This window comes from Sorangium sp. So ce726, from assembly GCF_051521405.1.
Lineage (GTDB): Bacteria > Myxococcota_A > Polyangia > Polyangiales > Polyangiaceae > Sorangium.
The window spans coordinates 7,140,929-7,196,338 of sequence record NZ_CP150349.1 but is presented as its reverse complement, the minus strand read 5'-3'; the positions used below and the strand labels follow the sequence as shown (position 1 = coordinate 7,196,338).

54 protein-coding genes and 1 pseudogene (1 of these 55 running past the window's edge) are annotated in these 55,410 nt (G+C 70.1%); 23 read left to right on the top strand and 32 right to left on the bottom strand.

Annotation, left to right across the window (positions count from 1 at the left end):
• The 4 genes from WME79_RS26790 to WME79_RS26775 all read left to right on the top strand — a co-directional run.
• On the top strand, window positions 1–1,051 hold the 3' portion of the coding sequence (locus tag WME79_RS26790; RefSeq protein WP_437520394.1) for an RNA polymerase sigma factor. The gene continues 206 nt to the left of window position 1, outside the view; the window shows 1,051 of its 1,257 coding nt (coding positions 207–1,257); its start codon lies beyond the left edge, outside the window; its stop codon occupies window positions 1,049–1,051.
• Window positions 1,052–1,089: 38 nt separating this feature from the next.
• Entirely contained in the window at window positions 1,090–1,467 is a 378-nt protein-coding gene (locus WME79_RS26785) for a hypothetical protein (RefSeq protein WP_437520392.1), read from the top strand.
• Between the two features lie 433 nt (window positions 1,468–1,900).
• Complete coding sequence (locus tag WME79_RS26780) at window positions 1,901–2,533, top strand: TetR/AcrR family transcriptional regulator (RefSeq protein WP_437520391.1); 633 nt, start codon at window positions 1,901–1,903, stop codon at window positions 2,531–2,533.
• Entirely contained in the window at window positions 2,530–3,474 is a 945-nt protein-coding gene (locus tag WME79_RS26775; RefSeq protein WP_437520389.1) for an alpha/beta fold hydrolase, read from the top strand. The genes WME79_RS26780 and WME79_RS26775 overlap by 4 nt, the downstream gene beginning before the upstream one ends.
• Before the next feature lie 32 nt (window positions 3,475–3,506).
• On the opposite strand, the gene WME79_RS26770 is transcribed toward WME79_RS26775, so the two are convergent.
• Genes WME79_RS26770 through WME79_RS26755 form a run of 4 tightly spaced genes read right to left on the bottom strand, consistent with a single transcriptional unit; the run spans window position 3,507 to window position 7,328 of the window.
• Window positions 3,507–4,436 (bottom strand): aldo/keto reductase, encoded by a 930-nt coding sequence (locus tag WME79_RS26770; RefSeq protein ID WP_437520387.1) that lies wholly within the window; start codon window positions 4,434–4,436, stop codon window positions 3,507–3,509.
• A gap of 57 nt (window positions 4,437–4,493) precedes the next feature.
• Entirely contained in the window at window positions 4,494–5,327 is an 834-nt protein-coding gene (locus WME79_RS26765) for an ABC transporter permease (RefSeq protein WP_437520385.1), read from the bottom strand.
• On the bottom strand, window positions 5,320–6,189 hold the full coding sequence (locus tag WME79_RS26760; protein ID WP_437520383.1) for an ABC transporter ATP-binding protein: 870 nt from the start codon (window positions 6,187–6,189) through the stop codon (window positions 5,320–5,322). The genes WME79_RS26765 and WME79_RS26760 overlap by 8 nt, the downstream gene beginning before the upstream one ends.
• Before the next feature lie 41 nt (window positions 6,190–6,230).
• The gene (locus WME79_RS26755; protein ID WP_437520382.1) at window positions 6,231–7,328 is read right to left on the bottom strand and encodes an ABC transporter substrate-binding protein; all 1,098 of its coding nucleotides are present in this window, start codon (window positions 7,326–7,328) and stop codon (window positions 6,231–6,233) included.
• A gap of 328 nt (window positions 7,329–7,656) precedes the next feature.
• Between WME79_RS26755 and WME79_RS26750 the strand changes: the two genes are divergently transcribed.
• Window positions 7,657–8,883 carry a PAS domain S-box protein gene (locus WME79_RS26750; RefSeq protein WP_437520380.1) on the top strand — a complete coding sequence of 409 codons (1,227 nt, stop codon included), beginning with the start codon at window positions 7,657–7,659 and terminating at the stop codon, window positions 8,881–8,883.
• Window positions 8,884–8,959: 76 nt separating this feature from the next.
• Here WME79_RS26750 and WME79_RS26745 read toward each other — a convergent pair whose 3' ends face one another.
• The 3 genes from WME79_RS26745 to WME79_RS26735 form a co-directional block, all read right to left on the bottom strand.
• On the bottom strand, window positions 8,960–9,883 hold the full coding sequence (locus WME79_RS26745) for a LysR substrate-binding domain-containing protein (protein ID WP_437520378.1): 924 nt from the start codon (window positions 9,881–9,883) through the stop codon (window positions 8,960–8,962).
• A gap of 319 nt (window positions 9,884–10,202) precedes the next feature.
• Window positions 10,203–10,439 carry a hypothetical protein gene (locus WME79_RS26740; RefSeq protein ID WP_437520376.1) on the bottom strand — a complete coding sequence of 79 codons (237 nt, stop codon included), beginning with the start codon at window positions 10,437–10,439 and terminating at the stop codon, window positions 10,203–10,205.
• Between the two features lie 641 nt (window positions 10,440–11,080).
• Window positions 11,081–13,126 (bottom strand): OPT family oligopeptide transporter, encoded by a 2,046-nt coding sequence (locus tag WME79_RS26735; protein WP_437520374.1) that lies wholly within the window; start codon window positions 13,124–13,126, stop codon window positions 11,081–11,083.
• 374 nt (window positions 13,127–13,500) lie between these two features.
• On the opposite strand from WME79_RS26735, the gene WME79_RS26730 reads away from it, so the two are divergent.
• Together WME79_RS26730 and WME79_RS26725 are read left to right on the top strand one after the other, a co-directional pair.
• The gene (locus WME79_RS26730; RefSeq protein ID WP_437520372.1) at window positions 13,501–14,322 is read left to right on the top strand and encodes an alpha/beta fold hydrolase; all 822 of its coding nucleotides are present in this window, start codon (window positions 13,501–13,503) and stop codon (window positions 14,320–14,322) included.
• Window positions 14,323–14,331: 9 nt separating this feature from the next.
• Entirely contained in the window at window positions 14,332–14,766 is a 435-nt protein-coding gene (locus WME79_RS26725) for a hypothetical protein (protein ID WP_437520370.1), read from the top strand.
• Window positions 14,767–14,941: 175 nt separating this feature from the next.
• Here WME79_RS26725 and WME79_RS26720 read toward each other — a convergent pair whose 3' ends face one another.
• Complete coding sequence (locus tag WME79_RS26720; RefSeq protein ID WP_437520369.1) at window positions 14,942–15,700, bottom strand: hypothetical protein; 759 nt, start codon at window positions 15,698–15,700, stop codon at window positions 14,942–14,944.
• 125 nt (window positions 15,701–15,825) lie between these two features.
• Complete coding sequence (locus tag WME79_RS26715; RefSeq protein ID WP_437520367.1) at window positions 15,826–16,491, bottom strand: hypothetical protein; 666 nt, start codon at window positions 16,489–16,491, stop codon at window positions 15,826–15,828.
• A gap of 153 nt (window positions 16,492–16,644) precedes the next feature.
• Here WME79_RS26715 and WME79_RS26710 point away from each other — a divergent pair, with 153 nt between their 5' ends.
• Complete coding sequence (locus WME79_RS26710; RefSeq protein WP_437520365.1) at window positions 16,645–18,099, top strand: thioredoxin family protein; 1,455 nt, start codon at window positions 16,645–16,647, stop codon at window positions 18,097–18,099.
• A 101-nt stretch (window positions 18,100–18,200) separates the two neighbouring features.
• Here the strand turns inward: WME79_RS26710 and WME79_RS26705 are convergent, their stop codons facing one another.
• The gene (locus tag WME79_RS26705; RefSeq protein ID WP_437520363.1) at window positions 18,201–19,070 is read right to left on the bottom strand and encodes a hypothetical protein; all 870 of its coding nucleotides are present in this window, start codon (window positions 19,068–19,070) and stop codon (window positions 18,201–18,203) included.
• Window positions 19,071–19,249: 179 nt separating this feature from the next.
• Entirely contained in the window at window positions 19,250–20,095 is an 846-nt protein-coding gene (locus WME79_RS26700; RefSeq protein ID WP_437520361.1) for an aldo/keto reductase, read from the bottom strand.
• A 334-nt stretch (window positions 20,096–20,429) separates the two neighbouring features.
• On the opposite strand from WME79_RS26700, the gene WME79_RS26695 reads away from it, so the two are divergent.
• Entirely contained in the window at window positions 20,430–21,317 is an 888-nt protein-coding gene (locus WME79_RS26695; RefSeq protein WP_437520359.1) for an SCE4755 family polysaccharide monooxygenase-like protein, read from the top strand.
• An 18-nt stretch (window positions 21,318–21,335) separates the two neighbouring features.
• Here the strand turns inward: WME79_RS26695 and WME79_RS26690 are convergent, their stop codons facing one another.
• Window positions 21,336–22,241: a PP2C family protein-serine/threonine phosphatase gene (locus WME79_RS26690; protein WP_437520358.1), complete on the bottom strand. Its 906-nt coding sequence runs from the start codon at window positions 22,239–22,241 to the stop codon at window positions 21,336–21,338.
• A gap of 84 nt (window positions 22,242–22,325) precedes the next feature.
• Between WME79_RS26690 and WME79_RS26685 the strand changes: the two genes are divergently transcribed.
• A complete protein-coding gene (locus tag WME79_RS26685; protein WP_437520356.1) occupies window positions 22,326–23,231 on the top strand; it encodes a phosphotransferase family protein in 906 nt (301 codons plus the stop codon).
• Between the two features lie 271 nt (window positions 23,232–23,502).
• On the opposite strand, the gene WME79_RS26680 is transcribed toward WME79_RS26685, so the two are convergent.
• The 10 genes and pseudogenes from WME79_RS26680 to WME79_RS26635 form a co-directional block, all read right to left on the bottom strand.
• Window positions 23,503–24,120, bottom strand: coding sequence for a glutathione S-transferase family protein (locus WME79_RS26680; protein ID WP_437520354.1), 618 nt, complete (start codon window positions 24,118–24,120; stop codon window positions 23,503–23,505).
• Between the two features lie 125 nt (window positions 24,121–24,245).
• The gene (locus WME79_RS26675; RefSeq protein ID WP_437520353.1) at window positions 24,246–25,010 is read right to left on the bottom strand and encodes a YkgJ family cysteine cluster protein; all 765 of its coding nucleotides are present in this window, start codon (window positions 25,008–25,010) and stop codon (window positions 24,246–24,248) included.
• A gap of 7 nt (window positions 25,011–25,017) precedes the next feature.
• A complete protein-coding gene (gene ung, locus WME79_RS26670; RefSeq protein ID WP_437520351.1) occupies window positions 25,018–25,701 on the bottom strand; it encodes a uracil-DNA glycosylase in 684 nt (227 codons plus the stop codon).
• Between the two features lie 7 nt (window positions 25,702–25,708).
• The gene (nth, locus tag WME79_RS26665) at window positions 25,709–26,341 is read right to left on the bottom strand and encodes an endonuclease III (protein WP_437520350.1); all 633 of its coding nucleotides are present in this window, start codon (window positions 26,339–26,341) and stop codon (window positions 25,709–25,711) included.
• 56 nt (window positions 26,342–26,397) lie between these two features.
• Window positions 26,398–27,540 carry a penicillin-binding transpeptidase domain-containing protein gene (locus WME79_RS26660; protein ID WP_437520348.1) on the bottom strand — a complete coding sequence of 381 codons (1,143 nt, stop codon included), beginning with the start codon at window positions 27,538–27,540 and terminating at the stop codon, window positions 26,398–26,400.
• Window positions 27,541–27,679: 139 nt separating this feature from the next.
• A complete protein-coding gene (locus tag WME79_RS26655; protein WP_437520347.1) occupies window positions 27,680–28,024 on the bottom strand; it encodes a VOC family protein in 345 nt (114 codons plus the stop codon).
• A 29-nt stretch (window positions 28,025–28,053) separates the two neighbouring features.
• Window positions 28,054–28,662, bottom strand: coding sequence for a YdeI/OmpD-associated family protein (locus WME79_RS26650; protein WP_437520345.1), 609 nt, complete (start codon window positions 28,660–28,662; stop codon window positions 28,054–28,056).
• Window positions 28,663–28,734: 72 nt separating this feature from the next.
• A complete protein-coding gene (locus WME79_RS26645) occupies window positions 28,735–28,995 on the bottom strand; it encodes a hypothetical protein (RefSeq protein ID WP_437520344.1) in 261 nt (86 codons plus the stop codon).
• Between the two features lie 353 nt (window positions 28,996–29,348).
• A pseudogene (locus WME79_RS26640) lies at window positions 29,349–29,399 on the bottom strand (HNH endonuclease); the annotation flags it as partial.
• Window positions 29,400–29,493: 94 nt separating this feature from the next.
• Window positions 29,494–29,916, bottom strand: coding sequence for a hypothetical protein (locus WME79_RS26635; protein ID WP_437520342.1), 423 nt, complete (start codon window positions 29,914–29,916; stop codon window positions 29,494–29,496).
• A 251-nt stretch (window positions 29,917–30,167) separates the two neighbouring features.
• On the opposite strand from WME79_RS26635, the gene WME79_RS26630 reads away from it, so the two are divergent.
• Together WME79_RS26630 and WME79_RS26625 are read left to right on the top strand one after the other, a co-directional pair.
• Window positions 30,168–30,674, top strand: coding sequence for a hypothetical protein (locus tag WME79_RS26630; protein ID WP_437520340.1), 507 nt, complete (start codon window positions 30,168–30,170; stop codon window positions 30,672–30,674).
• A gap of 350 nt (window positions 30,675–31,024) precedes the next feature.
• Window positions 31,025–31,882, top strand: coding sequence for a hypothetical protein (locus WME79_RS26625; RefSeq protein ID WP_437520339.1), 858 nt, complete (start codon window positions 31,025–31,027; stop codon window positions 31,880–31,882).
• A 132-nt stretch (window positions 31,883–32,014) separates the two neighbouring features.
• Here the strand turns inward: WME79_RS26625 and WME79_RS26620 are convergent, their stop codons facing one another.
• Complete coding sequence (locus WME79_RS26620) at window positions 32,015–33,529, bottom strand: arylsulfatase (RefSeq protein WP_437520337.1); 1,515 nt, start codon at window positions 33,527–33,529, stop codon at window positions 32,015–32,017.
• A 136-nt stretch (window positions 33,530–33,665) separates the two neighbouring features.
• Complete coding sequence (locus WME79_RS26615) at window positions 33,666–34,481, bottom strand: hypothetical protein (RefSeq protein WP_437520336.1); 816 nt, start codon at window positions 34,479–34,481, stop codon at window positions 33,666–33,668.
• A 382-nt stretch (window positions 34,482–34,863) separates the two neighbouring features.
• On the opposite strand from WME79_RS26615, the gene WME79_RS26610 reads away from it, so the two are divergent.
• Window positions 34,864–35,439 (top strand): hypothetical protein, encoded by a 576-nt coding sequence (locus WME79_RS26610; protein WP_437520334.1) that lies wholly within the window; start codon window positions 34,864–34,866, stop codon window positions 35,437–35,439.
• 8 nt (window positions 35,440–35,447) lie between these two features.
• Here the strand turns inward: WME79_RS26610 and WME79_RS26605 are convergent, their stop codons facing one another.
• Window positions 35,448–35,996 carry an EF-hand domain-containing protein gene (locus tag WME79_RS26605; RefSeq protein ID WP_437520333.1) on the bottom strand — a complete coding sequence of 183 codons (549 nt, stop codon included), beginning with the start codon at window positions 35,994–35,996 and terminating at the stop codon, window positions 35,448–35,450.
• Between the two features lie 280 nt (window positions 35,997–36,276).
• Between WME79_RS26605 and WME79_RS26600 the strand changes: the two genes are divergently transcribed.
• The gene (locus WME79_RS26600; RefSeq protein WP_437520332.1) at window positions 36,277–36,672 is read left to right on the top strand and encodes a hypothetical protein; all 396 of its coding nucleotides are present in this window, start codon (window positions 36,277–36,279) and stop codon (window positions 36,670–36,672) included.
• Between the two features lie 175 nt (window positions 36,673–36,847).
• Here the strand turns inward: WME79_RS26600 and WME79_RS26595 are convergent, their stop codons facing one another.
• Window positions 36,848–37,387 carry an EF-hand domain-containing protein gene (locus WME79_RS26595; RefSeq protein WP_437520331.1) on the bottom strand — a complete coding sequence of 180 codons (540 nt, stop codon included), beginning with the start codon at window positions 37,385–37,387 and terminating at the stop codon, window positions 36,848–36,850.
• Between the two features lie 289 nt (window positions 37,388–37,676).
• Here WME79_RS26595 and WME79_RS26590 point away from each other — a divergent pair, with 289 nt between their 5' ends.
• The 5 genes from WME79_RS26590 to WME79_RS26570 all read left to right on the top strand — a co-directional run bounded on the left by WME79_RS26590 (window position 37,677) and on the right by WME79_RS26570 (window position 41,317).
• Window positions 37,677–38,099: an ADP-ribosylation/crystallin J1 gene (locus WME79_RS26590; RefSeq protein WP_437520329.1), complete on the top strand. Its 423-nt coding sequence runs from the start codon at window positions 37,677–37,679 to the stop codon at window positions 38,097–38,099.
• 4 nt (window positions 38,100–38,103) lie between these two features.
• Entirely contained in the window at window positions 38,104–39,093 is a 990-nt protein-coding gene (locus WME79_RS26585; protein WP_437520327.1) for a sigma-70 family RNA polymerase sigma factor, read from the top strand.
• Between the two features lie 135 nt (window positions 39,094–39,228).
• On the top strand, window positions 39,229–39,657 hold the full coding sequence (locus WME79_RS26580; RefSeq protein WP_437520325.1) for a DoxX family protein: 429 nt from the start codon (window positions 39,229–39,231) through the stop codon (window positions 39,655–39,657).
• A 105-nt stretch (window positions 39,658–39,762) separates the two neighbouring features.
• Window positions 39,763–40,116: a YciI family protein gene (locus WME79_RS26575; protein WP_437520323.1), complete on the top strand. Its 354-nt coding sequence runs from the start codon at window positions 39,763–39,765 to the stop codon at window positions 40,114–40,116.
• 217 nt (window positions 40,117–40,333) lie between these two features.
• Window positions 40,334–41,317 carry an aldo/keto reductase gene (locus tag WME79_RS26570; protein WP_437520321.1) on the top strand — a complete coding sequence of 328 codons (984 nt, stop codon included), beginning with the start codon at window positions 40,334–40,336 and terminating at the stop codon, window positions 41,315–41,317.
• Between the two features lie 28 nt (window positions 41,318–41,345).
• Here the strand turns inward: WME79_RS26570 and WME79_RS26565 are convergent, their stop codons facing one another.
• The gene (locus WME79_RS26565) at window positions 41,346–42,140 is read right to left on the bottom strand and encodes a hypothetical protein (protein WP_437520319.1); all 795 of its coding nucleotides are present in this window, start codon (window positions 42,138–42,140) and stop codon (window positions 41,346–41,348) included.
• Between the two features lie 161 nt (window positions 42,141–42,301).
• Here WME79_RS26565 and WME79_RS26560 point away from each other — a divergent pair, with 161 nt between their 5' ends.
• From WME79_RS26560 to WME79_RS26545, 4 genes are all read left to right on the top strand, one after another.
• Window positions 42,302–42,793: a hypothetical protein gene (locus WME79_RS26560; protein ID WP_437520317.1), complete on the top strand. Its 492-nt coding sequence runs from the start codon at window positions 42,302–42,304 to the stop codon at window positions 42,791–42,793.
• A gap of 314 nt (window positions 42,794–43,107) precedes the next feature.
• A complete protein-coding gene (locus tag WME79_RS26555; RefSeq protein WP_437520315.1) occupies window positions 43,108–44,034 on the top strand; it encodes a PAS domain S-box protein in 927 nt (308 codons plus the stop codon).
• 305 nt (window positions 44,035–44,339) lie between these two features.
• Window positions 44,340–45,881, top strand: a complete 1,542-nt coding sequence (locus WME79_RS26550; RefSeq protein ID WP_437520313.1) for an NCS1 family nucleobase:cation symporter-1 — start codon at window positions 44,340–44,342, stop codon at window positions 45,879–45,881.
• Between the two features lie 423 nt (window positions 45,882–46,304).
• Window positions 46,305–49,085 (top strand): hypothetical protein, encoded by a 2,781-nt coding sequence (locus WME79_RS26545; RefSeq protein ID WP_437520312.1) that lies wholly within the window; start codon window positions 46,305–46,307, stop codon window positions 49,083–49,085.
• A 74-nt stretch (window positions 49,086–49,159) separates the two neighbouring features.
• Here WME79_RS26545 and WME79_RS26540 read toward each other — a convergent pair whose 3' ends face one another.
• The 5 genes from WME79_RS26540 to WME79_RS26520 all read right to left on the bottom strand — a co-directional run bounded on the left by WME79_RS26540 (window position 49,160) and on the right by WME79_RS26520 (window position 55,106).
• Window positions 49,160–50,404, bottom strand: coding sequence for a vWA domain-containing protein (locus tag WME79_RS26540; RefSeq protein WP_437520310.1), 1,245 nt, complete (start codon window positions 50,402–50,404; stop codon window positions 49,160–49,162).
• Window positions 50,401–51,759, bottom strand: a complete 1,359-nt coding sequence (locus WME79_RS26535; RefSeq protein WP_437520308.1) for an AAA family ATPase — start codon at window positions 51,757–51,759, stop codon at window positions 50,401–50,403. The genes WME79_RS26540 and WME79_RS26535 overlap by 4 nt, the downstream gene beginning before the upstream one ends.
• Before the next feature lie 189 nt (window positions 51,760–51,948).
• Window positions 51,949–52,551: a hypothetical protein gene (locus WME79_RS26530; RefSeq protein ID WP_437520306.1), complete on the bottom strand. Its 603-nt coding sequence runs from the start codon at window positions 52,549–52,551 to the stop codon at window positions 51,949–51,951.
• A 389-nt stretch (window positions 52,552–52,940) separates the two neighbouring features.
• On the bottom strand, window positions 52,941–53,930 hold the full coding sequence (locus WME79_RS26525) for a hypothetical protein (RefSeq protein WP_437520305.1): 990 nt from the start codon (window positions 53,928–53,930) through the stop codon (window positions 52,941–52,943).
• 120 nt (window positions 53,931–54,050) lie between these two features.
• Window positions 54,051–55,106 carry a hypothetical protein gene (locus WME79_RS26520; protein ID WP_437520303.1) on the bottom strand — a complete coding sequence of 352 codons (1,056 nt, stop codon included), beginning with the start codon at window positions 55,104–55,106 and terminating at the stop codon, window positions 54,051–54,053.
• Between the last annotated feature and the right edge of the window lie 304 nt (window positions 55,107–55,410).

The following is a 55,410-nucleotide window of genomic DNA, read 5'->3' as shown; positions in this document are numbered from 1 at the left end:
CGTCCTCCGGCGCGAGCGTACGGCACGCACCTTTGCGCCCGAACTCGCGCGGCTCATCGAGGGTGAGCAGGCGCTCGCGCCCGCGGTCGACGAGCTCTTCGGAGCGGCCGCGATCCGGGACGATCAGCTGCGCATGATGTTCTCGTGCTGCCATCCTCGCCTGCCGGAGGAGGCGCAGGTCGCGCTCGTGCTTCACATCCTCTGTGGCTTCAGCGTGAACGAGGTGGCGGGCGCCTTCCTCGCCACCGGGGCGGCGATCGAGAAGCGCATCTCGCGGGCGAAGAAGGTGCTCGCCGGCTCGATGCGGTTGTTCGATCTCACGGATGACGAGTTCTCTTCCCGCCTCTCGGCCGTTCGCCGCGTGCTTTACCTGCTCTTCAATGAGGGCTACCACGGCGCCTGCGCGAAGGAGGCGGTGCGAATCGAGCTCTGCCGGGAGGCGATGCGCCTCGCCGCGCTCCTCCTCGAACACCCCCTCTCGTCGACGCCCGCCACGCACGCGCTCGCCGCGCTGATGTGCCTCCACGCGGCGCGCCTGCCGGCGCGCGTCGACGCATCCGGCAACCTGATCCCGCTCGTCGACCAGGACCGGTCGCGGTGGGATCGGCAGCTCCTTTCGGAAGGGCAACGGCTCCACGATCTCTCGGCCACCGGGCCGGAGCTGACCGAGTACCACGTTGAGGCCGAGATCGCGGCCGTCCATGCGAGCGCTGCGCGCGCGGAGGATACGCGCTGGGGAGCTGTCGTGTCGCTCTACGACACGCTGATGGCGATCCGTCCTTCCCCGGTCGTCGCCCTCAACCGCGCCATCGCTGTTGCGCAGCACGAGGGCCCTGAGCGCGGGATCGAGGAGATCGACGCCATCGAGGGCCGCGATCGCCTCGCAGCCTACCCGTTCTATTTCGCCGCTCGTGGCGAGCTCGAGCTCCGCCGCGGGCGGCGCGAGATCGCGCGCGAGCACTTCCGAGCAGCGCTTGCGCTCGCCCGCAACGCGATGGAGCGCAGGTTCTTCGAGCAACGCCTGCGCGCGTGCGACGAGGGAGCGCCTTGACGCGCGCCGCGGCGGGCACGACGGGACAGGGAGGAGGCATGGCAGGAGCAACGAAGAGGCCGAAGAAGAGCACTCCGGCGGCCACGCTGCCGGGCGCCTCGCCGGCCTTCGAGCGGGTCGTCGCCGCGATGAGGGGTGGGGACGGGATCGAAGAGCCGAGCCCCTTGAAGCGGGCGTTCGGATCGAACGGCCTGAAGGTGAACGGCAAGCTCTTCGCGATGCTGGTCAGGGGGGCGTTCGTCGTGAAGCTGCCGAAGGACCGAGTTGACGCGCTCGTCGCCGCAGGCGCGGGGACCCACTTCGAGCCGGGCCCGGGAAGGTTGATGAGGGAGTGGATCGCGCTGCGAGGCGGCGAGGACGACTGGCTCGATCTCGCCCGAGAGGCGCTCGCGTTCGTCAAGGCCGGAGCACGGTGACCACGTCCATTCGCTAGCGCGCACCGGCGCCGGACGGACGCCCTCAACCTCGGTCGGTCGGACGCAGGTTCGGACGACCTCAACCTCGGTCGGTCCCAACGTAACCCCGGTCGGCCGGGGACCCAACCTCGGTCGGACGTCCACCGGCCGGGGGCCCAACCTCGGTCGGACGTCCACCATCGCCCTCAACCCGGGACACCACTCAATCCCGGACACCCTCAACCCCGGTCGGGTCGGACGCCCCAACCTCGGACACCCAACCTCGGTCGGACGGACGCCCAACCTCGGTCGGTCGGACGGACGCTCTCACCCCGTTGCGCGCGCTCGGAGGCCCAACCTCGGTCGGTCGGACGGACGAACGCCCTCAACCCCGTTGCGCGCCGGGCTCAATTCTCCTTGTGCGCCCCTCCTTTCCATGTAATGAACTAGTTCAGTGAACGCGTTCACTCAAAAGCCCGGCCGGCGCGACGCCCAGAAAGACGCGACGCGCGCCCGGATCCTCGAGGCCGCGCGCGACCACTTCGAGCGCCACGGCTTCGAGGCCGCCAACGTCCGCGCCATCGCCGCGGACGCGGGCGTCGCCGCCGGCACGGTCCTCCTCCACTTCGCCGACAAGCGCGACCTGCTCCACGCCGCGCTGTTCGACGACCTCGCCGCCACCGCGGCCGAGGCCATCCGCGACGAGGAGCCCGGCTCCCTCGAGCAGCGGCTCCACCGGCTCGGCGCCGCCTTCTTCGCGTACTACGCCCGCCGGCCGGCCTTGTCGAAGACGCTGCTCCGTGACGCGCTGTTCGCCGACCCGCCCTGGCAGGCCCGCTTCACCGAGCAGGTCGCCGCCGCGCACGGCCGCGTCGTCGAGCTCTTCAACGCCGCCCGCGCGCAGGGGGAGGTCGCCGACGACGCCGACCCCGCGCTCTTCGGCGTCGCCTTCTTCTCCTTCTACTACTTCGCGCTGATCGCGTGGGCCCAGGGCGCGCACCCGTCGCCCATCGCCCTGCTCGATCGGCTCATCGCTCAGCACCTCTGCGGCCTCCGCCCCGCAGCCAACGTCAGGAGGGCTCGATGACGTCATCCATCATGTTTCGCAGTCCAGAGGCGCGCGCGCGCATCGCGGCGTGGTTCGACAGGTTCCACGAGAAGCTCCCGATCCCGACCCGATCGCGCGAGATCTCGACCCGCTTCGGCGCCACGCACGTCCTCGTCGCCGGCCCCGAGAACGCCCCGCCGCTCGTCTGCCTGCACGGCGCGCTCGCCAGCTCCGCGCACCTCCTGCCCGAGCTCCGCCCGCTCCTCGCGAACTACCGTGTCCACGTCGTCGACGTCATCGGCCAGTCCGTCAAGAGCGCCGACGTCCGCCTGCCGATCGACGGGCCTGCCTACGCCGAGTGGCTCACCGACGTCCTCGACGCGCTCGGCCTCGCGCGCACCCACCTCCTCGGCGTGAGCTGGGGCGGCTTCGCGGCCCTGCGCATGGCCCAGGTCGCGCCCTCCCGCATCGACCGGCTCGTCCTGATCGTGCCGGCGGCCCTGGTGTCGGGTTCGGCGTGGCAAGGCCTCACCCGCATCGCGATCCCGATGGCCCTCTACCGCGCCTTCCCCTCGGAAGAGCGCCTCGCGCGCCTCGTCTCCGGGCTGTTCTCCACGCACGACGACATGTGGTGTTCCTACTTCGGCGACGCCGTGCGCAGCTACCGGCTCGATTTCCGCCCGCCGCCGCTCGCCACACCCGCGTCCCTCGCCGGGTTCACGCGGCCCGCGCTCGTGTTCGGCGCCGACGACGACGTGAGCTTCCCCGGCGCGAAGCTGCTCGCGCGCGCGAAGGAGCTCCTGCCGCACGCCCAGACCGAGCTGCTCGAGGGGTGCCGCCACTCGCCCCCCACCGACGACGCCTTCCGCGCGCGGCTTTGCGAGCGGATCTCGCGCTTCCTCGGGAGCGACGCCGCGCGTGACGCGGCCGACGTCGCGCCGCCCCCCGCGCCGCCCGGGCTCGCCGTGCCGGTCGCGTGACCCCGCGCTGCGCTCCCGCCGGCGAGCGCCCCTCAGTGCCCCGACACGTCGTCGACCTGCGCGAACGCCTCGACGAGGCGCTCGCGCGCCCGCGCCGACAGCGGCGGCGCCTCGATCGATCTCACGTTCTCCAGGAGGTGCTCCACGCTGCTCGTCCCCGACAGGATCACGTGCGCCCCGGGCTCGTCCCTGCAGAAGCGGTACGCCGCGTCCGGGAGCGACGAGGCGACCTCTCCTTCCAGGAGCCGGTCCAGCCCCTCATCGCCGAGCTCGGGCGACACCTTGCCCCGCGCCGCCAGGTCGGCGAGCAGCTCCCGCAGCCGATCGGGCCGGCTCAGCGCGCGCCGGACCGCGAACATGATCAGCGTCCCGATGTCCTTCGCCCGCGTCAGCGGGAACACCCGCGCTCGCGCCGACTGGTTCAAAAGGTTGAACCCGACCATCACGACGTCCCACACATCGTCGCGGAGCGCCTGATCGAGCATCGCGTGCGTCGGATCGGCGGCGAACGCCTCCGTGATACCCAGGAAGCGGATCTTGCCCTGCTCGCGCAGGCGCAGCAGCACGGGGACGATCCGCTCGCGCAGATCGGCGTACTGATTCGGCAGCACGCCGTGCAGATGGTAGACGTCGACGTGATCCGTGCCGAGCCGATCGAGGCTCGCATGCAGCGACGACACCACGTCTTCCGGCCGGAGCGGCGCCTCGAGGCGCGTCGTCTTCTTCGTCGAGAGCACCACGCGATCGCGCGGCACCTCGCGGAGCGCCTTGCCGATGAGCCCCTCGGTCCCGTACGCCTCCGCCGTGTCGATGAAGTTCACGCCGCGCTCGATGGCCGCACGGATGAGCCGGAGCGACTCGGCCTCCGCGATGCGCCCGGACCCGAGCCGGCTGTCGCCGCCCGCGCCCAGGCCGAGCACGCTGACCTCAAGGCCGGTCCGGCCCAGGATGATTCGATTCACGATCGTCCTCTCCCTCGATGAACGGTGATCTTCACGGCGCCCACGCCGGGCGCGGGCTCACTCCTTCGGGGCGACCTTCCACGACGTGAACCGCCGCTCGACGCGCATGAGCAGGTGATTGAACGTCAGCCCGAGCGCCGTGATCGTCAAGATCCCGACATACATGCTCGGGATCTGGAAATTGTATTGCGCGTAGATGATCAGGTATCCGAGCCCCGCCTTGGCCCCGATCATCTCCGCCGCGACGAGGACGAGCAGCGAATACGCGCCCGCCAGGCGGATACCCACGAAGATCGTCGGGACCGCGGCCGGCAGGATGACCTTGCGGAACAGCTGGAGCGGCGACAGCCCCATCGTGCGCGCCGACTTGATGAGCAGCGGATCGACCCCGCGCACCCCGCTGATCGTGTTGAGCAGGATCGGCCAGGTGCACGAGTAGATGACGAGCGCGATCTTCGAGGACTCCCCGATCCCGAGCAGCAGCAGGAACACGGGCAGGAGCGCGAGCGCCGCCGTGTTGCGCAGCACCTCGAGCAGCGGGTTCAGCGCGTCCGCCACGCCCTTGTACCACCCGATCGCGAGCCCGAGCGGCACGCCCACCGAGATCGCCAGCGTGAAGCCGACGAGAGAGCGCGACAGGCTCGCCTTGATGTGGCTCAGGAGCTGCCCGTTCTGGAGGAGCTGCCATCCGGTCGCCAGCACCTCGGACAGCGGCGGCAGGAACGCCCCCTCCACGAGGCCCACCCGCGGCGCCGTCTCCCACAGGGCGGCGACCGCGAGGAGGATCCCCGACCGCGCGACGGCGCGGCCGATCCACCGCGCCGCGTCGCCCACGAGCTGCCCTTGCTGCGACTCCTCGGGCAGCGGAATCGATTGCTCCAGGCTAGCCATTGACCGCCACCACGCCCGCCACAGGGCGGCTCTCCGCCGCGCGCTTCTGCCGCTTGCTCCGCTCCTGCTCCTCGGCCTTCAGCACCTCCTCGCGCAGCAGCGTCCAGATCTCGTGCCGCAGCCTCCCGAACTCCGGAGTCGACCGCGCGTCCTCATAGCCCCGGATCTCCTCCGGGATATCGATGACCCGCTTCACCCGGCCGGGCCGGGACGTCATGATCGCGACCCGCTGCCCGAGGAACACCGCCTCGTCGATGCTGTGCGTGATGAACAGGATCGTCTTGCGCGACTTCTCCCAGATCCGGAGCAGCTCGGCCTGCAGCGACTCGCGCGTCTGCGCGTCCAGCGCCGCGAACGGCTCGTCCATCATCAGCACCTCCGGGTCGTAGGCGAGGCTCCTCGCGATGGCCACCCGCTGCTTCATGCCGCCCGACAGCTCGTGCGGATACCGATCCTCGAAGCCGGAGAGGCTGACCAGATCCAGGTAATTCTGGGCGATCTCCTTGCGCCGGCTCTCCGGGATGCCCTTGGCCTCGAGCCCGAACTCGACGTTCTCGCGCGCCGTCCGCCACGGGAACAGCGCGTACTGCTGGAACACGATCCCTCGGTCGAGGGCCGGGCCCGTGATCGGCTTGCCGTCGAGCAGGAGCTTGCCGCTGCTCGGCTTCGACAGGCCGCCGAGCAGATCGATGAGCGTCGACTTGCCGCACCCGCTCGGCCCGACGAGGACCATCAGCTCGCCGGCCCTCACGTCGAGGTTGAGGTCCTCGATGGCCGTGAACCGCGCGCCCTCCTTGGTCCCCGCCGGCCCCTTGACGGCGAATGTCTTGCTCACGTTGTGGAACTGGATCTTGTTGCTCATGGCTCCTCCTGCTCCCGAACCTCGACGAGGGTGGGGCCCCTTCACGGACCGCCCTTCCAGAATGGGTTGAACTCGTTGGTGTACAGCTCGCTCCGCTGCACCTGCCCCTGCTTGAGCTCGCCGTCCCTCACCAGCCAGTCGATCCACACCTGGAACTCGCTCTCGGCGATGAGCCCCCCCTTGCCGGCCACGCCCGTGCTCCGCCAGTACCTCAGCGCCGACGCGTCCTCGTTCCGGGCCCTCTTCGCCACGATCTTCTCGAAGCGCGCCACGACCTCTTCCCTCGGCGTGGTCTGCGCCCACGCGATCGCCCTCGCCACGGCCTCGACGAACTTGCGCGTCGTCTTCGGGTTGTCGCGAATGAACTCCTTGGTGAGCACGTAACTGCCCGCGGTGAACGCGCCGAAGAGGTCGTGGTCCGTGAACAGCGGGTGGATCCCGCCCCGCTCCAGGGCCTTGTCGCGCAGGATGCCGCCGAGCGTCGCGACGTCCACCTGCCGCTGCCGGAGCGCGAGCTCGCCGTTGATGGGCGGGATGACCACCAGGGTCACCTGACTCACCTCCTCGCGGCTCAGCCCGTTCCGGAGCAGGTACTCCTTCAGGATGAACTCCGAGTGTGCGCCCAGCGTGTTGACCGCGATCTTCTTGCCGATGAGATCTCTCGGGCTCTTGATGGCGCTGTCGTCGAGGACGTAGAAGCCGCTCCACGTCTGCTGATCGACGCCGTAATACCCGATCACCGCCTGGATGGGCGCCCTGGCCGCGAACAGCTTGATCACGGCTCCGTTGAACGCCCCGCCAAAATCCGTGTCTCCCGTGACGACGGACTGGATATTGTGCGGTCCGCTGATGGAGCTGCCCACGAAGCTCAGCTTGATGGGCGCGAGGAAGCCTAGATCCTCGGCGAGCTCGGGGAACGTGACGCCCACCCCGCCCTCGTAACGGAGCTCCAGCGTCTCGAAGCCCTCGGCGTCGCCGCCGCTAGACGGCGTGGAGGACGCCCTGGAGCAACCGAGCGAGGCGAGCGCGAGCAGCAGCGCGGCGAGGCTCCGCCAGGCGATCTCAGCGAGGGAATGGCGGCCGTCGGGGGTGGGACGAAGAGGTCCAAACGCATTCGGAAAGTCAAGCCCATCCAGCATAGAACGACCGCAAATCCCGCAATCCCGTGCGCACCGTCGCACCGCGATGAGGCCCATTCAGGCGCGGTCGTGGAGCGCCATCCTCGACCGTTCCGGTGGTCTTCAGCGTTGAGCACGCCCCGTACCAAGCCTGAGCCGGCTCCCTAGACGCAAATCCGCTATAACAGATGGCGGCCTGCTGCTGGAGCAGCAGGCGCTTGCTCGGGGAGTGTTGCTACAGCAGCAATGGATCCGTCCGGAGGGGTCAGAGCAGCCCCGGAGGGCGTCCGATGGGGACGAATGGCAGTTATTTCGACGAGCGGGGAACGCCCGGGGTAAATTTCCACCCATGACCGCCGCCACCACGTCATGGGGAGAAGTCGACGCCGAGAAACTCGCGGGCAAACGCGCACGCCTCTTCGAGCGAGCGCCGGTCGCGATCGTCCAGTACGGCAAGGAGCTCACGATCGAGGACTGGAACGGCGCGGCCGAGCGCCTGCTCGGCCACGCGCGGAAGGAGGCGCTCGGCCAGCGCGTGGACGAGCTCCTGCCGGCCTCTGGCAGCCCCGACGCGTGGCCGCAGCTCCTCGCCGAGGACGGGGCGGCCCCCCGGGTGTGGAGCCACGTCAAGAAGGACGGCGCCGTGGTGAGCGTCGAGTGGCGCCACGAGCGCATCCTCGACGAGCACGGAGAGGTCATCGGCGTCGGCGTGTTTGGCCAGGACGTGACGGAGCGGACCGAGCAGGCCCGTCGCCACCATCAGAGAGAGGTGATCCTGCAGGCCATCACGCAGTCGCTCCCGATCATCGTCTGGGCCGTTGACCGCGAGGGGATCTTCACGTGCCACGAGGGCAAGGCGCTCGAGGGCATCGGGCTCCAGCAAGGCGCACACATCGGCAAGAACGTGTTCGACCTCTACGCGAGCAACCCGCACGGGTGCGAGATGCTGCGGCGGGCGCTCGCGGGAGAAGCGAGCCATTCGGAGTCGCTGACGCACGGGGTGTTCTGGGACAACTGGGAGGTCCCCATGCGCGACGAGCAGGGAGAGGTGTTCTCGGTCGTCGGCTTCACCCTCGATATCAGCAAGCCAAAGAACACCGAGCAGGAGCTCCGGTCCAGGCTGGAGCTCATCGAGCGGCAACAGCGGGTCATCCGCGACCTGTCGACTCCCATCATCCAGGTGTGGGAGGGCGTGCTGACCCTGCCGATGATCGGCGTGCTCGACAGCGCCAGGACAGCGGAGGTGATGGATACCCTGCTCGAGGCGATCGTCCGCACAGGCTCGCGCTTCGCCATCCTCGATCTCACCGGCGTCGAGCTGGTCGACACGAAGACCGCGAGCTACCTCCTCGATCTCGTCGGCGCGATCCGGCTGCTCGGCGCCGAGGGCATCGTCACGGGCATCCGGTCGAACGTCGCCCAGACCATCGTCAGCCTCGGGCTCGATCTGGCCAACATCACCACCCTCGGGAACCTCCGGGCGGCGCTCCAGTACTGCATCCGTCAGATGAGCAAGGAGCGCGCGGCCGGCGCGGCGCACGCTTCGCTCCAGGGCGCTGCTCCGCGGCCCATGTGACAGCGCCGCGTGGACGACCGCTCCGGCGCGGCGCTCCCTCGGCTCCCCTGCGATCCCGCACGATCGCCGCGCTGGCTCACGGCTTCCGCGCCGTCGGCTTCGACGTCTCCGCGGCCCCCATCGCCTTGGCCAGCGCATCGACGACGACGCGGACCGCGGCGCGCGCGGGCGCCGCGTAGACCGCGAAGCTGGCGCGCTTCGAGGTGCCGTACTCCGGCAGCACGCGCCGCAGCGCGCCGCTCTCGAGCTGATCCTGAACGACGTAATCGGGGAGGTTCGCCAGGCCGACGCCGGCGACCGCGGCGTCACGCAGCGTGATCGTGTCGCTGGTGCGGAACGTGCCGCTCACCGGGACGACGCGCTCGCCCTCGGGGCCCACGAGCGTCCACCGGGCGACAGGCTCGAGGTTGAGCGTGATGCAGTCGTGGTCAGCCAGGTCCTCGAGGCAGCGCGGCGTCCCGTGGCGCCGCAGGTACCGCGGGCTCGCGCAGAGCACGCGCAGGTCGTCGGCGAGCCGCCGCGCGACGAGGGAAGCAGGGGAGATCTCGGCGGCCAGGCGCACCGCCACGTCGACGCGCTCGGCCACCAGATCGACGATGCGGTCGGTGAGGTCGAGATCGATGCGAAGCTCCGGGTACTTCGCGCGACAGGCAAGCACCGCGGGCGCGACGCGGATCGAGCCGAGGACCGTGGGCGCCGAGATGCGCAGCGTCCCGCGCGGCGTCCCGTCGAGATCCACGACTGCCCGCTGCGCCTCCTCGACGTCCGAGAGGATCCGGCCTGCGCGCTCGGCGTACAGGTTCCCCGCCTCCGTGAGGCTCACGCGGCGCGTGGTGCGCCGGAGGAGCTGCGCGCCGAGGCGCTCCTCCAGCCGCGCGACCTGCTTGCTCACCGACGACGACGTGAGCCCGAGCGCCCTCGCCGCCGCCGAGAAGCTCTGCCGCCGCGCGACCTCGAGGAACGCCCTCATCTCGTCCAGGTGACCGCCCAGCGGATCCATCCCATTTGTTCCTTCCGCGACGCAATCCTCGTCGGCCGACCAGGATTATCACGCGCGTGCTCCAGATCTAGTTTCCTGGAGCGCGAGGCGACCGCCTCGCCGCGAAGGAGGCATTCATGCTCACGCAGGCTCGCGGGCACACGGGCGTCGCGCTGCTGCTCTTCATCCTGGCCGCCACCCTGGTCGCAGATCGGCTCGCGGCGACGCCCCCGGCGCAGGGCGGGTCGACCCCGCCGAGCGCGCGGTACGACCTCGCGCAGATCGACCCGCGGGGCCGCGCGAACGGCGGGCCGGTCGCCGCCGGCGCTTCGGCGGCGGCTCACGCCACCCGATCGATCGCCCCCTCCACGCCTTCCTGCTTGGAACAGTGCGCACAGCAGTAGAACGCCCCGCCGGCCTCGATGCCGTGCCCCACGATGCGGCAGGCGCAGTGGGCGCACACGGGCGCGAGCTTGTGAATCGCGCACTCGAAGCAATCGAAGGTGTAGTTCGTGCCGCCCACCATGACCTGGAAGGCCTTGTCGTAGCTGTTGCCGCAGCAATCACACGTGTTCATGGAAACCTCTCGACGGTTGGGTGATGACGTCACACCGCCGACCGAGCGCGGCCGGCTCTCGTGAACGCGCCGGGCCGCTCGGTCGGCCGGTCCGACGCCGGAGGATCCTTGATCTCCGGAGGCCGCTCTCCGGGCTCGGGAGGAGGGGGTGGGGGATCCCGGCGCACAGGTTCGTGCGGATCGGGATCCCCTCGGGGAGGCTCGGTCGGCGCTGGATCCCGCGCCGGCGGGCCCTGCTCGGGCTCGCCGACCGGCGCGGGGCGGGGTGTCCCCCGGGACGGGGGCGGGTTCACTGGCATCGATGGTCCTCTCCCTCGCGCGTCCTCTCCTGAGCTCGTATTGACGCGGTGCAAACAGGGCTGCACGAAGCGCGCCAGAAGCGGTCGCGAGCAGAGCGACTCGGCAGGGCGACGTGATGCGCCCATTGCGGCTCGCCGAGGGGCGCGAGGGCGCGCATTCCTGTCACAGTGAGGCGTCGCTGTATCGTCCCGGGATGGCGAGGGGCCCGCGATCGCTGGGGCGGGCGCTCGCCGCAGGGACGCGCGCTCGCAGCGGGGGCCCGTCCCGAACACGCGCGCGGGGCGAGCGCGTCGAGCGAGCAGGAGCGGAGCCGATGGGCCCGCCCGCCGACCGTCAGCGCTTCACTTCGGGAGGAAATCGAGGATCTGCCCGAGCGCCTTGGTGAAGCTCGCCGCTTCCAGCACGTCGGGCAGCACAAGCACGCCGAGCACGCTGAGGCCGATGCCCATCAACGAGCCTCCGGCGATCACGCCTGCGCAGATGGCCTCGGTGTTCTGCGCGGCGAGCGCGTACCAGGGCCGCGCGGGCGGCCCGTCCGCGCGCCCGCCGGGCGCCGTCTCGGAGAGCCGTGTCTCCTGCTCGCGCTTCTTGTGCCAGAGCGCGGCGCGCCGCTCGAGCAGCCAGAAGAGGAACGAGCCGAGGAACATCGACCAGATATCGGTGAAGTTGAGGATGAACGCGAGCCCCAGGGCGACCGCGGAGAGGGGGAATCGGTTCTTCGTGACCTGCCTCGTGATCTCGACAAGGATCCCGACGATCGCCCCGACCACCACCGCGGACTTGGCGGTCGGGTGGAGGAAATCGAGCCCCTTCATCAGCACCTCGGCGACGGCCTTCCACGTGAGCGCGCTCGGGACCGGCAGCCGCTCCGTCCCGTAGCGGCCGATGTCGCCCTGGATGAGCACGAGGTACCAGACAGGCACCGAGAGCACGAGCCCTGAGACCGTCCCGAGCACGTGCCCCATCGCCTGGTGGCGCGGCTTGCCGCCGAGCATGTAGCCCGGCTTGATATCCATCAGCAGGTTCGCGGTGTTGCTCGCGACCTCGGCGGTGATCCCGGCCGTCATCAGGTTCGTCGTGATGTTCTTCGGCGCGAGGGCGCCGTAGGTGAGCTGCGTCAGCTTGCCGAGCGCCCCGGTCGGGGTGATCGCCGTGATACCCGTCGAGTTGACCGCGATGAGCGAGAAGATGAAGACGAGCGGGATCGCGAGCGCCCCGAGCCACCAGGAGATCCCGAACCAGAGCTCCCCGAGCACCACGATCACAGCGCCGACGACGGGTATGCCGATGATCGACAGCTTCACCGGAAGCTCGATGTCCGCGAGCACGTCGGTCGCTCCGCCCTTCTTGGTGAGGCCCTTGAACGCGTCGAGGATCACCTTGGGCTTGGAGAAGAAGGCGTAGAGTGAGGACGTCGTCATGCACGCGACGCCGCCCCACAGCGCCCAGAGGGTGATCGCCCCGAACCCGAAATGCCCGTTCTTCGGCAGGATGATCCCGCGCTCGATCAGCAGAGGGGCGAGGATCCAGTAGTTGAGGATCCCGCCGAGGAGGAGCGACACGCCGGTCCGGATGCCCATCAGGCCGCCCGTGGCGACGAAGATGATGCTCGTGTCGAACCGGATGGTGAGCTCGTTCAGGGGGGTGCCGCGGATGGCCGGCGAGAGGCCCCAGCGCTTGAGCAGATCGGCGAAGCGCCCGCCATAGAGGAACTCATCGTAGTAGTGCGGGATGTTCTTCAGTGCGAAGAGCGCGCGCATCACCTTGTCGTCGCGGAGGAGCTCGAGCGCGGCGCTCAGGAGGCCGCCGCCGAGGAGGAGCTTCGCCTTGAAGAGGCCCTCCTTCTCGTCGCTCTCGTGCAGCGCGTCCATGACGACGCCGGCGGCCATCCCCTCGGGGAACGGCTGCTGCTCGTCGTTGATGAAGCGCTTCTTCATCGGGAAGGCGAAGAGCACGCCGAGGATGGCAAGGACGAACATCCAGATCATCGCCTGGCCCATGGGGATGATCGTCGTCGTGACCATCGAGTAGGCCGCGAGGCTCGTGAAGAGCGGCGCGTTCATGTATCCGGCCGACGTCGCGATGGACTGCATCGCGTTGTTCTCGAGCACGGTCATGTCGCTGCCGAGGCCGAGCCTGGAGAGCACCTTGAAGAGCCCGAATGCCAGGATCACGCTCGTGATCCCGACGCCGAGCGACCAGCCGGTGCGCGCGCCGATGTACAGGTTCGTGAGCGACAGGAACGCGCCGAGGAGCATGCCCGTGATCGCCGAGCGCCACGTGAGCTGGGGCATGTCGCCGCGGTAGACGTTCTTCAGCCACCATGTGTCCTTCTCTTCGAGCGACATGGTGTGGACCTGCTCTGGCGTGAGCTGTTTGATGGCCATTGCGCGGCGACCTCCTCGCACCTTGTACCATGGTGGGCGACGCGCCGTGCATCTCTTCGGCGAGCGCTGGCGGCGCAGATGTCGCCGATTCCCCGTTCGCCGTAGCTCCCGCGCGCCCATCGCCGATCCCGGCGAACCCATGCTGCGACGGAATTGCTGGCCCCGTGTCACGAGGCTCGCGCCCGTCGGCGCCGTTCGCGGGCCCGGCCGGAGGCTGTCTCACCTCCGTGGAGCGCTCCTGTCTACCTCGACACCATCATTGCTCACCCATCGCATCCGCCAATCTGAGTCGAGCCGCCCGCGCGAACCGGGGTCGGGCTGTGCTAACGTCCGGTCGAGTCGGCGCCCATCATCCGATCCGAGAGGACCTCTTCGTGACCACCACGACGTACGCCGTCACCGTGCCCGACTGCGGGCCTGCCGATGTGACCGTCGCTGCCCACGGCGAGGGGCGGCCGATCCTGCTGCTGCACGGCGGCGCCGGCCCTCAGTCGGTGGACCGCTTCGCCCAGACCCTCTCCAGGCGCGAACACGCCCGGGTGATCGCGCCCACCCACCCCGGCTTTCGCGGCACCCCCCGACCGGAATGGCTGGACAGCATCCCCGCACTCGCCCGGCTCTACGGCGCCCTGCTCGATCAGCTCGACCTCACCGAGGTCACCGTCGTCGGCAACTCCATCGGCGGCTGGATCGCCGCCGAGCTCGCGCTGCTTGGCAGCCACCGCATCCACAGCATCGTCCTCGTCGATGCCGTCGGTATCCACGTCGCCGACCAGCCCGTCGCCGACGTGTTCAGCTTGCCCAAGGGCCAGCTCGCCGAGCGTAGCTACCACAACCCTGCGCCCTTCCGCATCGACGTGTCCCGCCTCAGCGAGGCCCAGCGCGCCGCCATGGAGGCCTCGATCGCCAGCAACTTCGCCGCCCTGCGCATCTACGGCGGCAGCATGACGGACCCGACCCTGCGCTCCCGGCTGTCCGCGATCACCCTGCCCACCCTCATCGTCTGGGGCGACAGTGACCGCATCAGCACGCCCGACTATGGCCGCGCTTACGCCGCGGCCATCCCCGGCGCCCGCTTCGAGCTTCTCGCCGACACTGGCCACCTCCCGCAGATCGAGAACCCCGAAGCGTTGCTCGCCCTGGTCTGGAACTTCGCCGTCACCCACGCCACGAGGAAGCCGGGGGTCCCGTGCTAGAAAGGGCCCATGACGAAGTATCAGTTCACCAACTACCGCAAGATCGACGGCGCCGATTACAAGGACAAGCGCGTCTGGGCGGGCCCGTGGTTGAAGGCCGAGCAGTTCCGTGATCATGAGGTCGCGCAGCTGCGCGCCGTGCTGAAGGAGTACGGGATCAAGGGCGACGACCCGTTCGCGATCCCCTGCGGCAAGTTCGATGGTCTGGCCGAGGTGCCGCTCGAGCGCTGGACGGTGACCGAGGGCGGCAAGCCCGTCTTCGACGTGTGGAATTACACCGATAGCGGTACCGTCTTCCACCACGGCGGCACCGACATCGTTGGTGTCTTCGTCCAGTTCGGTGGTGAGTTCGAGGACGAGGCGCTCGCCGCCGCGCTCGAGGCCAGTCGCAAGGCCGCCAAGGCGGCTGATCCGAGCGCGTCGCTCCCGCACAGCTTCACCTGAGGTGAGGACGCCTCCCTCCCGGAAAAGCGACACGGGTTCAACAACCTATCTATTCATCGAAGGGGCCGCGTTCGCTCCACAGCCTGCGGGCGTCATGGCGACGATGACGGTGCTTCGCTGGACGGGTACGAAGAAGGCAGGAGGCGACCGACTGCCGATCGCGCCGAGCGGCGCTCTAGCGGCGCCGCCGCTGCTCGGCGACCGCCGCCGCGGCCTCCGCCTCAGCCTCCGCCTCCGCCTGGACGGCGACGTTGTCCGGCAGCGGCAGCGCCTGAACCGCAGGGAACCGCGCGCCGAACACGCCAGCGCCCGCGTCGACCGGCGCCATGCGCTCGCTCGTGGTCCGTGCGTCGAGCTCGACGATCCGGTTCACCGTGCGCTGCATGGCGATGGCGACGAACAGCCAGGTGATCGGGCCGGCCAGGAGCTGGATGTACGGGATGACGCTCGCCACACACGCCGCGATGACCAGGCCCCGCGGCACGCCGTCGGGCATGCCCCGCAGGCGGCACTGCAGGTTCACGCGATCACAGAGCCGGAGGCCGTTCCAGAAGACCCAGTAGTAGTTGAAGTACGGGGCGAAGTGCAGGCCGATGGCCTTCCCCACGGTGGGATCGTCGCGCTCCGCCCGGGGCAGCTGGGCGTGCATCGCGTTGAAGCGGACGAACGACACGATTCCGAACGTCACGACGTGCAGCAGCGCCGTGGCCCACACCGGAAACGCCTCGAGCTGGTGCCGCGCGAGCGCGACCCGCTCGCCGGCACCCAGCCAGGCCACGCCGCCGCGGTACGTGTTGGAGGCAACAGGCTGCCCGCCGACGCGCTGCGCCAGCAGCGCGTGACGCATGGCCTCGTTCTGCCGGCGCAGGCGCTCGTTCTCGGCCTGCACGTCGTCGAGCTTGTCCGCGAGCGCGTCTCGATCGGAACGGAACACGGGGCAAGTATAGCGCCCCGCCCGGGCCCAGCAGGCCGAAGCGGAGGGCCGAGCGAGCGTTCAGGCCCCGATGGCGCGCGCGACATGGAGCGCCGTGGCGCTCTCGGCGCAGGTCAAATGGGGTATCAGTCGCCGTCTCGGCCGCTGCCGGCGAATCCCTCTTCCCGGCGCGCGAAGAGGACATTGAACGTCGTGAGCGTCCCGTAACAGCCTGTGATGTACGCCTGGAGCTGAACCTTCTCGGCGTCGCTCAGCCCCTCGTGGGCGTTGATCTTCTGCTCCAGCACGCGCAGCTTGTCGCGGAGCATCACGATCTTGTGGAAGAACACGTCGAGCGGGATGCGCTTCTCGGCCGTGCCCTCCTTCCCGGGCCGGAGCACGATCTCCCCGCCTTCCCAGCGGCCGCCCAGCTCCGCGCGGCCGACGCCGAGCTCCTCGGACAGCACCTCGCGCAGCACACGGCGGAACTCGTCGATATCCATGTCGATGTCGATCTCCCTTGGCAGCGGCGAACGGAAGGGCTGCGGCGCCGCGCTCGGCCGGCGCTCCGGCGACGGGGCGCGCTCGGGCGCCCGCGGCCTGGCGCCAGAGCCGCGCGGCTGGCCCGCCGCCCGGGGTGGCGGTGGCGGAGGAGGCGCGCCCTTGGCACGGTAACGGGCGCACGTCGCTGTCGCCTTGATCGGCGGCGGGTACACCTCGAGGGCGCACTCGCCGACGCGGCCGCGCGCTGGATCGTCGTGCGCCCGGGTGAATGCCGCGCAGCTGCCGCACCGACCCGCGTAATCGTTCACTGCGGCGGGACTGTACCAGCTTTGCGGCTGTCGGGGAGCGCCTTGTCGACGCACGGAGGGGCCTGCCAGCGACGCCGCGATCCGGCCCGGATGCCCGCGCCCGCCTGTCGCAGCAAGGGCGAGCCCGCCGCCGTTCGGCTACCATGGTTCGCCGTGCGTGCCCCGGCCCTGCTCCCCGCCCTCGTCTCCGCCGCCGCCCTCGCTGCCTGCGCCGTCGAGCCGCCGCCACGCGCGCCGGCCACCACTCCGGCCGCCGCGCCACCGCCGCCAGCCGCGGCGCCCTCGCCCGCTGCCGGGCCGGAGCCGGCGGCCGCGCAAGCGCCGCTCGAGTTCATCCACGACGACGTGCCTCGGGCGCGCGAGAAGGCCCGGACCGAGGGCAAGGCGCTGTTCGTCGATGCGTGGGCGCCGTGGTGCCACACCTGCCTGAGCATGAAGCACTACGTGCTGACCGATCCGTCGCTGCGCCCGTTCGCCGATCGGGTGGTGTTCGCGGACGTCGACACGGATCGACCGGAGAGCGCGCCGTTCCTGGAGCGGCACGAGGTGACGGTGTGGCCGACGTTCTTCGTCCTCGAGCCGGCGGGCGGCGAGGTGATCGGGCTCTGGCGGGGCGCCGCCTCGGTCGAGGAGCTGCGCGAGCTGATCCGGGAGGCGCTGCTCGCGATGGATTCCAAGGCTGCGTCGGCGCTGCCCGCGGACGATCCGAACCGCCTGCTTGTCGAGGCGAAGCGGGCCCACAGCGCCGGTGACCACGCCGCGGCGGTGTCCGCCTACCGGCGCGCCCTGGCCCGCGGCGGAGAGGTCTGGCCGCGGCGCAGCGAGGCGCTGCTCGGCCTCCTGGCGGCGCTCTACCGCAAGAAGGACGCCGCGGCGTGCGTGGAGCTTGGCAGCGCGCACGTCGGCGAGGTGAAGGGCGCGGCGCTGCCCGCCGATTTCGCGAGCGTCCTGCTCTCCTGCGCGGCCGCGCTCCCCGGCGGCAAGGCCCAGCAGGCCGCGCGCGAGGCGGCGGTCGCCCGGCTTCGGTCGATCGTCGCGAGCCCGCCCGCGGACGCGAGCGCGGACGACAGGGCCGACGCGTGGGGCCTGCTCGCCGAGGGGCTCGAGGCGCTCGGCGACGCGGGCGGGGCCCGCGCTGCGAGCGAGTCGAAGCTCGCCGTGCTGGAGCGGGCCGCGAAGGAGGCGAAGACGCCCGAGGCGGCCGCCGCGTACGATTACGGGCGCGCCATGGCGTATATCGCGCTCGGCCGCGGCGAGGAGGCGGTCGCGATGCTCACGCAGCGCGAGGCGCAGATGCCTGCCTCGTACGAGCCGCCCGCGCGGCTCGCGCAGGTGCTCCACGCGATGGGCCGCGAGGCGGAGGCGCTCGCCGCGGTGGAGCGCGCCATCGGCCGCGCCTATGGCCCGCGCCGGCTGCGCTTCCTGAAGCTCCGCGCGGAGATCCAGCAGCGGCTCGGGCGGAGCGCGGAGCAGATCGCCACGCTGCGCGAGGAGGTGGCCGGCTACGAGGCGCTCCCGAAGGGCCACGCCAGCCAGGCGGCCCTGGACGACGCGCGGCGGCGGCTCGACGAGGCGGAGAAGGCCCAGCGGGGCGGGAAGAAGCGCTGACGGAGGCTTCCGGCGTCAGCGCCGCGCGCCCGGCCGAGCCGGCGGCCAGGCACTGCGACGTGGGCTGCCTCCGTCGCGCTGCGCCTGGTGAGCCGCTGCGGTTATCGGCACCCCTTGTCGACGGCCACGCCGCTCGCGCGGAGATCGGCGGTCGCGGGCTCCTCCGGGAACGTGACTGTGATGTCCACGTCGAGGGTGCACGGTGCGGACGTTCCTGGCGAGAGATCCATCGTCAGGGTCCCTTTGGCGCCCGTCGCGCGCACGCCCTCTCCGCTGGGCATCGTATCGCCCGGCGCGCAGCCGGCCGCCCCCTTGCTCATCACAATGCGCGACACGTTCCAGCTCTCCGGGAGGGTGACGATCTCGAGGCCCGGCCCGGGCTCGACCGGCGCGTCGGCATAGAGGATCACGCACCGGTCCGCCTCCAGCTCGGCTTTGTAGAGGATGAGGTGATCGAGCCCGCCGGGCCAGAAGGTCGCGGTGTAATTGCCCACCTCGGGCTTGCTGCATGAGGTGCTCGCCGAGACATCCACCCCGGCCTGCTGCGCAGCGCACGCATTGCAATAGAACTGGTGATCGCACCCGCAGACGCCCGGGCAGTCCTCCGGGCAGCCCCCGGGCCGGGGGGTGCACCGGCCTATGGTATCGAACGTTCCGCACGAGTCGTCGGGGAAGTCGCAGAAGTCCTCCTCGCCGCAGATCCCGCCGCTTCGCCCTCCGCACGCGAGCGGTGTCCCGCCGCTCGAGGTCGAGCCGGCGGAGCCGCCAGCACCGCCGGTGCTGCTGCTGTCGCCGGTGTCGCCAGCGCCGGCGGTGCCACCAGCGCCGCCGCTGCCGGACGGCATATCGACCGTGCCGCCGCAGAGGTTGCGAAAGTCGTCGGTGCTGCCGCTCGACGGGATCTCGACCGTGCCGCTGCAGGCAGTGAGAAAAAGCCCGAAGAGAAGCGAGGATGGGCGTGCGTGACTCATGCGCGCAGTATGCCACGCGCGGCCGCCCGCCAAGCGAGCCCCTGCCGTTTGGCGGAATGAAGCGGGGCTCGCGAAGCTCGTGACGGAAAGACATGCCAAGATTCCAGAAGACGCCAAGGTGGAATTCCAACCTTGGTGTCTTCTGGCGTTCTCACGGTTTCATCGACTTACCGTTCGCTTCACAGTGTTGGCAGCACGCCGCGATCCCGGCCGAGCGGGAAGGCCGTCTCGAGGCGGGCGATGTCCTCGCTGCTGAGGTGCAGATCGCCCGCGGCCGCGTTGTCCAGCGCGTGCGCGGCGTTCGCGGCCTTGGGGATCACGAAGACCGGCTGGTGGCGGAGCAGGAAGCGCAGCGCGACCTGCCACGGCGTCGCGCGGTGGGCGGCGGCGATGGACGCGAGCACCCTGCCCGCCGTGCTGCCCGGCGCAGGGAACCGGCCCGAGCCGAAGGGGCTGTAGGCGACGACCGCGATGCCGTGCCGCTCGCAGAGCGGCAGCACCCGGTGCTCGATCGACCGCTCGAGCAGGTGATAGAGCACCTGGTTGCAGGCGATCTCGCGCGCTCCGGCGATGGCCATCGCCTTCGAGAGCTCCGCCTGGTCGAAGTTGCTGACGCCGAAATACCGGATCTTGCCCTGGTCCCTCAGGACCTTGAAGGCGCGGAACGTCTCCTCGAGCGGGTGCGGTCCGGGCCAGTGGAGGAGGTAGAGGTCGAGCCGGTCGGTGCGGAGCTGCTCCAGGCTGCGCTCGCACGCGGCGATCGTGCCGGCGTAGCTCGCGTTGCTGGGCAGCACCTTGGAGACAAGGAACACCTCGTCGCGGCGGCCGGCGATGGCCTTGCCGACGAGCGCCTCGACCGCGCCCGAGCCGTACATCTCCGCCGTGTCGATGTGCGTCATGCCCGCGTCGATCCCCCGCCGGATGGCGTCGATGCAGGCCGCCTCGTCATCCATCTCCATCTGCCAGGTGCCCTGTCCGACGACCGGGATGTTGACGCCCGTAGAACCGAGTGCGCGCTGCTCCATGATGATGATCCTCCGCTTTTGTCACCGGGGGCGGCACGCGCCGCCCCCGCCCCGCCCCCACGCGGTCCGTGCTGGCCTCCCTTCACGGAGAACCTCATGGACACAGCGTTTTCTACCTGATCGGCGTTCCAGAGGCGCCCCTCCGCCCCGGGTGGGATCGCTGAATTCACCACGAAAAGCAAGCCCGAGCGCCTTTACCGGGCTGAGCCCGGCGGTTCGCGACGTCGGTCGCTGGCGCCATATCCGTGAAAAATTCCTTGCTTGAGGACGTCGCAGACAGGCGATGAGCCGCTGTGTAGATTGCGCTGCCCGCGGGCTCTGAGGAGGTAGATCGATGCGTTGCATGCTGATGGGATCGTTCGTACTGGCCGCCGTGATGTCGTTTGCTGGCGTGAGCCGCGCGCACATCGACCTCACGTCCCCCGCGCCGAGGCACGCGGACGACCAGCAGAAGGTGGCGCCTTGCGGTGCTCGCGGCGATGCGCGGGGCGAGACCGTCACCGTGTTCGAGCCGGGCGAGACCATCACGGTGACGTGGAACGAGACGATCGATCACCCCGGGCATTTCCGGATCATGTTCGACGACGACGGCTTCGACGATTTCCCGGAGCCGGCCAACGAGAACGATCTCTGCGAGCCGGGGACGGACAAGGGCTGCCTGCTCGACGGCATCGCCGACAAGCGCGGAGGGTCGTATTCGGCGGAGGTCACGCTCCCGGACGTGGAGTGTGACAACTGCACGCTTCAGCTCATCCAGGTCATGACGGACAGGAGGCCGGCCACCCTGTACTACCGCTGTGCGGATCTGGTGCTCAAGTCCTCCGACCCTGGCGCCGCGACGAGCGCCGCGAGCTCCGGCGCCGGCACGGGCGGCGGCGCGACGGGCGCGGGCGGGGACGCGGCGACGAGCGCGAGCAGCAGCGCCACGGTGGGCGCAGGCGGGGGCGCGACGACGGGGGCGGCCGCGGGCACGGGCGGGGGCGCGACGACGGGGGCGGCAGCGGGCACGGGCGGGGGCGCAACGACGGGCGCTGGCGTTGACGAGGGATCTGGCGCGGCGGAGGACGACGGCGGGTGCAGCTTCGGCGGCGCGGCGGGCGGGGCTCCGATCTCGGCGGGGCTCGGCGCGCTCGCCGCCCTTGCGCTCGTGGCGCGCGGGCGGAGGCGAGGCAAGCTGGCGCCGCGGCAGGGCGCTGCCGGTCGCGGGCCGCGGCGCTCGTGATCGCGGGCCGGCGCGCCGTCAGGAGCGGCGCGTCGGCCCTTCGGAGAACCTGGCGATCTCGATGATCTCCGTGGCGCGGTCGCTGGCCGGCGGAGCGAGCCAGGGGCCGTCGAACCGCGTGACCAGCGCGGTCACGTTGTCGCGGCCTCCGGCGGCGAGCGCGGCGTCGATCAGGGCGCTGGCGGCTGTCGCGGGGTCGGGGTGGGCGTCGAGCGTGGCGGCGATGTGCCGATCATCGACGAGGTCGCTCAGCCCGTCGGTGCAGAGCAGCAGGGTGTCCTCGCGGCGGAGCTCGACGGCGGAGAGCGCGATCCTGAGGTGTTCGCGGAGCCCGAGCGCCTGGAGCATCACGCCCCTGTGCTCGAAGGTGGCGGCCTCCTCGGGCCGCAGCTTGCCGCTCTCGAGCAGCGACTGGAGGAGCGTCTGGTCGCGGGTGAGCTGGGTGAGAACACCGCTGCGGAGGAGGTAGGCGCGGCTGTCGCCGACCTGCGCGAGCAGGAGGCGCTCATCGCAGAGCGCGGCCACGGTCACCGTCGTGCCGCTGTTCCGGTGCTGTGAGCTCCGGCGGGCGTTGTCGCGGACGGCGCGCCCGGCCTCGCCGATCGCCTCGAGGAGGCTCCGCTCGAGGGCGTCGCTCGATCGGGGCGCGGAGCGGGTGAGGATGTCGTGGACCATGCGCGCCGCGAGCCGGCTCGCCGCGTCGGGGGACGACGCGCCGCCGGAGCCGTCGTAGACGCCGAGCGACAGGGCGAGCGGCGGGTCGACGGACGCCTGGGCGGCCGCGGGCCCGTGGGCGAGCCCGCGCGCGAGATCGCTGATCAGGAAGGTATCCTCGTTGTGCTCGCGGCTGTGGCCCACGTCGGTCTGGGCCGCCACGGCGACCGCCGCGGCGTGTTCGACGGCGGACGTGCGGTACACGGGCATGCGCGCAATGTACCGCGGCGGCGCTGTCCGAGGGAGGGCGCTCGACGCGCGGCGCGCCTCGTGCCTCAAATGAAGACAGACCGCATGAGGCTGCTTCCCAACCCCGAGCGCGCGTGGGAGCGCGCCGCGCACGTCCAGACCCTCGCTCGCGCCGAGATCGAGCGGCGCATCACGCCGTTCTCCGGCGAAGCGGAGGTGCTCTCCGGCGGGCACGCCAACGTGAACGTGCGCGTCGACGCCGAGCGCGTGCTGCGGGTGTACCGCCGAGACGCGACCGCGGCGCCGAAGGAGGCCAGCCTGCTGGCGAGGGGCTGGCGGTCGTTCCGCGTCCCGGCGGTCCTGTCGGCGGGTGAGGACTTCCTCGTCCTCGAGCACGTCCCACACGGACCGCTCCAGGACACCGCGACGTGCGGCGCCGCGGTCGGGCGCGCGCTCGCGGAGATTCACAGCGTCGGCTACGACAGCGCGGGTTTCCTGGGGCCGGAGCTCGCCGTCTCCGGGCCGTTCGCCGACTGCATCGGCGCGCTGCGGGGTTATGTGGACGCGGTCCTCGACAGGCTGGCTCCTGCCCTGCGCGGCGAGCTGAGCGAGCACGTGCGCGACTTCCTCGACGCGAACACGGAGGCGCTTCGCGCGCTGGCGTCGGCGCCCGTGCTGCTCCATGGGGATTTCAAGGCGTCGAACCTGCACTGGCTGTCGTCGGGCGAGCTCCTCGTGCTCGACTGGGAGTTCGCGTACGCGGGACCGAGCCTGATGGACGTCGGCCAGCTCCTGCGCTGGAGCCCGGGGCCCGAGTTCGTCGCGGCGTTCGCGGGTGCTTACCGCCAGAGCGCGCCGCTTCCCGAGGGGTTCGAGCGCTGGGCCGCAGCGTTCGACCTGTTCAACCTGGTGGGCCTTCTCGACGGGGTGGAGCCAGAGTCGCGCCGGGCGGCCGATGTCTGTGGCCGCATCCTTCAGACCACAGGGGAAGCGAGGGCTGAGGTGGCTTGAAAACGTCGAGCCCCGCATGGCTCGGTAGTGCATATTGGCGGGCGCCGCAGCGTGGAGAGTCGTTTTCGTGATGAGCAGCTCGGCGCGCGGACGCTCGACGAGCTGCTCGGCGCCCCGAGCTAAAGGGCCGAGGAGGGCCCGCCGCGCCGCCCGGCCGTCCGGCAAGCACGGCCGCGCAGGGGCGGCAGCGATGCACCGGCGTCCCCGGCGTCGCCGACCACCCCGTCGCTTCTGCGCAGAAGACGGCCCGCTCAGGGCAGGCCGGCAGGCGTCAGGACGACACCTTCACCCAGGCGGGGCGCTCGCTGATCCGCTTCCACCACGCTGCGACGTTCGGCCGATCGCTGATGAGATCCCCGAGCTTCGACACCACGAGACACTGGAGGTACGGCATCCACGAGATGTCGGCCAGCGAGTAGCTCGAGCCCGCGAGGTACTCATGGCCGGCCAGCGCCTTCTCGACAACGTCGAGCGTCCTCGAGACATCGGCCTTGGATGCGTCGACGATGGACTCGTCGCCCTGCTTGCCCTGCATCGGCAGGAAGACCCGCTGGAAGACGATCTTGACCGCCGGGGTGGCGAAGTACGATTGCTCCACGCTGAGCCACTGATCCATGAGCGCCCTGGCCCTGAGCTCGGTCGGCGTCAGCGGAGCTCCCGGAAGCTTGTGATCGAGGTAACGCATGATCGCCCTCGACTCGTAGAGCGTGAAGTCCTCGTCCTCGAGCACCGGGATCACGCCGAAGGGGTGGCGCGCGAGGTGATCGGGCTGCTTGTGCGCGCCCTTCGTCAGGTCGACGAGCACGAACTGCGCCTCCTGGCCCTTCTCGGCGAGCACCGTCAGGACCTTGCGCGTACACGTGCTCATGGGATGTCCGTAGATCTTCATCGCGTCTCCTTGTCCTGTGTTCCGTCGCGAGGCGCCGACCGGCGGCGGCCCCCGCGGCGCGCTAGCCTAAACGGATTTCTCCGACCGCGAGCGCTCAGATGACGCGGGCCGACCGCGGCGCGCGATCAGCCCTCGCGCCGCCGGTCCTCCTGCCACTCGGCGTCGCGGGCCGCGGCGAAGACCGGGAGGCGCGCGAGCCACCGCTCGCCGGCGTTCGGGCGCTCGAGCGCGATGCGCAGCGCCGCGATCAGCTCGAGCGGCGCGGCGTCGAGGCCCTGCTCCTTCGCAGCCCATCCCAGGCCGGCGAGGACGGCGTTGGCGACCTCGTAGCCCGGGCGGTGCATGGGCGCCGTGGGGACGGTCGCTGGCGCGGCGAAGTGGCGCTCGCACGCGGCGGCGTCGAGGGAGCTCCAGCCCGCGCACACGATCGGGCGGACGGCGTGGATCGAGCAGGCGCCGCGCTCGTCGAGCAGCGGGCAGGGGACGCCGGCCTCGGCGCGTTCCAGGCGGGAGAGCCCGCGCGTCGCCGCGTCGGCGGCGCGGACGCGCTCCTCCAGCGCGGCGAGCTCCGCCGGGCTCCGCGTGGCGCGCAGGTGGGCCGCGATGCGGAGCACCTCCGGCGCCAGCACGAGCACCTTGCTGACGCAGCAGGTCGCGCAGCCGGCCTTGCAGGCGATGGGCCGCTCGGGCGGCTCGGCGGCCGCCGAGGCCCCTTGCAGCGCCTCGGCCCGCGCGAGCGCCGAGGCCGCGGCCGACACCGCGCCGGCCTCGGTGCGCGCGCTGAGCGACAGCGCGAGCGCGGCGCGCTCCCCGTCGGCGATCCCCTCGAGGACGGCGGGGGTGTACCGCGTCCCGGGGGCGAGCGGCAGGGAGCGCTTCCGCCGCGTCATCGCGGCGCTACGCGGTCTCCGGGAGCCGCCAGTCGATCTCGTCGGCGCCGCGGGCGCGGAGGGCGCTGTTGATGGTCGAGAACGGCTTGCTGCCGAAGAAGCCGCTCCTCGCCGACAGCGGCGAGGGGTGCGCCGCCTTGATGACCGTGTGGCGTTTCGCGTCGATGAGCTTTGCCTTCTTCTGCGCGTGGCCGCCCCAGAGCACGAACACAACCCCGTCGGGCCTGTCGTTGACCTTCTTGATGACCGCGTCGGTGAACGACTCCCAGCCCTGGTTCTTGTGGGAGTTCGGCGTGTGCGCCCGGACGGTGAGCACGGTGTTCAGCAGCAGCACGCCCTGGGTCGCCCACGTGGTGAGGCAACCGTGGCTCGGGATCGTGAAGCCCGGCAGATCCGAGACCGCCTCCTTGTACATGTTGGCCAGCGACGGCGGCGGCGTGATGCCCGGGCGCACGGAGAAGCACAGCCCGTGGGCCTGCCCGTCGTCGTGGTACGGGTCCTGGCCGAGGAGCAGCACGCGCACGCTCTCGTACGGCGTGAACTTGAACGCGGCGAAGACGTCCTCCTCCGCCGGAAACACCTGGTGCGCCTTCCGCTCGTCCTCGACGAAGCGCGCCAGCTTCTTGAAGTACTGCTGCTCGAGCTCTCCGGCGAGCACGCGCTCCCACGAGGCAGGTAGATCGATCTTCATCTCTCGTTCAGACCCCTTCCTTCGGACAGAACTCGCTCATCCGGCATTCCCCGCACTTCGGCTTCCTGGCGACGCAGGTGTAGCGGCCGTGCAGCACCAGCGCAGGGCCGAAGAACGTCCATTGATCCTTCGGCACGATCTTCATCAGATCCTCCTCGATCTGCTCGGGCTTCTCGCGCTTCGAGAGGCCGATGCGCCCGCTGAGGCGGGCGACGTGGGTGTCGACGATGATCCCTGAGGGGATGTCGAACGCCGTGTTGAGCACGACGTTCGCCGTCTTCCTGGCCACGCCCGGCAGCGAGGTGAGCTCGGCCATGGTCGCGGGCACCTCGCCGCCGAAGCGCGCGACGAGCTCCTTGCAGGCGGCCTGCACCGTCTTCGTCTTCTGGCGGTAGAAGCCGGTCGGCTTGAGCTCTTCCTCGAGCTCCGCCGTGGGCGCGTCGGCGTACGCCTGCGCCGTCGGGTACTTCGGGAAGAGCGTGGCGGTCACCCGGTTGACGCGCTCATCCGTGCACTGCGCGGCCAGGATGGTCGCGACGAGCAGATCGAGCGGCGTCTTCCAGTCGAGCTCGTAACGCGCGTCGGGGTGCTCCTCGCGCAGCTGATCGAGGAGGAGGGGGATGCGGTCTCGGGCGTTCATGGGGGTTATCGCAGCGTAACCCAGCCCCGGGCCGCCCGTCAGCGGGGCTCGGCCCCTCAGCGACGCCGGGCCACGGGCCCCGGGCGCCTCCGGCCGAAGTAGGTCTCGAGCAGCTCGCGCCCCACGAGGTTCGCCTTGGTGCGCCACGCGATGTCGTTGGCCAGCATCACGGAGACCGCGATCTCGGGGCGATCCGACGGCGCGAACGAGGCGAACCACGAGAACATCCGCGACGGGCTGCCGCCGACGAGCGTGCCGGTCTTGGCGGCGACGGGCATGGTGCCGAGGGCGCGGGTGCCGTCCGGCTTGCGGAACGCCTTGGCGCAGGTGCCTCGCCGCGTGGTGATCTCGAGCATCGACCGGAGGGTGCGCGCGACGTCGGCCCGGAGGCCGCGGCCGTCGGTGCTCCGCGGCGCGAGCGCGCCCGCGTCCCCGCGGTCCTGCGCGCCCGGCGGCGCGAGCAGCGAGAGGCGGACGCGCTCGCCGTCGTTGGCGATCGTCTGCATCGCGAACAGGGCGCCGAGCGGGCTGAGCCGCCCGCTCCAGAAGCCCGCGGCCGCGCGGGCGAGGCCGAGCCCGTCGGCCGGGATGTGGGCGGCGCTCGGCGCGACGGGGATGTCGATCGGGACCTCGCCGTCGAAGCCGAGGTCGCGGGCCTTGTTGCGCAGGTCGTCGGCCGTGAGGTGCTGGCCTGCGAGGCGGGCGAAGACGCCGTTGATGCTGCGGCCGAGCGCCTCGCCGAAGACGGTGCAGGTGGCGCCGCGGCCCTGGAGATCGGCCGCGGTGATCGCGCTCATGCCGCCCGTGTAACAGACGGGCGTGGCGACGTTCACCTTGCGGCCCTCGAGCAGCGCCGCCGCGGTGACGATCTTGAAGAGGCTCGCGCTCGGTGCGAGCGGGGTGGCGACGTAGTCCCGGTCTCCGCGGCTCGCCCACACGAGGATGCGGCCGGTGCGGACGTCGGAGGCGACGATGGCGCCCTCGGGGGCGCCGGAGCGGGCGAGGAGGCGCTCGGCGGCGCGCTGGAGCTCGGGATCGAGCGTGAGGCGCACCTGCTTGCCCGACGCGCCGACCGTGGCGTGGACTGCGCCGGCCTCGACGTGGAGCTTTCGGACGCCCGGCGGCGCTGGAGATGCCGTCGCCGGCGCGATCCCGACGGCGATCGCGGCGGCGAGCGCGAGGAAGAGACGCGATCGCACCGCGCGGAGATGCCAGGGGGCGCGCGGGAGGGCCAAGTTCCGGGCGGCGTTCGCGACGGGTGCCTCGTCGCCCGGGGATGAGGGTCGGGAGCGGCTCGTGAGGTGCTGCGCCCGCTCCCCGGCTTCGCCCTGGAGCGGCTCAGCGCTCTTGTTCCAGGGCGATCCGATGGCCGTCGGGATCGACGACCGTCACGGGCGAGCTGCCTTCGGAGCCGATGGCGCCAACCACCGCGCCCAACGCTCTGAGCGACTCCAGGATCCGATCGAGGTCGGAAACGACGAGCCCCAGACGGAGACCGGACGTCGGCCTGTCCGAGAGCGGATAGAGCTCGAGGATCATCCCACCCACGTTGCACGAGTAGTGCTTCGGTCCGTTGCCGTGTTGCTCCGGGGACAAGCGCAGTCCAAGGCCTTCGTAGAACTGCCGCGAGCGCTCGAGGTCCGCGCACCGGAGAACCATGTAGGCAATACGTTGCACGCTCATGGGAGGGGAGCCGCGCGCGCTGACCGAGGTCAGCGCCGCCCTTCCGGCACGATCGTCTCACCGCGCGCCAGCATCTCCACCAGCGCCGCGATCTTCTTCGCGCGCCCGGCGGGCGTCTTGATGTTGTTCATGCGAAACGCCAGCGCGAACAGGTTCTGGCGTCCGAGGGTCTGGAACGTCTTGCGCGCCCGTGGGTTCGCCTCGATGGCCGCGCGAAGGTCGTCGGGAAGGGTGTCTTCGGTCGCCCTGCGGATGGGGGCATAGGCGGCCTCCCAGCGACCATCCGCCTTCGCGGCGTCCACCTGCCGCTGGCCGTGCGGGGTCATTCGGCCGGCCGCCGTCAGCCGAGCGATGTGATCTGTGTTGATCTGGCTCCAGACGCTCCTCGCCTTGCGAGGGGTGTACCGCTGCAGAAACGAGACCTCGTCGAAGGCCTTCCGGATGCCGTCAATCCACCCCCAACACAGGACCACGTCCAGCGCCTGCGCGTAGGTCACCGTCGGCATGCCCGAGTCCTTCTTGTGAATCTTCAGCCACAGCTCGGTCTCGCGGGCGTGGTTCGCGACCATCCAGGCTTCGAAGGCCGCCTCGGTGGGGAAGCTCTTGATCTTGTCTGGATTGGGAATGATCGGTGCCATGAAAAAGGTCCCGGTTGAAGTCTATCGATCAAGGAGCCAAGGGGGCCGGCGCGCCGGATTCACGGCGATGATTTAGGCATCATCGCCTCCCCACCGCCAGCGGGGAGCTTCACCCGTGAGCCAGCAGATGGCGATGAGCGCCGCCGTGAGGACGAATACGTAAATGACGTAGACAACGGTCCCGCTTGTGGCGTGAACGAACGGAATGCCACCAAGGACCACCACGAAATAGATAAGGAGGACGACCCAGCCTTGCCATGCAGAGGGCAGGCCCCACCCCCAACCATAGCGCTTGGCGGGAAACCAATACTTGGGAGTGTCCTTAGAAGACATGTGAATCCTGCCTGCCCATGTGATGCCTGACGAAATAGCGTTTTAGCGCCTCTCGCCGCGAAAATGCTATTTCGTTGGGCGGCCGCATCGCTCAATCCTCGGGCGGATGCCAACCCGCGATGACCCAGCCTCGCCGGGCTTCCACGAGCTCGGCGCGGTTCAGGCGAACCGCAGCGGCCAGTCGGCGTCTTGCCGATGATCAGAGATCCCTCTGTGTTCCAACCGAAATGATCCAACCAGACCTGCTGTCGTGGATTGAAGAGACGCACGACTTCCCCGGTGTGCGGGTCGGGAGCAGCGATTCGATTGCCGTTGTGATCGTTGCACATCGAGCATGCGAGCCAGAGGTTTTCCCTGGCAGTAGGTCCGCCCAGAGACTCAGGGATAATGTGGTCGATCTCCATCGGCGTGCCGATAATACGCGCCGAGGTCAGGCAGTAGCCGCAGCGATGGCGCGCCTCACTGGTGACCTGCTCACGCAGCGCCCTCCCGATGTAGCTACGGCTCATGTCCTTGATGAAGCCCCGAGACGTCATGACCTCGCTGCTTGAGCAGCGCGGCAGATCGGGAGCGAACCAGCATGATCCGCGTATACTCCTTCATGAGCGTCGCGAGCTCCTCGATGTCCGACGCGGAGAGCCCTTCGCTCTGGCGCTTGATGTGCAGATCCTCTAGTTCTGCTGCCTTCTCCGCGGCGAGGCTCTGCCTGGCGGCCCGCCAGAGATCCTCGTCACCTAGCAGGTGCAGCGCGGCGATGGCCTCCGCCATGTCGACCGGCAGCTCGTCGGGTTCGTCAGGGAGGGAGGTTGCCACCGCGTCGACGAGCTCGGCCTCGACGGTTCGTTGCGTTTTCTGCGCGCGGCGAGCCAGGCGCTCGTACAGCGGCTCGGGCAGGTTCACGGTAACGGCTTGAACGGCCATATCCTAGTTTACGATGGGCCGTCGAGGCCAGCAAGCTCGGCGGTACAAGGCACAGCGCGACGCGCAGCCGGCCGTTCTCCTCTGCCGGGCCATGATCGGTATCATCGTCAGCCCAACGGGTAGTCGACTGGTCAACCGAAGCCAGCGGCCCAGGCCGGAAGGGATGGCCTGGTCCGACGGATCCGCGTGCGGGAGGCGCGCCGCCGCGGCGGTCGTCGCCGAGCGCCGGGTCTGGTAGGGTGCACGCAGAGGTGCCTGTGCTCAAGCTGCCGAAAGATCTCGTCGCCGATCCGCGCCATGACGCGGTGTTCGAGCTCCTCACCAAGCACGCGGGTCTCTTGTGGGAGAGCGGCCGAAACCAGGTGGCGACGCTCCCGATCACCGACGCGCTGGCCGCGGAGCTCCGCGGCGCGCTCGCGGCCGAGCACGCCTGCCACGGCCTCGAGCTCATCGCCGACAAGCTCGCCAGCGAGCAGAAGGGGCTGGACGCCGCGGCCAGGAGGGCCCCGGAGAGCCCGCAGAACGCCCGCGCGTCGCGCATCCTCTTTCTCGCGAGCGACGGCAGCACCCGCTTCTATCGCGACTGCGACGCGCTCCTCTCCCGCTACCCGCAGCGCCTCCTGGCCTGCCGGCTCGAGATCCCGGGCGAGGGGCTCGGCGAGAAGCTCACGGGGAGCGCAAGGATGATCCGGAGCGTGCTTGTCCTCGACAAGAGGGTTGCCGCCAGAGCGCTGCTCGCCCTGCTCCCGCCGGGTTGACGTCCTGCTCCCGCCGGCCTGACGCCCCGGCGGCGCCACGGCGCGCTCCAGCGCAGCGCGTCCTCCGTCTACGCGGCGCTCGCGCGCAGGCATCACCGTCGGCCCGCCGTCCTGGAGGGGCACGCCTCTGCGCCTGGAGGTCATGGCCTCCAGGCCACAGCCTCCACACCGGCGCCTGGAGCATTTTAGCGGGGCTGTTGGCGTGCTCCCGTTCCGGCGCTCGCTCCACGAGCGCCCCCCTCAAGATCACCCGAAATCAGCGCCCGCCGAACCGGCACGCAGCGTGCTCAGCGTGCTCAGGAGGAAGGACAGTCCGTCGATCAATCAATCCTCGACGGAGAAAACCCATCATGAAATCTACCGCATTCATCCTCAGCAGCCTCGTTGTCCCCTTCGCCCTCGTCGGTTGCGTCTCGGGCTCCGAACCTCACGACGAGGGGCTCATGGACGTCGAGGAGGCCGCCGCCTTCCCCGAGGCAGCGCGCGCCCCGGTGGAGGTGCAGCCGTCCGAAGGCCTCGGCGCGCAGAACACGGCGCCGGCCGCGGACGCCCTCGTCCAGCAGACGCCGACCCCCGTCGCGAAGTCTGGCGCAGAGATCGTGGTCAGCCCCGGCGGCAGCGCGCAGTCCCTCGTCCTCCTCCAGCTCCCGATCGTCAACCTGCTTTATAACCCCGGCTTCGAGAACGCGCAGGCCGGCATCCCGTCGGGCTTCATCGATCATGGCAACGCCAACGCCTCATGGTTCGCCGGCTGGGGCACCGCGGCGGACTCCTGGCCTGCCACGAGCAATGACCTGAACTACGGCGCCATCGCGACGTGGCTCAAGACCGACGTCGTGCACACGGCCAACAGGCGCAGCCTCCTCGTGTCCGCGACGACGACCAACGGCGGCATCGCCCAGCAGTACTGGACATCCGCCAGCCCGCCGCCGAACAACGCCTACCTGCGGTTCAGCGTCTGGGTCTATACCGTGACCGGGCAGGTGACGATAGGGCTCGGCAGCGGCGGCACGGGTTATAATACCAGGACCTCGACGCAGGCCGGAAAGTGGGAGTACCTCCAGACCTGCGGCACGTCGTTCAACAACGAGGTCTATATCTACACGATCGGCGGGCCGGCCGTGTACTACGTGGACGACGCCAACGTATCGGCGACACCTTCGCCCCTCCTCGACCAGTATTGCTCGCCCGGCGCCGTCGTCTTCTGATCCACGCCTCCGCCGCTCGGCGCGCGATCCCGGGCGAGCCGGCGTCAAGAGGTCGCGGGGGTATCGCTGGACCTCGAGGGGCTTCGCCGTCAGACGCGCGGCGGCGGCGGGGAGGGCCAGGTCGCTCCGTCGTCAGTCACCATGGATGCGGTTCTGAACGAGCTTCTCCATCACCCGGTCGAGGTTGAACGCCGCCGGCTTCTGCCGGGGAGGAAACCGCTCGAACGACTCGAGGAGCTTCGCGACGTACGCCTGGCAGGGCACGACCAGGAACACATGGTCGAGGACCCAGTCCCAGTACGTGTTCGAGCCCTCGTCGGCCCGCTCGAACGGGTCGCGACGGAGGTTGAAGATCTTCGGGATCCGCAGCTGGACGAAAGGCTCGGCCCAGAGCTGCAAGCGCGTGGCGCGCTGCTCCATGAAGACGAGCTTCCAGTCGTCATAACGAATGGCCAGCAGATCGCCGTCGTCGCCCACGTAGAAGAACTCCTTTCGCGGGCTCTCCGCCGCCTCCCCGGTGAAGTAGGGGAGCATGTCGTAGCCGTCGATGTGCACCTCGAACTTCTTGCCGCCGGCCTCGTGGCCGCGAAGGAGCTTCTCCTTGATATCGGGGACGCCCGCGGCGGCGAGCAACGTCGGCAGCCAGTCCTGGTGGGAGACGATCCCGTTGAGCACCTTCCCGGCCGGGATCTTCCCGGGCCACCTCACGAACGCCGGCACGCGGAACGCGCCCTCCCAGTTCGTGTTCTTCTCGCTTCGGAAGCAGGTGATGCTGGCGTCCGGCCAGGTGTTGAAGTGGGGCCCATTGTCTGTCGAGTACAGGACGATGGTGTCGTCGGCGATCCCGAGCTCGTCGAGCTTGGAGAGGATCTTGCCGATGTACTCGTCATGCTCGACCATCACGTCGTTGTAGTCGCCCTGGCCGCTCTTCCCGCGGACGTTCTGCTTCGGGTGCGTGCGGAAGTGCATGTGGGTCGTGTTGTACCAGACGAAGAACGGCTTTCCGTCGCGGTGGGCGCGTTCGAGGAACTCGAGGCACCGGTCCGTGATCTCGTCGTCGATGGTCTCCATCCGCTTGCGCGTGAGCGGGCCGGTGTCCTCGACGCGGCCGTCGGCGAAGCAGTGGAGCACTCCCCGCGGCCCGAACCGCTTGCGGAACGCTGGATCCTTGGGGTAGTCGGGGTGCTCCGGCTCCTCTTCGGCGTTCAGGTGGTAGAGGTTGCCGTAGAACTCGTCGAAGCCGTGATTCGTGGGCAAGTGCTCGTCCCGGTCGCCGAGGTGGTTCTTGCCGAACTGCCCGGTCACGTAGCCGAGCGGCTTCAAGAGCTCGGCGATCGTCGGGTCCTCGGGCCGGAGGCCGACCTCGGCGCCGGGCATCCCCACCTTGGTGAGCCCGGTGCGCATCGGGTTCTGGCCGGTGATGAACGCGGCTCGGCCAGCGGTGCAGCTCTGCTGACCGTAGTAGTCGGTGAAGGCGAGCCCCTCCTCCGCGATCCGATCGATGTTCGGGGTGCGATACCCCATCATCCCGCGGTTATGGAAGCTGATGTTCCAGACGCCGATGTCGTCTCCCCAGAGGATGAGCACGTTGGGCTTGCCATCGCGCTTCTTCGTCGTCTTCGGAGCAGCCGTACCAGGTGTCGACATGGCGATGGAATGGCACGCGAGCGGTGTCCGACAAGTCGGGAGAACCCGCAACGGGCGCACCGAAGATGGACTCCGCTCTCCGCCGCTGCTTGACCCCGTGGTGGACGGTCGCCTTCGTGCTGTCCGGACGCATCGCTCAGTCGGTGCAGCACGGCGCCCCGCCGGGGGCGTCGCAGGTCGCCGGATCGTTGCTGCACGGCAGCCCCCACTCCACGGTGGCGCCGAGGACGACCTCCACCTGCGCCGTGTGCTTCGTCGAGCCGTCGTCGTTGCGCGCCTCCGCCGCGAGGATCACGTGGGTCCCTTCCTTGAGCACGGCGTCCGGCTGCCACCGCGTCCCGGGGAGGAAGGCAATGAGCCCGAACGCGTGCGGGAACTCCCCGGGGAGGAGCTCGACCATCCCCTCCTGCGGCACGCCCGGCGGGAACATGTCCCCGGTCGCAGGGTCCTTGACGCTGTACCGCACGCGGACCCTGGTGCCGCAATCGCTGCAGCCGACGGCGAACCAGAGATGATATCCCCCCTGGGGCCCGGTGATCACCGGGAGCGTGGCGCCCTCCTCGATGCTCTCGAAGCAGGTCTCGCCGGTCCCGATCTCGAACACCGCGGGGTCGTCCGGCAGGCGGCACCCGCCGCCACCGCCCGCCCCCGTGGAGCTTCCGCTGCCGCCTTCCCCCGTGGAGCTGCCGCCTTCGCCTGAGGAGCTTCCGCCGCCTTCGCCTGTGGAGCCGCCAGCGCCCGATCCATTCGAGCTTCCGCCGCCGCCCTCGCCGGTCGAGGTGCTGGCGACGCTCCCCTCGCCGGTGGAGCTACTGCCGCCGCCGTCGTCGGCCGAGCCGCCGCCGCCCATCGGGTCCGCCTCGACGCTCGAGCTGCAATGGAGACACAGCAGCGCGAGGGTGAACACGGGAGTCGCTTGCCAGCGGGTCAATGCGCGAAGGAAAGATCTCATGGGGAGCACCTGGAACACGCGAGGGCGCTGTAAAGGGGAGAACCGGAGCGCTCCCTCCTTCAGGCGCGATGTCCCGGAGGGCCGCGGCGGGCTCGACGCGAGCGTCGGCCCTGGCCGACTTGGCAGCAACCGTTCCATCGCGGCTCCGCGCAATCCGGGCGCTTTCCCGAGCGCGGTTGCTAGCGCGCTGCGCCACGTGTGCCAGGCGCAGACAGCTCTGGCACAGGGACCAGGCGCCCACGGCCCGGCCGGCGCAGCGTGCGCGCTGGAGAAGCGCGGCGACGACGCGCCCGGCCCAGGCGGGCGTCTTCGAGACCCACGCCGTGCCTTGGCGCGCTATGGTGTTGTCTCCCGGCCGGGGGCCGGGGGTTCCTTGCCGCCCATGCCGACGACCCGCCTGTTGCACAGCGCCGAGATCCCCCAGGCCGACAACCTCGCGAACGTTCGGCGCGTGCTCGAGGCGCTCTCGGGCGGGGTGACCGAGAAGGAGCAGATCTCCGAGCAGACGGGCATCTCCTTGCGGCACGTCGGCTATGCGCTCGCCGCTGCCCGCGTCCTCGGCTGGCTCGGCGACGACGGCGCCTCGATCACGCCTGCGGCACGCGAGCTGCTCGCCACCGCGTCCGGCTCTGCCGACGAGCGGACACACCTGCGGCGCGCGATCTTCGCGTGCGAGGTCGTGAAGGAGGTCGCGCCGGATCTCTTCGAGCCCGCGGCGCCGACGCGGGAGGCGCTCGCGCGGCGCATCTTTCGCTTCACCGCGGGCATCGGGAAGGAGACGGCGCGCCGGCGCGCGCAGACCCTGCTCGCCTGGCGGAGCCAGGTGCTGGAGCGGCAGCTCCCGCTCTTTCCGAAGCGCCCGAGGAAGCGCGGCGCCGCGGCGGCAGCGAGCGCTGGCGAGGAGACAGCGCCAGGCGGGGAGACGGCGTCCGGCGAGGAGACGGCGCCGCGGCGCTGACCCCGCTGCTACCGCGCTGCCGGCGGCTTGCGCGCCGCGCGCGCGGCGCGCAGCTCGTCAGGGCTCAGCTTGCTGTCGCGGTTCGCGTCCGCCGCCTTCACCCGCTCCCAGCGCTTGTCACCCACCTCGTCCCTGGTGAGGAAGCCGTCGCCGTTCTTGTCCTTCTTGGCGAAGCGCGCCTTCTGCTTCGCTTGCCGGTCCTTCATGCGCTGCTCGGCGTGCGCCTTGAGCTCCTCGGCCGACAGGGTGCCGTCGTTGTTGGTGTCCGCCTTGCCAAGCCGCTTCTGCGCCTTCTCGGGGAGCTCTGCGACGGTCAGCTTGCCGTCGCCGTTCTTATCGAAGCGCTTGATGAGGCGGGCCGGGTCCTTCGGGCCGTGCTGGCGGCGGGCGTCCTTGCCCTGGCCCTGGTGCGGCGCCGGCTTGTCCCCCGTGCCGCCCGCGCCATTCGCCGCGTAGGCCGCTCCGCCGCCGGCGAGGACGGCCGCGGCAAGGAAGCTGCCGAGGGCGAAGCGACGGATCGCGCTGTGGGTCTTGCTGGAGAAGAAGGCGAGGGTCATCGGGGTCGTGCTCCTTGGTGCAAGGGCCAGCCTGTTCTTGCCGGCATCTGTTCCTGGGACGCTCCCCGGGCCGCCCTCCCTACGCGCTCCTCGATCTTTTTTCAGCGGGCGCGTCCGGGGGCGCGGTGGGTGCCCCGGTTCGAGGTCGAGGACGACGTTGCCCGCAGGTATCCTGTGCAAATCCCGCTATTCCGGGTCGGGGAGGGCGCATAACCTGGGAGCCTCGCCGCGCGGCGCTCTGCGGGACCGCGCCGGAACGCGCGCCGAGAAGGAAGAACGCATGAACCCTTATGCACCTCCGACCGCATCCATCGAGCCTCACGCCGCGAGCGTCGAGCAGATCAGCCCGGAGCAGCGCCTCGAGATCCAGAAGAAGCTGAGTCGCTCCAGCACCTTGAGCTTCCTCTTCGGGGTGCCGGGGTTCCTTCTGCAATCGGTGGGTCGCGCGATGGACAACGCTCCCATCACGCTCCTCGGCGTCGCCCTGTTCATCACCGCGCTCGTGTATTACGCGAAGATGCGCGGCCGGAGCGGCGCGTGGGGGATCGTGGGGCTGGGCACCTGCATCGGACTGGCGCTTCTCTACTTCCTGCCGAAGCACTGCCTGAACTGCGCGGCGAAGCACTCGTACCGATCAAAGGATTGCAATCGCTGCGGCGCGCCGCTCGGCTCCTGAGCGGGCGCGCTCGGCTGCTCTCCGGCGCTGCCGCTCGCCGCGCCGTTTTCTGGGCCGCTCTCCCGACGTGCCGCGACGCTCGCACTCGCTCGGCGATGAGCTGCTCCGGTCCGCGCCGGAGCCATGAACGGAGCAGGCCGACCATGGCTCTCCGCGTCGCGCGCTCGCCTCGGCGCTACCGCGCTGCCGGCGGCTTGTGCGCCGCGCGCAGCTCGTCGGCGCTCACCTTGCCGTCGCGGTTCGCGTCCGCCGCCTTCACCCGCTCCCAGCGCTTCTCGCCCACCTCGTCCCTGGTGAGGAAGCCGTCGCCGTTCTTGTCCTTCTTGGCGAAGCGCGCCTTCTGCTTCGCCGCCCGGTCCTTCAGGCGCAGCTCGGCGTGCGCCTTGAGCTCCTCGGCCGACAGGATGCCGTCGTTGTTGGTGTCCGCCTTGCCGAACCGCTTCTGCGCCTTCTCGGGGAGCTCTGCGACGGTCAGCTTGCCGTCGCCGTTCTTATCGAAGCGCTTGATGAGGCGGGCCGGGTCCTTCGGGCCGTGCGGGTGGCGGGCGTCCTTGCCCTGGCCCTGGTGCGGCGCCGGCTTGCCCCCCGTGCCGCCCGCGCCGTTGGCCGCGTAGGCCGCTCCGCCGCCGGCCAGGACGGCCGCAGCAAGGAAGCTGCCGAGGACGAAGCGACGGATCGCGCTGTGGGTCTTGTTGGAGAAGAGGGCGAGGGTCATTGGGTCGTGCTCCTTGGTGCAAGGGCCAGCGTCTTCTTGCCGGCTTTTGTTCCTGAGACGCTCCCCGTGCCGCCCTCCCTACGTGCCCCTCGATCTTTTTTCAGCGGGCGCGACCGTGGCCTGGGGCGCCTCGCTCCGTCCCGGCCCACCACCACCCGCCCTTGGCAGGGGCCGCGCGCGGCCCGCTGGTGTGAGCCTCCGCGCATCGCGTCGAGGTCGCAGCGTCGGCTCCGGCAGACGGACGCTGAGATCCACGTCCAGCGGGGGTATAAAGGAAGCAGAGACGACGATGATCTTGTACCGACCCGTGGGCCTCGCCGAGCTCCGGCTCATCGCAGAGGCCGGCTATCGAGCGTTCCCGCCGCGCCTGCCGCATCAGCCGATCTTCTATCCGGTGCTGACGGAGGAGTATGCGCGCAAGATCGCCCGCGACTGGAACACCGTCGATGAGACCTCCGGGTTCGCGGGGTGGGTGACGCGGTTCGAGGTCGAGGACGACTTTGCCCGCAGGTATCCCGTGCAGATCGCGGGCGGACGCTCCCACGAGGAGCTCTGGGTGCCCGCCGAGGAGCTGGAGGAGTTCAACCGGCATCTCGTCGGGACCATCGAGGTCACCGAGGTCTATTGCGGACCGAAGTTTCAGGGAGACATCGATCCTGCGACCCGTCTCCCCAACGGTTGGCTCCGCAACCCGCCAACGAAGGTCAGTTGAGGCCATGGAGTTCTCCAGCCCCGCAGCCAACCCCCCTCCCAGCGAGATGGAGTTGCGCCTGGAGCAGCACCGGCAGGAGCTGACCGGCCACTGTTACCGGATGCTCGGCTCCGCGTTCGACGCGGACGACGCCGTGCAGGAGACGATGGTGCGGGCGTGGCGGAGCTTCGATCAGCTCGAGGGCAGCGCGGCGATGCGATCGTGGCTGTACCGCATCGCCACCAACGTGTGCCTCGACATGCTGCGGGGCCGGTCGCGGCGGGCTCGACCGATGGATCTCGGCCCGGCGGGCTCGGCCGAGAACCCGGTCCTCGACACGCTGGCGGAGGCGACGTGGGTGCTGCCGATCCCCGACGGTCGGGTGCTGGCGGCGTCCTGCGACCCGGCGGAGCTGGTCGCGTCGCGGCAGACGATCCGGCTCGCGTTCGTGGCCGCGCTCCAGCGGCTCCCGCCCCGGCAGCGCGCGGCGCTGCTGCTGAAGGAGGTCCTTTCCTGGGAGGCCGCGGAGATCGCGGAGCTGCTCGGGATGACCATCGCCTCGGTCAACAGCGCCCTGCAGCGCGCCCGGGCGACGCTCGGCCAGCAGGAGAAGGCCGACCTCCATGAGCCGATGAACGAGGCGCAGCGGTCCCTGCTCGGCCGCTACGTCGCGGCCTTCGAGCGGCAAGACGTCGACGCGCTGGTCTCGCTGCTCCGCGAGGACGCGACCTGGTCGATGCCGCCCTACCGCCTGTGGCTGCGCGGGCGTCCCTCGGTGCACGCCTGGCTCCTCAAGGTGGGAGAGGGGTGCAGAGGTTCGCGGCTGCTGCCGGTGGCAGCGAACGGATCGTTCGCGCTGGGGCAGTACCGGCCGAGCGGCCCTGGCGGCGCCTTCGTCCCGTGGGCGATCCAGGTCATCGACGTGTCCGCCGGGGAGATCGTCGGGGTGTGCTCGTTCCTCGACGCCGAGCGGCTCTTCCCGCTCTTTGGCCTGCCCCTGCGGCCCGAAACCTAGCCCCGAAAAAAATCTTCCGGACGACCGATGAATCGGGCGCCGTCGCGGCGTCCTAGGGATCGAATCGGCCGCGCCGCGCCGCCATGACGCCGGGGCGGGAGGACCGATCTGTCCAGAGCGAGCCAGGAGGAGACGATGGAGACGAGCGCCTTGATGTCGCAGCAGCACGTGGAGCCGGTGGTGGTGTCGAACAAGAAGGTCTGGGCCGGGCGGATCCTTAGCGGCCTGTCGGTGGCGTTCCTGCTCTTCGACAGCATCGGGAAGCTGATGATGGTGCCCCAGGTGCTGGAGGGGTCCGAGCAGCTCGGCTATCCCCTGAGCTCGGTCCGCGGCATCGGGCTCGTCCTGCTGGCGAGCGTCGTCACCTACATGATCCCGCGCACCTCCGTGCTCGGCGCGATCCTGCTGACAGGCTTCCTGGGCGGCGCCGTCGCCACGCACGTGCGCGTCGACAACCCGCTGTTCAGCCACGTCCTGTTCCCTGTGTACGTCGCCGCGATGATCTGGGGCGGGCTGCTCCTGCGCGACGAGCGGCTGCGCGCGCTGCTCCCGCTCCGGAAGTAGCGGGTATCGAGGAATGATCGCGCGACCGATGAATCCGAGCGGCTCGCGCAGTCTGTGATGAAGGAGCGCCCGCGGCGCCGGGCGAGCACCCAAGGAGAGACGACGATGCGATTCTTGATGCTGTATCGACCTGACAAAAGCCAGGAGCTCTGCGCGCCCGATCCGGAGCACATGGCGCAGATGGGGAAGCTCATCGACGAGATGACGCGGGAGGGCGTGCTCCTCGGCACCGACGCGCTCCTCCCCACCGCGATGGGCGCGCGCGTCCGGAGAGCAGGCGCCGAGCTCACCGTGAGCGACGGGGCGCTCCCGGACATGAAGGATCCGATGGTCGGCTATGCGCTGATCCGGGCGGCCTCGAAGGAGGAGGCGATCGCGGGGGCAAAGCGCTTCCTTCAGGTCGCCGGGGATGGCCACTGCGAGGTGCTTCCGCTGATGGATGGGCCTCCGCCCTCCTGAACGCGCTGGCGGCGAATGGTTTATCGTCATCTGAATTGTTCAGTGTGACGGTTGTCTGAAGCCTCCGGTTTGAATTTCAGCTGTCCCGGGAGGGTGTGTTGGCACCCTCCAGCCGGTGGTCCGAGCGCGGTCGAACCGCCCCTTGACTCCGTGCGCGCGCTCACTTCTACGTGGCGTGCGTCGCCACCGCCTCTCCGCGGCGTCAAGGAGCCCAACCATGCACACACGCAAGCTCGGAACTCTCCAGGTCTCCGCCCTCGGCCTCGGCTGCATGGGCATGAGCGATTTCTACGGCGAGCGCGATGAGGCCGAGTCGATCGCCACCCTTCACCGCGCCATCGAGCTCGGCGTCACGCTGCTCGACACCGCGGACATGTATGGTCCCTTCACGAACGAGGAGCTCGTCGGCCGGGCCATCGCGGGCCGGCGCGATCGCGTCATCCTCTCGACCAAGTGTGGCATCGTCCGCGACCCGAACGACGTCACGGTCCGCGGCATCAACGGCGCGCCGGAGTACATCCGCTCGGCCTGCGACGCGAGCCTGCGGCGCCTACGCGTCGATGTGATCGATCTGTACCAGCTGCACCGCGTGGATCCGAAGACGCCCATCGAGGACAGCGTCGGCGCGATGGCGGACCTCGTGAAGGCCGGCAAGGTGCGCGCGATCGGCCTCTCGGAGGCGAGCTCGTCCACGCTCCGGCGCGCCCACGCCGTGCACCCGCTCGCGTCGGTGCAGACGGAGTACTCGCTCTGGACGCGCGATCCCGAGGACGACGTGCTCGCCACGTGCCGCGAGCTCGGCATCGGCTTCCTCGCGTACAGCCCCCTCGGCCGCGGCTTCCTCACGGGGCAGATCCGGCGCTTCGAGGATCTCGCGCCGGACGACTACCGCCGCATCTCGCCGCGATTCCAGGGCGAGAACTTCCAGCGGAACCTCGACCTCGTCGCGAAGGTCGAGGGCATCGCGCGGGAGAAGGGCGTGAAGGCGTCGCAGCTCGCGCTCGCGTGGGTGCTCGCGCAGGGGGACTTCATCGTCCCGATCCCCGGCACGAAGCGCCGCATCTACCTCGAGGAGAACGTCGCCGCGGAGGCGATCGAGCTGACCGAGGGCGATCTGCGGCGCCTCGACGCGGTGGTGCCGAAGGGCGCGGCCGTCGGCCTCCGCTATCCGGAGCTCGGCATGCAGCTCGTGAACCAGTGAGCGACGCCGCCTGAGCGCCGCGCGACGATCACGCCTCTCCGGGCGTGGGGTCAGCGCTCCCTTTCGGGCGAGCGGCGGGCCACGCCTCTTCGGGCACCCCGGGCAGCCGGAGGACGCGCAGGGGGCCCTCGCACGAGAGCAGGCCGGCGAGCGCCGGGTCGGTCATCACCTCGAGCAGGTCGCGCTCTGCGTCGTCGACCGTGCACCGTCGCCGCACGAGGCGAACGACCTGCGAGTAGTCCACATGATCCGGATTGTGCGCGAGCCCGAGAGGTTGCCACAGGGTGTGCTGGCCGTACCTGTGGGCCGCGCCCGGGTCGAACCAGCCGTAGTTGGCGGCCCGGTCGGGGCGGTCCGCGAGGTGGTTGGTGAGTACCCAGTGCTTGCCCACGTTCTCGATGAGCCCGGTCCGCCCCGCGAGCTGCTCCTCGACGCGGCGGTGGTGCTCCAGCATGCGGGAGGTGTTCGCCATCGAGGCATCCGGGGCGCCGATGCACGGCGGGATCCGCACGGTCGCCTGCTCCCACACGAGGTCGCAGAGGCGCGTCGTCAGCATCGCGCACTCGAGCAGATCCGCGATTCGCTGGGTCGTCCGCGCGGAGGCGTTGACGCGGACGGAGTCCTCCGCGTCGCCGATGCGGAGCGCGTCGGCGCTCACGAGGAACGTCGCGCGGCGCTCGTCGAGCTGGCTGTACACCGGGACCCACGAGATCGGCGCCAGGTGGCCGGCCTGCACCGCTTCGAGGATGGCCTCCTCGCGCGCGGCGCACGCGTGCTCTGGAAGGCCTGCGACGAAATCGGTGCCTCTCAGGACGTCTGTCATGCTCCCCCTCCCGCGAGCGCGACCGCGGCGCTCGAGGTGGAAGCGTGAGCGGAAGCGGACGCGGCAGGAAGAGGTTTCGCTCTCTCGTCTGCGGCGTGCCCACGGCCGCGCGCTCCTGCGCCGCTTTGCGCTGCCCGTCCGCCCGCCCTAAGCTCCGCCCCATGTCGCCCCCGGCGAGCCGTCTCTCCCCGCGTCCATCCCGCGCGTCCTGCGCATCCCGCTTCCTGCTCGTCGCCTGCGCCGCCGTCCTCGCCGCGCAGGCGGTCGGCTGCGGATCGAGCGCTGCCCGGGGGCCCGAGGCGGGCGCCGCGATCTCGTCGATCGACGCGCGTCTGCGCGGCAGCTTCAGGCTCGTCCGGTTCGAGCCCGAGGTCCCGCTCGAACCGATGCTCGCGTCGATGCTCGAGTTCCAGTACGCGCACCTGGTCGTCCGCTTCGATGGAAAGCGCATCCTCGCCGACTCACCCGGCCTCCACGTGGACCGCGCCTACGAGATCCGCGACCCCGCGTGGGATCGGTTCAAGATCGTCTCCTATGACGAGGCGGGCGTCGCCTACGAGGCGCTGTGCGAGTTCTCGGGCGAGGGAGAGCTCGTCGTGCACGCGCAGACGCCGCCCTGGAAGGGCGTCGCCACGCTCCGGCGGGCGCAGTAGCGAGCGCCCAGCCCTCTCGCGCCGACGCCGGCGAGCGCCGAAGCGGGAGCAGCGCCGCGCATGACGCGCCTGACGTGCTCTCTCGATGAGAAGAGCGGACGCAGGATCGTGGATGCTTGAACTGGTGCGCTGCGGTGCGTCGATGGAATGAGAGGGCGTGCGCTGTAGGCAGCGCCACGCGCGACTTCGTCGCTCGAAGTTCACCCGGCGGGGTCGTCCTTTGATAAGATAGCTAGGACGGACGTTGCTGTCCACACGGCGCTCCAAGGAATCACCGGATCATGAACGACGGCGAAGCGGATGTTGTCGCTACGATGCGAGCGGAATTGGAGGTGCTCCGCTGGCGCAACGCCGAGCTCGAGCGGGAGCTCGCCGAGAAGCAGCGCGTGGAGAAGGACCTGCGGGAGAGCGAGGCGCGCTACCGGGGCATCGTCGAGGACCAGACCGAGCTCATTTGCCGCTTTCGGATGGATGGCACGCTGACTTTCGTCAACGACATCTACTGCCGGTACTTCGAGAAGACGCGGGAGGAGCTGGTCGGCCACCGCTTCATGCCGATGGTCCCCGACGAGGACGGGCCGCTCCTCGCTCGGCAGTTCGCGAAGCTCGGCCCCGAGAACCCGATCGTCCACACCGAGCACCGCGTCATCCTCCCGAACGGCGCGGTCCGGTGGATGCACTGGACCAACCGCGCCCCGCTCGGTGAAGGGGGGCCGCTCGCCGAGTTCCAGGCGATCGGCGTCGACGTCACCGAGCGCCGGCACGCGGAGGACGAGGTGAGGCGCCTCAACGCCGAGCTCGAGCTGCGCGTGGCGGACAAGACGAAGCGGCTCGAGCAGATGGTCCGCGAGCTGTCGACCCCGCTCATGCCGGTGGCGGATCAGGTCATCGCGGTGCCGCTGATCGGCTTCCTCGACAGCGACCGCGCCGCGGCGACGCTCGAGACCGTGCTCAACGGGGTCGTCACGCACAGCGCCAGGACAGTGGTCCTCGACATCACCGGCGTGGGGGTCATCGACTCCCAGGTAGCGGACTCGCTCATCCGGCTGGCCAAGGCGGTGAACCTCCTCGGCTCCCAGGTGGTGCTCACAGGCATCCAGCCGCGGATCGCGCAGACGCTGGTCGCGCAGGGCGTCGGTGTAGGCGGCGTCGTGACGCTCCGGACCCTGAAAGAGGGTATCGCGTTCGCCCTGCGACGCGGGCTCACCGCCTCTCGACCTTCGGCCCGCCAGGGCAGCTAGCTCCGAGCCTCGGAGATCCCGCGAGGGATCACCGCACCACGGAACCAGAACAACCGCGGAGCGGACGCCGAGGCTCGGCGCGTAACACCGAGGAAACAAAGGAAACAAAGCGAGTGCCGCCCGCGCGCGGCGCCGCGAAGCGGCCTGGGAGTCTGGACCTGCCAGGCCGGATGGAGCGAGCGAGCCGCAGGCGACGCGGCGCGCTGCGCCTGCTCGTTCGGGCTCACCGGACAGCCGGCGTGCGCCGGCGAAGGTGCGTCTGTCCACTATCCCGTCTCACGGCCGATCGTGTAGCCTCATCGACGATGGCGCACACGCAAACGACTGCTCAACCCGACGTGCATTCGGCTGCTCACGGTGCGAAAGCCAGCGAGGGCTTTCAGGAGATAGGAGGGGACATCGACTCGCGCTACATCAACGAAGATATCGCGCCCGTGCGCTTGGACCAGCGCAAATGGGGGATGAAGGACATCGCTGCGCTGTGGGTCTCCATGTGCGCCTGCACCCCGACGTACATGCTCGCCTCGGGCCTGATCGCCGAGGGGATGAGCTGGGGGCAGGCCGTCCTCACGATCCTCCTCGGCAACGTCATCGTGCTCATGCCCATGATCCTCAACGCTCACGCGGGCACGAAGTACGGTATCCCGTTCCCCGTTTACTGCCGGAGCGCCTTCGGCGTCCGAGGGGCGAACGTGCCCGCGGTGCTGCGCGCCCTCGTGGCCTGCGGCTGGTTCGGGATCGGGACGTGGCTCGGCGGGTGGGCCATCTACAAGATCGTGGCGGTCTTCATCCCGTCGATAGAGCAGATGCCGCCGACGGCGCTGGGCATCAACGTCCCACAGCTCGTCTGCTTCCTGCTCTTCTGGGGCGTCAACGTCTGGATCATTCACCTGGGCATCGAGTCGATCCGGATCCTGCTGAACATCAAGGCGCCTCTCCTGATCGGCCTCGGCCTGGCGCTGCTCCTCTGGGCCTATAGCCGCGCCGGCGGGTTCGGCCCGATGCTCGAGAAGCCCTCGTCCTTCGGGGTGGGGCAGCCCAAGGAAGGCCAGTTCTGGGCCTTCTTCTTCCCTGCGCTCACGGCGATGGTCGGCTTCTGGGCCACCCTGGCCCTCAACATCCCGGACTTCACTCGCTACGCGCATTCGCAGCGCGATCAGGTCATCGGGCAGGCGATCGGGCTTCCGCCCACGATGGCGTTCTTCTCGTTCATCGGCGTCGCCGTCACCTCCGCCACGGTCGTCATCTACGGCGAGACGCTCTGGGATCCGGTCGTCGTCATCACCCGCTTCGAGAACCCGGTCGTCTTGATCATCTCGCTCGCGGCCCTCTGCATCGCCAACCTGGCGACCAACATCGCCGCGAACGTGGTGAGCCCGGCCAACGATTTCTCGAACCTCTGGCCGTCGCGGATCTCCTTCCGCACCGGCGGCCTCATCACCGGCATCATCGGGATCCTGATGCAGCCGTGGCGGCTCGTCAGCGATCCGACGGGTTATATCTTCACCTGGCTCGTCGGCTACTCCGCGCTGCTCGGCCCCCTCGGCGCGATCTTGATCGCGGAGTACTACGTCGTCCGCAGGACCAACCTCGATCTCACCCAGCTCTACAAGCGGGAAGGGATCTACTGGTACGTGGGCGGGTGGAACCCCGTCGCGATCGTCGCCCTCGTCCTCGGCGTCTTGCCCAACCTGCCTGGCTTCCTCGGCACCATCAAGGTCGCGACGGTCTCCAAGGCATGGATGGATCTCTATAGCTACGCCTGGTTCTCGGGCTTCGCCATCTCGTTCGTCGTCTACGTCGCCCTCTCGCTGATTCGCCGCCCGGCCAAGCTCGCCGCGGCCTGATCCTCGTCGCCTCGCGCCGAGGCGCGAGACCCCGCCGCCCGTCCAACTCAGCATCAGCGCTGTCAGCTGCGAACGCCGCGTCTTTCCCGCGGCGCGAGCCCCCTGGGACGCCCTCTCCCCTGGGAGCGCCGCCGGCTCCTCGCCGGCGCGCGCCGCCCCGATGGGTCGCTCTTTTTTTGTACGCGGGCATTCATCTCGTGATCAAAGACGAGAGTCGCCGATGGCAACAACGTTGTTGTGGGGCGAGGCCCCACCGTGGGAGACCTGTGGTGTGTTGTGGAGCGCTCCCGCCGCCGAGGCACTCCGCGCTTTAAAAGTGTCTTGCCAAACAACGTGGGTAGATTCCATTCGTCTGTCTCTTGCTCCGTGGGCGCCTTTCGATGGATCATGAAATGTCGCTCTTCTCCCGCCTTCGAGGTGCCCATGAACAAGATCGTCCTCTGGTCGCTCCCGGCTCTCGCCCTGGCCGCATGCGCTGATAACGGCACGCCTGTCGACGAAACTCGGACCGTCGCGGGCGCCCCGATCACGGTCGCCGCCGCCCGGCCCTACTCCCTCTTCGAGAGCGGCCAGGTCCGCCCTCTCGCCCTCTCCCCCGACGGCTCGCTGCTCTTCGCCGTCAACACGCCTGATAACCGTCTCGAGATCTTCAAGGTCCGGAGCGGCGGGCTCGAGCACCGCGGCTCCGTCGCCGTGGGCATGGAGCCGGTCGCCGTCGCGGCCCGCAGCGACGACGAGGTCTGGGTCGTCAACCACCTCTCCGACAGTGTGAGCGTGGTCGACGTCTCGAGGCCGAGGAAGCCCCGCGTCGTGCGCACGCTCCTCGTCGGCGACGAACCTCGCGACATCGTGTTCGCCGGCGTCGGCAAGAGCCGCGCCTTCATCACCACAGCGCACCGTGGGCAGAACAGCCCTGTGGATCCGGCGCTCACCACGCCGGGCGTGGGCCGCGCCGACGTCTGGGTCTTCTCGGCGGCGACCCCGAGCTCTGCGCCGCTCAACATCATCACCCTCTTCAGCGATACGCCGCGCGCGCTCGCCGCCACGCCGGACGGCTCACGCGTCTATGCGGCGGCCTTCCACTCCGGGAATCGCACCACGGTGATCGAGACCAACGTGGTGAACCTGGGCCTCGGCCTGCCCCCGCCGACCACCAACGCCGCCGGGGTCGTGCAGCCCAAGGCGCCCCTCATCGTCAAATTCAACGGGATGCACTGGGTGGACGAGCTGAATCGATCCTGGGACGACGAGGTGAACTTCTCGCTGCCTGACAAGGACGTCTTCGTCATCGACGCCCTGGCCAGCCCGCCCGCGCCCGTCGATGGGCCCGGGGGCGTGTTCCGGGGGGTCGGCACGGTCCTCTACAACATGGCCGTCAACCCGGTGAGCGGGCGCGTCTACGTGGCCAACACGGAGGCGTTCAACGAGAATCGCTTCGAGGGCCCCGGCGTCTTCGCCGGCCACACCGTGCGCGGCCGCTTCAACCACAACAACATCACGGTGATCGATCCCGCGACGGGCGGCGTCGCCCCGCGGCACCTGAACAAACACATCAACTACAGCACGTGCTGCGCCCCGGTCCCGAACGCCGAGAACCGCAAGAGCCTCGCGCTGCCCACGGGCATGGCCGTCTCCAGCAACGGAAAGAAGCTCTACGTCGCCGCGCTCGGCTCGGACAAGATCGGCATCTTCAACACCGCGGCGCTCGAGGCGGACACCTTCGTGCCGAGGCTCGCGCGCCAGATCCCGGTCTCCGGCGGCGGGCCGACCGGCGTGGTGCTGGACGAGGCGCGAGGGCAGCTCTACGCCCTCACGCGCTTCGACAACTCCATCTCGATCATCGACGTCGGCGCCAAGGCCGAGGTCGCGCACGTGCCCATGTACAGCCCCGAGCCGGAGAGCGTGGTCCGCGGCCGCCGCTTCCTCTACGACGCCTCGTTCACGTCGAGCCACGGCGACTCGGCCTGCGCGAGCTGCCATGTCTTCGGCGACCTCGACAGCCTGGCGTGGGACCTCGGTGACCCCGACGCGGTCAACACGCCGATGCCAGGCCCGTTTGCGCTCGATCCGGCGATCTTCGGCGCGCCCCGCGAGTTCGCCGCGCTCAAGGGGCCGATGACGACGCAGAGCCTGCGCGGGATGGCCAACCACGGGCCGATGCACTGGCGCGGAGACCGCACCGGCGGGAACGACGCGCCGAGCGCGCAGCCGGACAGCGGCACCTTCGACGAGGAGGCCGCGTTCAAGAAGTTCAGCGTCGCCTTCGTCGGCCTGCTCGGGCGGGACGCGCCCATCCCCGCGGCGGACCTGCAAGCGTTCACCGACTTCGCCCTGCAGGTGATGTATCCGCCCAACCCCATCCGCCAGCTGGACAACGGCCTCACCGCCGATCAGGCGGCGGGCAAGGCCTTCTTCACCCTGCCGGCCAGCGAGGGCGGCGCGTGCGCTTCGTGCCACGTGCTCGATCCCACGGCCAACGCCGAGTACGGGGTCGCGTTCCCCGGCTTCTTCGGGAGCGACGGGCGCTACACGTTCGATTTCATCTTCCAGAGCTTCAAGGTCGCCCAGCTCCGCAACGTCTATCAGAAGGTGGGGATGTTCGGCATGGTGGAGAATCCCCGCTTCAACAACCGGAATTTCGAGTTCCAGGGCGATCAGATCCGCGGGTTCGGCTTTGGCCACGACGGGACGATGGATACGGTCTTCCGGTTCCACGATCAGAACGGCTTCAACGAGGCGCCGGGGATCGCCGGCTTCCCGCCGGGCGCGGCGGGCGACGTGCTGCGCCAGCAGGTGACCAAGTACCTTCACGCCTTCGACAGCAACCTCGCGCCCATCGTGGGCCAGCAAGCGACGCTCGCCGGCACGGGCGACACGGCCGCCGAGCTGCGCGTGGATCTCTTGATCGCGCGCGCCGAGGCGGGGGAGTGCGATCTGGTGGCGAAGGTCCGCAGGCACGGGGAGGAGGCGGGCTTCCTCTATCAACAGGGCGTTGGTACCTTCCAGCCGGACAGGGCGGCGAGCGCTGCGATCAGCGAGGCGGCGCTGCGCGCGATCGCGGCGTCGGGCAAAGCGCTGACCTTCACTTGCGCGCCGCCGGGCTCGGGGGTGCGGATGGCGCTCGATCGCGACGGCGATGGGGCGCTCGACGGCGATGAGGCGGACGCGTTGACCGACCCGGCCGATCCGGCGAGCACGCCCTGAGGCCCTGAGTCTGAGCCCGCGCGGCGATCCCACGCCGCGCGGGCGTCTTCGCGCCCGCGCGCGCCGCCGTCACATCACCTCGGCCGAGGCTTCCTCGCGAGCCACGCACGCTCGCCCCACGGGCACGTGAAATCCTGCGGCTTCGTCAGGATCCAGAGCACCGGCAGGGGCGGCGGCGCCGGGGGCGTGGGCCCCGCGCCGTCCGTGAAATAGACGACGCCGGAGACCTTGCGCGCCGCCAGGAACTCCGGGGCGAACACCGGCCGCAGATCGGTCCCGCCGCGGCCGCCGACCTCGTCGAGCCGCCCGTCGAACGCGTACACGCGCCCGATCTCCACGTCGCACTCGACGACGGTGATGCGCGCCGACTCGCTCATCACCTGCAGCTGCCGGGCGATCTCCGAGAGCTCCTCGCGCCGCATGCTCATCGACGTGTCGATCGCGACGAGCACCGACGGCTTCGTGATCGCGCGGGGCGCGTACGTCCTGCCGGGGACCTCGCCGATGCGGCCCGGGAAGCGCCGGTTCGGCCGCGCGTACGTGTGCACCGGCGCGCGCTCCCTCGCCACGAACATCCGCAGCGCGGTCTTCCAGTCGAGCGGGTGCGCGGGCGGGCCCATCGCGTCCGTCAGCTCCTCGATGAGCCGTCCTGGCGTCTTGCCCGCGAGCAGCAGGCCGGGCACGTCCGCCGGATCGCCGTCGTTCGCGAGCGCGTCGGCCTCCTCGGCGGCGCGCAGCAGGAGCTGCCGCGTCTGCTCCACCGCGCCCGGCTCCCGCGAGGGGCGCCGGAGCACGCGGTGATCGTCGACGGCCTCACCGCCGCGCTGCGGGAGCTTGCCCTCGCGCGCGGCGCTCACGAGCAGCTCGTAGCGCTCGAGCGTGCTCTGGCCGCCGCGCAGGCCGATCGAGGCGTAGGGTTGCCAGCGGATCGGATCGGGCAGCGGCTCCTCGATGTACTCGTTGGCCGACATCTCCAGGGCGAGGTCCATGAGCTCCGGCTCGTCCGCGCCTGCGAACTTGGGGTGGCACAGGTGCCCGAGCGCGACGTGGTGCACCTCGTGGAGGAGCACGCCCCGCAGGAACACGGGCTCGTTCATGAACGACTCCACGTTGACGTGGAGGAAGAAGCGGCCGTCGAACAGCGAGACGGCCATGCGCTTGACCGAGGGGTCTGCGACCGGCGCGAGCCGCGCGAGGATCGCCGCGTAGCAGGGGTACCGGTCCAGGAAGCCGGGATCGCGCACGAAGGCGTCGAGCCACGCGGCGAGCGCGTCTTCGGGCACCTCGCGCACCTCGCCGCGCCCCGCGGTCTCGCTCATTGCGGCCGGACCGGCGTGACGCCGTGCTTCTTCAGCGCCCCCGCGAGCCGCAGGGCCCAGCGCTCCGGCAGCTGCGCGAGCAGCTGGCCCAGGCACACGCGCGCGACGTTGCTCCGCCGCACGTCGACGAGCTTCGCCTGCTGCGCGAGGTGCGCCGACAGCGCGGTCACGACGAGCCCCACGCGGTGCTGCCGCAGCGGATCGGCGCGCCACGCCAGCACCTTCTGCTCGGCGGCGCTGCCCGCGTAGTTCTGGAGCAGCTCCTCGGGGCGGACGTCGATGAGCTGCGTGGCCGTCGCGTTGCCGCCGAGCGCGTCCTGGAGGCGCTCGCGGTGATCGCCCGGCAGGTCGGCGAGCAGCGCCTCGAACGCCCCCAGCGACAGCTTGCGCTGCGCCGCGAGCACGCCGACCTCCGGCCCCTCGAGCAGCGGCGCGAGCCGCGTCGTCACCTCGTCGAACCGGTCGGTCTCCCCGCGCTCGCGCGCCCCGCGCAGCACCTTGCCCGCCGGCGAGCTCGGCCCGTAATCGGCGAGCAGCGCGCGCAGGTCGAACGGCAGCCGCGTCGACCAGGTGTCCTTCGACGCGAGCAGGAGCTCGACCCAGCTCGGGGGCAGGTACCCGCCCAGGGCGTCGCGCAGGAGCACGCCGTCCGCGAGCTCCTCGGGGCGGAGCGCGCTCAGCACGTGCGACGCATAGGTCCAGGTGCGCGGGGGGACGTCATCCAGGACGCGCTCGTGCCCCTGCGCGAGGGCGATCACGCCCGGGTGGAGGCCGTTCACCTGCGCCCAGGCGAGCCAGGACGCCCGGTCAGCGCGGACGTTCAGGTGAAGGAACCGTGCGCGGAGCGCGCGATCGAGGGGGGTCACCTGGTAATCGGCCGACTCGGGGTTGACCGCGGCGAAGCACACCCAGCCCGCGGGCAGCTCGTACTCGTGCAGCCGCCGGGCGCTGAGCAGCTGCAGCGCCGGCTGCTGGATGTACCGCTCCGCCCTGTTGAGCTCTTCCAGCATCAGGATGCCGGCGCCGTCCTGGGGCAGCACCGACGGCGCCGCGTAGGTGGTCCGGCTGTCCCGGATGACCGGCAGGCCCACGAGGTCGGGCGGCTCGAGGAGGCTCAGATCGAGCACGACGGTGGCGATGCCGAGCCGCTCGGCGAGCTGCCGGACGAGCTCGCTCTTGCCGATGCCCGTGGGCCCCTCGAGCAGCACCGCGCGGCGCGCGCGGTAGGCGAGCTCGAGCACGGCCTCGAGGCGCGGCCCGACCGGGATGGGCGCAGAGCGTCCCTCGAGGAGGTTCGGTGAAGTCGCCGGCGTCGGCCTGCCCGGCGCGTTGCCATCGGATCTGGGCTTCGTCACGGATGAAGAGGGGGTGCCGCGCGAGGGCGCGAAGAAAGGACCGCCGAGGCCCGGGGCCCAGGAGGCTCGGCCCTTCCGTACCCGACGGGCTTCCGGCGCGCTTCGTCTTTCTTGCCGGGTCGCCCGGAGCTCTAGCAGCCGCTGCGCGACCTGTCATTCGCCACGCGACGGGGCGGGGCTGCGCCGCGCTCACGCGCCAAGGAGCAGCCCGAGGGCGGCCGCGAGCGCGGCGTCGCTCCACGAGGACAGCCCGCGGGGCAGGAGGACGGTCGCGTGATGAGGCTGGCCTTCGCAGCTCCGCGACCCCTCGTAGGTGCGCCCCGTCCGCGTGAGCTCGTAGCTGCAGCGCCCGATCGTGCCCGTGAGCCGCCGCTCGTCCAGCCGGTAGTCGGAGAGGGCGCCAGCCAGGAGGCCCTGCGCGCGGAGCCCTGCCTCCGCCCGGGTCACCGAGAGCTCCAGCGGCATGGCACCGACGATGCCGGCCGCGCGCTGGCCCGTCGCGGTGACGTTCACGGCCTGGTCGAACGCCACGCCCCGGACTGTCTGCCCGCCGCGCCCTCTGTCGGCGGCGTACACGCCGAGGTTCACGTCCGGGCCGACGACGCGCCCCGGCTCGATGTCGGCGCTGACGAGCTCGCCCCGGGCGGTCAGCAAGATGAACTCGTTCGGCCCCGCGGCGCGGAAGATGTCCTCGCGCGCAGGAGATTCCGCGGCCGGCGCCGTCCCGCACGCTGCGGTGAGCGACAGCGCGAGCGCGAGTAGCCAGTGAGCGCGCACGGGGAGAAGGTTCATCCGCATCACAACACCTCGCCGCCCGATCGGGTGTGCCCGATCGACCACGCGCAACCTGATGCCAGCGATGCCAGACCGGTAGACGCCTGTACCGCCGGCAGCGCGCTTCCCCGATCCGTTCCTGATGACATCAGGAACGACCCTGACGAGTCCGTCCCGAGGGCTCCTCCGACCCCTTCAGGGCGGGTGCAGATTCGTGCGCTACGGGCTCAGCCGCCAGGCAGGCGAGTGAGACCCAGAGCGGCGCTTACATACAGAGCAGAGCGGCGGTCTCTCGCACAGGAGACGGGCCCAGATCGGCGTTTTCGGCGCGCAGGCGTACTCACGTACGCCGAGCACCGAAAACGTCGAGGTGGGCCCGTCTCCTGTGCGGGAGACCGTCGCTCGCGCTAGCGGGGGAGATCGAGGGGGGCGCAGGTCGATACGCCGGCGCCGACGATGCGGAAGCCGATGTTCGTCATGTAGTCCGTGTCGATCGAGCCGTCGGACGGGCGATAGCGGCTCACGTTGGTGGTCCGCGACGAGGACCCGAGCTCGCTCGGGGCGGTGTAGAAATAGAAGTCGCCACCCCAGAACGAGAACGCCCAGGAGCTGGGGGTCTCGATGCCCGGCAGGTCCGTGGCCTCGATGATCTCGCCGGTCTCCTTGTCGATCTCGGCCAGCTGCACCGGGGTGGTCGTGAAGAAGCCGAAGAGGCGTCCATCCCCCGTGCCGGTGAGCTCCGCCGAGATGTCGCGCATCGAGCCGCTGAACTCGCCGACCGGCGTCACGGACGCGCCGTCGATCCTCCCCAGCCCGATGCCCGGCATGCCCGTCGCGCCCGCCACGAAGAGCTCCTCGGTGTCCGGGCGCGAGAGGTCGCTCGAGAAGCCCATGCCGAGCCGGGACCACCCGTCGGAGAGCGTGGCCCCGGAGGGCTCGCAGCTCGCGTCCTCGGTGCTGACCTTGAACAACGTCCCCTCGCTGTCGTCGGGCTCGACATAGTTGACCCACGCCACCGCGTTGCGATCGATCGCCATCGAGTTCGGATCCATGCCGGTCCGGCACCCCAGGACACCAATCTTCGTGAACTCCTTACGATCGGGCCTGAAGCTGTAGAGCTCGTTGTCCTGTGAGAGCACATACACGAGGGATGCCCGCTCGATGCACCCGTTGTCAGGGGGCCCACTCCCGTTGTCCCCATTCCCGACGTCTCCGCTGTTCCCGCCGATATCGGCGCCGGAGCCAAACGGATCGTCCTGGCCGCCCTCGCCGCTCCCTGCACCGCTATCTCCGGCACCCGAGGACGGGTCGGTCTCCGTCGCGGACGTGCCGCGGTTGGACGCGCTGCAGCCGGCCGCGGCGAGCGCGATCCAGAAGCACCATCGTGCGATTCGCATATCCGCTCTCCCTTTCGCGTGATTCGCTCTTATAGCCGCGAAGCGCACGCACAGGTACACGAAGTCGCACCCTCGCTTCAAGGGGCGTCCAGGTCGAACAGCCCTTGGCGAGCGGGGTCATCAGTAGATAGGGATGACCTCGTCTGACTGGCAGCAATAATAGACCGGGCTCTCCGGTGTCACCTGGCCCATGGCGACTCCGCCGGTCGGGGCGCATCTGCCTGGGTCGTCCCTGAGCCATCGCGCCTCCATGCTCTCGAGCCGCAGATCCGGCCCCGCGACGCACTTCGGCCCGGCCATCGTCACCGTCTCTGCGCCGAGGAGCTCGCGACAGCCGTCGTCCTCGTAGACCGAGACGAGCGCGGCGCACGTGGCGTCCTCGAGCTCCTCGCACGCGCAAGGCGTGCAGCTGCGCGTGTCGTCGAAGCCCTCGGCGACCGCCAGCAGATCGGGATACGGCTCAGGGCACTCCGGCGTGCGCTGGCCGAGATAGCGGATGCACATCGTGAAGCCCTGTGACCGCTGCCAGGGGGCCGCGACACACATCTTCGAGGGATCTCTGCACTTGTTCTTGTCGGCCGTGCCGGTGCACGCGCGCACCCGGGTGCTCGCGGGGGCGGCCAGCTCGGGCGGCGCTCCTCCGGGATCGTGCGTCGGGGCGCACGCGCTCACCGTAGGCGCCAGGATGAGGAGCGAGCTGAGCTCGCCCGAGGTCGCCGCGGCCGGCGCCGTACACGCGCCGCTCCACCCCACGGGGGCGGCGAACGACGTGGACGCCGTCGCGCCGCACGTGGCCGAGGCGCTCCCCACGAGGCCTGATGGCAGCTCGCAGGAGGGCTTCGTGCAAAGGCACGTTGGACACGCGTGTTCGCCGTTGAAGCCGCTGTAACCGTCGAACACGAGATCCGGCGCCTCCGCCGGGCACTCCGGTGGGGACGTCCCGCCGGTCGCGTCGCCCCTCCAGAGAACGATGGGATCGTCGAACCCGAGGGCCGGCGGCGGCACGCACGCGCCGTCGCACACGGGGCACGGATCATTGCACTCGTGGGCATCCAGGCTGAAGCAGGGCTCATTGCACGAATAGATCTGGACAGCGCCGCCTTCCCAGCAGCCCGCGAAGCTGCCGGCGCCGGCGAGCGCGAGCGCGATGCCGAACGGGTCCTTCCTTCTCCTCATCGTGATGGTCCTTCTCTCACGTGTCGCGTTTCGGCTCGTCGGCAGGGGGCACCGCGCCGACCGCTCGGCGCTGCCCCAAGCCTCTCTCTTCCTGCTCCTTCACGCCGGCGAGGCGACCCGACCGGGGGCGCGCGGCGCCCTTGTCACTTCGGAGCCAAGGAGAGCTCGCACTCCTATTTCATACTTGGGTCAGCGAGGACAAGGAAGCCGAATCTGTCATGAAGCAGCGATGAATCGAGTGTATATCGAGTGTATTTCGATCGAGTGTATTTCGATAGGCCCCGAGAAATTATCAGCATTTGTT

Bases quoted from the DNA above. Each gene is read 5' to 3' on its own strand.
- WME79_RS26785 (WP_437520392.1), top strand. From the start codon at position 1,090: ATGGCAGGAGCAACGAAGAGGCCGAAGAAGAGCACTCCGGCGGCCACG.
- WME79_RS26775 (WP_437520389.1), top strand. From the start codon at position 2,530: ATGACGTCATCCATCATGTTTCGCAGTCCAGAGGCGCGCGCGCGCATC.
- WME79_RS26765 (WP_437520385.1), bottom strand. From the start codon at position 5,327: ATGGCTAGCCTGGAGCAATCGATTCCGCTGCCCGAGGAGTCGCAGCAA.
- WME79_RS26760 (WP_437520383.1), bottom strand. From the start codon at position 6,189: ATGAGCAACAAGATCCAGTTCCACAACGTGAGCAAGACATTCGCCGTC.
- WME79_RS26755 (WP_437520382.1), bottom strand. From the start codon at position 7,328: ATGCTGGATGGGCTTGACTTTCCGAATGCGTTTGGACCTCTTCGTCCC.
- WME79_RS26750 (WP_437520380.1), top strand. From the start codon at position 7,657: ATGACCGCCGCCACCACGTCATGGGGAGAAGTCGACGCCGAGAAACTC.
- WME79_RS26745 (WP_437520378.1), bottom strand. From the start codon at position 9,883: ATGGATCCGCTGGGCGGTCACCTGGACGAGATGAGGGCGTTCCTCGAG.
- WME79_RS26740 (WP_437520376.1), bottom strand. From the start codon at position 10,439: ATGAACACGTGTGATTGCTGCGGCAACAGCTACGACAAGGCCTTCCAG.
- WME79_RS26735 (WP_437520374.1), bottom strand. From the start codon at position 13,126: ATGGCCATCAAACAGCTCACGCCAGAGCAGGTCCACACCATGTCGCTC.
- WME79_RS26725 (WP_437520370.1), top strand. From the start codon at position 14,332: ATGACGAAGTATCAGTTCACCAACTACCGCAAGATCGACGGCGCCGAT.
- WME79_RS26705 (WP_437520363.1), bottom strand. From the start codon at position 19,070: ATGAGTCACGCACGCCCATCCTCGCTTCTCTTCGGGCTTTTTCTCACT.
- WME79_RS26700 (WP_437520361.1), bottom strand. From the start codon at position 20,095: ATGGAGCAGCGCGCACTCGGTTCTACGGGCGTCAACATCCCGGTCGTC.
- WME79_RS26695 (WP_437520359.1), top strand. From the start codon at position 20,430: ATGCGTTGCATGCTGATGGGATCGTTCGTACTGGCCGCCGTGATGTCG.
- WME79_RS26690 (WP_437520358.1), bottom strand. From the start codon at position 22,241: ATGCCCGTGTACCGCACGTCCGCCGTCGAACACGCCGCGGCGGTCGCC.
- WME79_RS26685 (WP_437520356.1), top strand. From the start codon at position 22,326: ATGAGGCTGCTTCCCAACCCCGAGCGCGCGTGGGAGCGCGCCGCGCAC.
- WME79_RS26680 (WP_437520354.1), bottom strand. From the start codon at position 24,120: ATGAAGATCTACGGACATCCCATGAGCACGTGTACGCGCAAGGTCCTG.
- WME79_RS26675 (WP_437520353.1), bottom strand. From the start codon at position 25,010: ATGACGCGGCGGAAGCGCTCCCTGCCGCTCGCCCCCGGGACGCGGTAC.
- ung (WP_437520351.1), bottom strand. From the start codon at position 25,701: ATGAAGATCGATCTACCTGCCTCGTGGGAGCGCGTGCTCGCCGGAGAG.
- nth (WP_437520350.1), bottom strand. From the start codon at position 26,341: ATGAACGCCCGAGACCGCATCCCCCTCCTCCTCGATCAGCTGCGCGAG.
- WME79_RS26655 (WP_437520347.1), bottom strand. From the start codon at position 28,024: ATGAGCGTGCAACGTATTGCCTACATGGTTCTCCGGTGCGCGGACCTC.
- WME79_RS26650 (WP_437520345.1), bottom strand. From the start codon at position 28,662: ATGGCACCGATCATTCCCAATCCAGACAAGATCAAGAGCTTCCCCACC.
- WME79_RS26645 (WP_437520344.1), bottom strand. From the start codon at position 28,995: ATGTCTTCTAAGGACACTCCCAAGTATTGGTTTCCCGCCAAGCGCTAT.
- WME79_RS26635 (WP_437520342.1), bottom strand. From the start codon at position 29,916: ATGGCCGTTCAAGCCGTTACCGTGAACCTGCCCGAGCCGCTGTACGAG.
- WME79_RS26625 (WP_437520339.1), top strand. From the start codon at position 31,025: ATGAAATCTACCGCATTCATCCTCAGCAGCCTCGTTGTCCCCTTCGCC.
- WME79_RS26620 (WP_437520337.1), bottom strand. From the start codon at position 33,529: ATGTCGACACCTGGTACGGCTGCTCCGAAGACGACGAAGAAGCGCGAT.
- WME79_RS26615 (WP_437520336.1), bottom strand. From the start codon at position 34,481: ATGAGATCTTTCCTTCGCGCATTGACCCGCTGGCAAGCGACTCCCGTG.
- WME79_RS26610 (WP_437520334.1), top strand. From the start codon at position 34,864: ATGCCGACGACCCGCCTGTTGCACAGCGCCGAGATCCCCCAGGCCGAC.
- WME79_RS26605 (WP_437520333.1), bottom strand. From the start codon at position 35,996: ATGACCCTCGCCTTCTTCTCCAGCAAGACCCACAGCGCGATCCGTCGC.
- WME79_RS26600 (WP_437520332.1), top strand. From the start codon at position 36,277: ATGAACCCTTATGCACCTCCGACCGCATCCATCGAGCCTCACGCCGCG.
- WME79_RS26595 (WP_437520331.1), bottom strand. From the start codon at position 37,387: ATGACCCTCGCCCTCTTCTCCAACAAGACCCACAGCGCGATCCGTCGC.
- WME79_RS26590 (WP_437520329.1), top strand. From the start codon at position 37,677: ATGATCTTGTACCGACCCGTGGGCCTCGCCGAGCTCCGGCTCATCGCA.
- WME79_RS26585 (WP_437520327.1), top strand. From the start codon at position 38,104: ATGGAGTTCTCCAGCCCCGCAGCCAACCCCCCTCCCAGCGAGATGGAG.
- WME79_RS26580 (WP_437520325.1), top strand. From the start codon at position 39,229: ATGGAGACGAGCGCCTTGATGTCGCAGCAGCACGTGGAGCCGGTGGTG.
- WME79_RS26575 (WP_437520323.1), top strand. From the start codon at position 39,763: ATGCGATTCTTGATGCTGTATCGACCTGACAAAAGCCAGGAGCTCTGC.
- WME79_RS26570 (WP_437520321.1), top strand. From the start codon at position 40,334: ATGCACACACGCAAGCTCGGAACTCTCCAGGTCTCCGCCCTCGGCCTC.
- WME79_RS26565 (WP_437520319.1), bottom strand. From the start codon at position 42,140: ATGACAGACGTCCTGAGAGGCACCGATTTCGTCGCAGGCCTTCCAGAG.
- WME79_RS26560 (WP_437520317.1), top strand. From the start codon at position 42,302: ATGTCGCCCCCGGCGAGCCGTCTCTCCCCGCGTCCATCCCGCGCGTCC.
- WME79_RS26555 (WP_437520315.1), top strand. From the start codon at position 43,108: ATGCGAGCGGAATTGGAGGTGCTCCGCTGGCGCAACGCCGAGCTCGAG.
- WME79_RS26550 (WP_437520313.1), top strand. From the start codon at position 44,340: ATGGCGCACACGCAAACGACTGCTCAACCCGACGTGCATTCGGCTGCT.
- WME79_RS26545 (WP_437520312.1), top strand. From the start codon at position 46,305: ATGAACAAGATCGTCCTCTGGTCGCTCCCGGCTCTCGCCCTGGCCGCA.
- WME79_RS26540 (WP_437520310.1), bottom strand. From the start codon at position 50,404: ATGAGCGAGACCGCGGGGCGCGGCGAGGTGCGCGAGGTGCCCGAAGAC.
- WME79_RS26530 (WP_437520306.1), bottom strand. From the start codon at position 52,551: ATGAACCTTCTCCCCGTGCGCGCTCACTGGCTACTCGCGCTCGCGCTG.
- WME79_RS26525 (WP_437520305.1), bottom strand. From the start codon at position 53,930: ATGCGAATCGCACGATGGTGCTTCTGGATCGCGCTCGCCGCGGCCGGC.
- WME79_RS26520 (WP_437520303.1), bottom strand. From the start codon at position 55,106: ATGAGGAGAAGGAAGGACCCGTTCGGCATCGCGCTCGCGCTCGCCGGC.